The organism is Endozoicomonas sp. G2_2, assembly GCF_017744135.1.
GTDB lineage: Bacteria > Pseudomonadota > Gammaproteobacteria > Nevskiales > Salinisphaeraceae > Salinisphaera.
In genome coordinates this window covers 1-56,221 of record NZ_JAGHQU010000008.1, presented here as the reverse complement: position 1 = coordinate 56,221, position 56,221 = coordinate 1, and the positions used below count along the sequence as shown (strand labels likewise).

Here is a 56,221-nt window from a genome sequence, read left to right as displayed (position 1 = left end):
GCGAGACGAAACGCTCGATTCGTGCATTGCCATGACGCCATCCCCGTCGCTTGTCGCGACCCGTCGGGCCCCCGACCCTACGTCTGCATTTTACCCGCCGCGCGACAAAGCGCGACTACTGCGCGGTGCAGCCATGCACCGGCCGGCCCGACCGCCCCGATCAGGCGCCAGCGCCGTCGAGCCGCTTGTACATCACGAATGCATCCACTTCCCCTTCGACGGGGTGGCGAAACGCACCCGGCAGACGACCGACTACGTCGAAACCCAGCCGCTGCCAAAGCCGCAAGGCGGCGGTATTGGTCTCGACGACGAGGTTGTACTGCATGGCCCGAAAACCGTAACTCACGGCCTCGCGCTGCGAGTGTTCGCACAGCGCGGAGGCCACACCGCGCCCGCGCGCCTTCGCATCGACGATATACCCACAGTTGCAGACATGGTTGCCGAGTCCCGGCTGGTTCGCCTTGAGGAAATAGCTGCCCAGCAGGGTGCCGGCCTCTGCATCGACGGCCACGAACGTCGCCACCGGCTGCTCGACCCAGACCGCGCGGGCCTGGGCCTCGGTGATGTCGGGGGGATAACTGTATGTCTCGCCGGCGCGGAACACCGGCGCCATCAGCGCCCAGAGGGCGGGCCAGTCGTCGTCCTTGAAGCGTCGAATGGCGGTCATGTCGTCTCGCTTTGCGCGGCACCGCCACTGTGGTCGATCAGGCAGCCGGGCGCGCCCTGTTCGAACAGCGCCCGGAGATCGTCGGGGATGGGGGTCTTGGCGAACGGTTCCGTGGTCATGAGCACATAGATCGCCTCGGCCCGACACAGCGGCGTGTCGTCGTCGGCGCGCAGGATGTCGTATTCCAGCGCAAACGAGGTGCGCCCGACATGCAGTACCCGAACGCGCACGTCGAGCACGTCATCGAAATGGGCCGGCGCCTGCCATTCGAGGCTCAGCTTGACCACCTGATTATCCAGCCCGCGCGCCAGCAGCTGGCGATAGTCGCGCCCGAGCGCACGCATGAACTCGGTCATCGCAAGATCGACATAGTCCGCGTAGCGGGCGTTGAACACGACCTGCTGGGCATCGCATTCGTTGTAGCGCACGCGAAACCGGTAACGAAAGGCGTCGATACTCATGGCATGGTCCGGCATGGGGCGTCGTATCCGAACGGGCGGGATGCGGCGCCGAAGGCATGAAAGGTTGCGTCGTTCTGGCCGGGCAGATTATCAGGCTCGACGACGCACCGCCCAGACGAGCACGCCATGGACAGCAGCATGATTCGACAGGCGATTTACGGCACGGCGGCGCCGATTCCGGCGACCCATCGCTACGCCGACGACGGCCGCACGCCGAACAGCCGGCATCCGGTACTCGTCTATCAAGGCAACGGCAAGGCCACCGGCGGATTGGCCAAACGCCTGGAAACACTTTTTGCCGCCAACGACTGGCCGCCGCAATGGCGTGGCGGGGTGTTCGGCTATCACCACTACCACTCGGTGTCGCACGAGACACTGGGGGTGGCCTGCGGCAGCGCCACCCTCATGCTCGGCGGCGAGCAGGGCGAAAGCCTTGCAGTCACCGCCGGCGACGTGCTCGTTCTGCCAGCAGGTACCGGCCACTGCCGTATCGACGCCAGCGCCGATTTCGAACTGGTCGCGGCCTACCCGCCCGATCAGCAGGACTGGGATCTGTGCCGCCCGGGCGACACCGACCACGCCGCGGCCTGCGCGCGCATCGCCGCCGTTGCGATACCGCCGCAGGACCCGGTAACCGGCACCCACGGCGCGCTGACAATGGCCTGGCGCTAGACCCATTTCATCCGGCCGCTGTCGATACGCGCGGCGTGGATGCAAAATACAGCGCTCGGTTTCGCCCTCTCGCGACCCAGGAGTGCCGCATGGCCTTGCAGAACGACCTCACCCGACGTCTCGGTATCGAACATCCGATCATTCAGGCGCCCATGGCCGGTGGCACCACAACGCCGGAGCTGGTGGCCGCGGTATCGAATAGCGGAGGCCTCGGGTCGATCGGCGCCGGCTACATGGCGCCCGACGCCATCGCCGAAGCGATCGACCGTACGCGCGCCCTCACGAACCGGCCGTTCGCCGTCAACCTGTTCATTCCCGGCGCATTTTCGATCAACACGGACGCGATCGAACAGGCCAACGCACGCCTGGATCGGTTCCGCGACGAACTGGCCATCGAGCGGCCGGAACCGCCGACACGCTACGCCCCGCCGTTCGACGACCAGTTCGAGGTGGTGGCCCAGGCCGGGGTCGCGGTCTTCAGCTTCACGTTCGGCCAGCTCGACGCCGCGCGCATCGCCCGTCTGCAGGCCGCCGGTACCGTCGTCATCGGCACCGCCACCACGGTCGCCGAGGCGAGAGCGCTGGCAAACGAGGGCGTCGACATGATCGTGGCCCAGGGCAGTGAAGCCGGCGGCCATCGCGGCACGTTCCTGGGCACCTTCGAGCAGGCGCTGATCGGCACCATGGCGCTCGTGCCCCAGGTGGTGGATGCGGTGGACGTGCCGGTGATCGCCTCGGGCGGCATCATGGACGGCCGCGGTCTGGCCGCCGCCACGGCGCTGGGCGCGCAGGCGGCGCAAATGGGCAGCGCATTTCTCACCTGTCGTGAAAGCGGGGCCAAGCCGGCACACAAGAAAGCACTACTCGACGCGGGCGATCGCGCCACGGTCGTGACACGCGCGTTTTCCGGCAAGCCGGCGCGGGGCCTGGCCAATCGCTTCATCACCGAGATGGCGCCGCTGGAACCCGAACTGCCGGACTATCCGGTACAGAACGCCTGGACCAAGGACATCCGCGCGGCGGCCGGCAATGCCGAAGACGACGCCTTCATGTCGCTCTGGGCCGGGCAGGCCGCCGCACTCTCGCGCGACCGGTCGGCCGCCGAATGCGTGGAGACGGTGATGGCCGAATACACGCAATGCCTGGCGCGGCTGCACCATAGCTAGACGACACGTTTCACGGGAAACCGCCTGTAATCAAACGCCTGGGAGGCCGAGCGGTGATTTGCGAAACCGAGATGCCGTATCTGAAACGCTGTGTGGACCTCGCCGCCGAGGCGCTGGCCGCCGGCGACGAACCCTTCGGCTCACTGCTGGTCGACAGCCAGGGCACCGTACGCGCCGAGGACCGCAATCGCATCGCCTCGGGCGACGCCACCCGCCACCCCGAGTTCGCGCTGGCACGCTGGGCCGCGGCCCACATGAGCGCGGCAGAACGCGCTTCGGCCACGGTCTACACCTCGGGCGAGCACTGCCCCATGTGTGCGGCGGCCCACGCCTGGGTCGGGCTGGGGCGGATCGTCTATGCCAGCTCCTCGGCCCAACTCGTCGCCTGGCTGACCGAGTTCGGCGCGCCGCCACCGCCGGTCACGCCGCATCCGATCAGCGCCATCGCGCCGCAGGTAATCACGGAGGGCCCGGTCGACACGCTGGCCGCCGAAGTGCGCGCACTGCATGCGCAACGCCACACGCCGGGCGCGTAACCGGGGCTGTCGACGCCGTTGTCGCCGCTGCACTTTGGCCGCCTGCGGCCGATACCAGGACGGGGAGAACATAAAGCGCCCGGTGCGGCTCGATAACGCCCGGCAGCGACCACCGGACCCGCACGCCGGGCACGGGACGCAGGCGCAAACCGGAATCAATCGACGTGAAAAGATCGGCCGCGAAGGCGCAGCAGGCGCGTTCCCGCTACGCGATAACCGCGCTGTTCGGTGAATTCGCCGATCGCACCACCGAGCAACGCTACCGCGAGAGCGTGGAACACCGGCTCGCGCGGCACTTACGCCATGTGCTGGGCGTATGGGGCGCGCTGTGGCTCGCGTTCAGTCTCAGCGATTATCACCACTTCGGCCTCGGCCCGACCTATTTTAGCCTGCTCGGCTGCCGCATGGCCTTCGTGGCGCTACTCGTGGCCTGCGTGGCGTGGATACGCCGGCGTCCGGGGCTGGCCACCCACGGTGGCCTGGTGACGACCCTCGCCCTGCTGGGCTTCACCCAGGTGTTTTCGGTTTATTTCATGAGCGACGACGACGAGATCCGCTGGCTCGCGGCCGCCACCGTCGTGTTCCTGATGGGCGTATTCGTGTTTCTGCCCAACCGCACAGTGCTATCGGCCACGGTGGCTCTCTACGGCAGCATCGGCACGCTCGTATGCGTGGGTATCAACATCAGTGAAACCAGTGCGTTGCGCATGGGCATTCTGGCGCTGATGCTGCTCATGCCCTGCATCGCGGGCGGCATGGCCTCGTATCGGTTCGAGATCGTGCGGCGCGGCGAGTTCGCTGCCCTCGAACAGGCCGAGGCCGAGATCGAGCGCCGCCGTGCCCTCGAATCCGAGTTGCGCCGCCAGGCACGAACCGACCCGCTCACCGGCGCCAGCAACCGACGCGACTACGAGGCGCTGTTTGCCCAGGAGAGTCGCCGCGCACGCCGTTACGGCCGGCCGCTGTCGGTCTGCGTGCTCGATGTCGACCACTTCAAGCACGTCAACGACACCTACGGACACGGCGCCGGCGATACGGCGCTGATCCACGTCGCCGATATTTGCCGCACCGAGATGCGCGGCGCCGACCTCCTCGGGCGCATCGGCGGCGAGGAATTCCTGTTGATCCTGCCGGAGACGTCACGGGACGACGCTGTCGAATTCGCCGAACGTCTGCGGTTGCGGCTGGGAGCCGCGACCATCCAGACCGGCGCACACGTCTTTCAGATTACCGTGACCCTGGGCGTGACCGCGCTCACCGCCAGCGACCAGGACATCACCGACCTCATCCATCGGGCGGACGGTGCGCTCTATGCCGGCAAGGACGGCGGGCGCAACCAGGTGCGTTGGGCCTAAACGACGGCCGTCTTCAGTCGCGCATGTCCAGACGCAGTTTCTGGATGACCGCCGTACCGTCGTCGACAACGCGCAACGTGGCACTTTCGCGCAGGTCCACCGTGCGCGCATCGGCCTCGGCCCCGAAGCGCTCGCGGATCTGCGAAAACGCCAGCACGCCGTCGGCGCCCACGTGCAGTTCGGGATCGTCTCGCCGGTAGGCATAGGCCTCGGCCTGTGCGAAGGTGTCGCGCCATAGCGCCTCGTAGTCGGCGCGCGCAAGGCGCCTCCAGCCCGCGTCGCCGGGCAGGCGCACGTGGATTTCCGCGTCATCGGCGATCTGACGGGTGATGCCGGCGGCATTCTGCGCGCGCGCCGCGCGATCCACAGCCGCCAGCGTCGCCAGCACCGCGCGTCGCCGCGCCTTCTCGACTCCCGCTTCGGCCGCCGGGCCTTGGCCGCGATCCGCCAGAAACCGCCGGGCCCGCGGGTCGTCGCTGTTCCAGGCGGCGATGCGTATCCACTCCAGGCCCGCCAGGTGCGCGCCGCGGCGATAGAGCCGGCGCCCGAACATCCATTGCGCCTGCGCGTTGCCGCGCTCGGCCGCCGCGCGATACCAGCGATCGGCACGAGACGAATCGGTCGGCGTGCCGCGGCCCGTGCGATAGGCATCGGCAACACGGTACATGGCGTGGGCATCGCCCTTGCGGGCGGCCTTCGTGTCCCAGTACAGCGCCTGCTCGTCGCTACGCCGTCCGCCCTCGCCGTTGGCGTACATTCGGGCGAGATGGGTCATGCCCGCGATGCTGTGGTGTTCGGCAAGCGCACGATAGCGTTTGCGGGCGCGCACGAAATCGCCTGCCTCATACACTGCGTGGGCCGCACGCAGGCGCGCCGTGTCGCCGGCCATCGGTGGCGCGTCGGACGCCGGGCCGTCGAGCCCGGCCGGCTGCGCGCCGACCGACAGAACGGCTGCCCAGAGCAGCAGGAGCGCAGCGAAAATCCGCCCGAACAATACGCAGCCAGCGCGCATGGCATCCCCCACGAGCCGCGCGACGAAAACCGCGCGGTTGTATCTCAGACCCGTCCCATGTGGAGATTAGCAGTGCCGCGACCGCGGCGGGGCATGCGCTGCCTGCAGCCGGCCCCGTCTCAGCTCTTTTCGTTGAACATCTGGATACGGCCCCCGTCGACGACCAGGTCGTGACCGTTAACGAACGACGCCTCGTCGCTGGCCAGAAACACCGCCGCGTTGGCGATATCCACCGCGTAACCCGAGCGCGGCAGCGGCGTGGCCTGGGCAAGATTGCCGGTGAGCTTGTCGAGCTTGGCGGCATTCTCTTCGTCGGACAGGGTCTGCGCCCGCGCCGAGCCGCCCCAGAAGATCGGCGTAGCGATGGCACCCGGGGAAATGGCGTTCACGCGGATGCCGTATTCACCGAGTTCCACGCTGGCGATGCGGGTGAAATGCGCTGCTGCCGCCTTGGCGCCGGAATACAGATAGCCGCCCTGGCTGAGCCGGTGGCCGGCGATGCTGGCGTTATTGATGATGCTGCCGCCGCCGCTGCTCTTCATCACGCGCGCGGCATGCTTGATACCGAAGGCCACGCTGCCGGCCAGCAGCCGCATGAAATGATCGAAGCTGGCTTCGTCGATCGTTTCCGCCGTGCTGCGCTCGCCGGCGCCGGCGTTGTTGAACAGGCAGTCCAGCCGGCCGAAGCGTTCGACGGTGGCATCGATGAGGGCCGCCATCTCGTTTTCGTTGCTGACGTCGGTTCGCATGAAGGCGACCTTGTCGCCGAGTTCGGCGGCCAGCGCCTCGCCCTTGTCCACACTGCGGGCGGCAAGCATGAGCGTGGCGCCTTCCTCGGCGAAACGACGGGCCGCAGCCTCACCGATGCCGCTGGTGGCCCCGGTGATGATGGCGATCTTGTTCTCGAGTCGTGCAGTCATGTCGTCGGTCTCTGGTCGAAAACGCGGCGCCCGCACGGCATTCACCGCGCGGGCGCATTCAAACGGGCGCCTGTTGTGCGGCCGTGCCTAGTTCTGCTCGAGCTCCGCCAGCGCCTGCTCGCGGTGCTTGTCCCACAGATCGGCGAAGGCATCCTCGTCGAGGTCCGAACCCTGTTCGAGCGTTTCGCCCCAGGCCGCGCGCAGCGCATTCAGGCGCTCGAGCCGGTCGCTGTTCCACTGCTGCGACGCGTCGTTCCAGACGCCGATCTCCTTGAGATAACGTACCGCACCGGGGTGGAAAGGCGCATCGATCGGCGGCACGGCGGCCTTTTCGATCTCGTAACGCGGCGCGGTGGCCGTGGCGTTCTTGTAGATGCCGTAGGTTTCATCGAGTGCCTTGGTCACCGCATAGGCGGTGTCGTCATCCATGTCCGCGCGTACCGTCAGTACCGGGTAGCGATAGGCCATGAGCTGGGCCGGATCGTCTTCCGACAGGCCGGCACCCTGGGCTTCCGATACAGGCTTGAACAGCGGCGCGACGTTGTTCAGACGTTCCCAGCCCGCCTCGTCGTTCGGATCCAGGTCGAGCCACTGGATACCGCGCGGCGACTCGGCCAGTTCATACATCTGGCCCGTGGCCGTGACCGTGCAGGTGACGTCGGCCTTGTTTTCGGACAGCGAGGCCATGGTCGCGGCATAGGTCGGGAATGTGACCACCTCGACGTCGTCGCGGGTCAGGCCGGCAAAAGCCAGCATGGCATCGCACTTCAGGCTGCTCGACGGGTTGGCGGCCGGATAGGCCACGCGCTTGCCCTCAACATCGGCCACCGTCTCGATCCCGGCGTCGGCGGCGACCGCCATGCCAAAGGAATTGACCTTGCCCATGAGCACGCGCAGGTCCTGCGGGCCGAAACGGCGGGTGGAGAAGTCGAACAGGCCCTCGGTCGCGAAGAAGGCCTCGTTGCCGAGAAAACCGATATCCGCGCGGCCGTTGAGAATGGGCTGCAGACGCCCGATCGCCGAGCCGGAGGGCTGGATGCGCACCCGCATGCCGTACTCGCGCCCGAACGCGTCGGCAATGGCGGAGGCTTCGGCATAGCCGGATGCACCGAGGTCGTAGGCGGTCCAGATCATGGTCCGGGGCATGTCCTGGGCCTGGGCACTGGTGGCACTCGCGAACAGGCACAGCGCGAGCAGCGGCGTGGCCGCCAGCGCAGCCAGGGAACGTCGGGCAATCAACTGCAGCATGGGTTCTCCTCCAAGAGCTGACTTTTTTTGTGAAATAGCGTTTCGGGCGACTCTTGCACGATCGCCATTGCAGCGCAATCCGCCATCCGTCGACCGCGCGCAGCACCGCCGGTGACTGTTGCGCCGGCGGGCATGAAAGGCGTGCAGGCAACACGGTTTCGCGATAGCGTCCTCGCAATGCGTGCATATACACCCAATAGCGATGACAGCGCCTGCGTCTGTGCGCGGCTACGTCGCGGCGCCCGCGCGCTCACCCTGCTGTATGACGAAACGCTGGCACCGGCCGGGCTCACCGTGGCGCAGTTCTCGCTGCTGCGCCATATCGAACGACTGGGCCCGATCGGCGTGCAGGCCCTGGCGCGCGCCACAGGGCACGAGCGCAGCACGCTGGCACGCACGCTGCGCCCGCTCGAGCGCGCCGCATGGATCGACATACGGCGCGGCACGGATCGCCGCAGACGCGAGGCCTGCCTGACCGACGCCGGGCGCGCCACGCTCGAGCGCGCAGACCCGCTTTGACAACGCGCGCAGGAGCGCGCCGTGGCCCGGCTGGGCAGCGACCGCGACACCCTGTTCACCTTGCTCGACCAACTGGAGCGCGCGCCGAATGAAGACATCTGACACCCGGCGCATGTCGCCCTGGGTCATGGTGGCCTGCGGCGCGGCCATCGTTACGCTGTCGATGGGCGCCCGCCAGGCGTTCGGGCTGTTCCTGCTGCCGATGTCGGGCGACATCGCCATCGACCGGGAAAGTTTCGGCCTCGCCATCGCGATTCAGAGCCTGCTGTTCGGGCTGGTCCAGCCTTCGGTCGGCGCCGCCGCGGACCGCCACGGCGCCGGCCGGGTGATCGCTGTCGGCGCGCTGCTCTATGCCGGCGGCCTGGCGCTGGCGGCTACCGTGGGCAGCGCGCTCGGCATTAACGCCAGCCTGGGCGTGCTGGTGGGGCTGGCGCTCGCGGGCACGACGTTCGTGGTCGTGCTCGGCGCGATCGGCCGGGTGGTCAACGCCGACCAGCGCGGACGCGCCTTCGGCATCGTGACCGCCGGCGGCTCGGTCGGCCAGTTCCTGGTCGTGCCGTTTACGCAGGAAGTGATCGACCTGGCCGGCTGGCGCGAGACCCTGCTCGTACTGGCCGGGCTCATGCTCTTGATCGTCGCGCTCGCGCGTGGCGTGACCGGGCGCGCGCCGCGCGAGGCCCTGGCAGACGGTACGGATACCGGCTCGTGGCAGGCCCTGCGACAGGCTTCTCGCCACTCGGGGTTTCTACTGCTGAACGCCGGCTTTTTCGTCTGCGGTTTTCACATCACCTTTCTGTCGACACACCTGCCGGCCTATCTCGGCGATGGCGGCCTCGACGCCACGATCGGCGCCGCCTCACTGGCGCTCATCGGGCTGTTCAACATCTTCGGCTCGTACTATTTCGGCTTCTGCGCGGGCCGCTACCGCAAGAAGCACGTGCTCACCTGGCTATATCTCGCGCGTGCCGGCGTGATCACCCTGTTCGTGGCACTGCCGCTGAGCGCCACCAGTGCGCTTGTGTTCAGCGCGGCCATCGGCTTTCTCTGGCTCGGCACGGTGCCGCTGACCAGCGGCCTCGTCGGTCAGATTTTCGGCATGCGGCATCTATCGCTGCTGTTCGGCGTGGTGTTCATGAGCCACCAGTTCGGCAGCTTCTTCGGCGCCTGGGCCGCGGGCTGGTCCTATACGCTGACCGGCAGCTACGACCAGAGCTGGATCGCGTCCATCGTGCTGGCCCTGGTCGCCGCCGCGCTGCACTGGCCGATCCGCGACACGCCGATCGTGGCGGCCGAGGCGAGGCCCGTCACCACCGCCTAGCCGCGCAAGTCGCAGGGGTCAGGCGGGCGCGAGCAGCACCCAGGTCTGGGCATGCACGCCGGGGAACAGCTTGATGCGCTTGACGATGCGCAGGCCGGCCTGGGCCACCTCGGACTCGAAATCGCGCCGCGGGATCATCTTCACGCGGACCTTCTTGCCCTTGAGGCGCATCAGCAGGCGCTTGCTCCAGTAGTGCAGCGAGCCGTCGTCGTAATAGGTCATCACGATCTGACGCCGGTTCGCGCCCAGGGTACGCAGGGCCTGAATGCGCAGTTCCGGGTGGTGCAGATGCTGGAACAGGCGTACGCACAGGGCCCGCGTGGCCGCACTCGCACGTGCCGGCAACGGCTCGAGCACGTCGGCCCGCTCGGCGTGATCGACGGCGGTAAAATCCGCGTGCTCGCGATAGATATCCACCATGGCTTGCGACTGGTCCATCGCACTGACCTTGAGATTCATCTGCTTGAGCAGCGGATAGAAGCGCCCGTAACCGCAGGGCAGGTCCACGATATGGCCGTTGCAGCCCGCGTGGGGATGCGCCAGAAGCCGCGCTGCGAGACGCTGTTCACGCCACGCGACGAGTCGCTGGAAGAAGCCGCGGTAGCGACGTTGCGCATAATCACGGCCGGCACCGGCATGCTGGAAAGGGCGAGTGGAGTTGGCTTGTCGCACGATACTGACGATAGAAAAAACCCGCCCGAGCCTACGTGATCGCGCGGCGGCCGACCTGAATATTTTTCATCGTGATTTTCCGGTTTCTGCACCTATCACGACTATTCAATCAGATTGTTTATAAACACTTGTTAAGCAATATTTTTTATAAAACAAAGAAGAAACGGGCTTAGGGATATCTTCTTTATTCATTGCATGATGCGTGCATTTTATTAACGTTTATTTAACGCCGCGCGCGCGACAACGCGCCTATCGACAGCTTTGATTGACGCCTGCGGATCAGTCGGCGTCGCGGCGTACGCTTTCGAGTTGCCGGCACAGCGTGGTCGCCCCCGCGAGCACCCGCACGGTCGCCCGCTGGATGATGTCCGGTGCGACGAAGAACAGATGCTCGTGCGCGACGGCCTGCAGGCCGGGCCAGTCGCGCCAGTCATCCAGCCAGTCCGGCCGCTCGTCGCCCATGCCGCTGGCCACGATCGCCTGCGGATCACGCTCGAGCACGGATTCGATCCCCACCTTGGGCGCCAGCGACACCGCGTCCGCGAAGATATTGCGCCCGCCACAAAGACGGATCACCTGACCCACGAACTGCTCCCCGGCGAGCGTTTGCAGCGGATCGTTCCAGACCTGATAGAACACGCTCACCGGGGCCCGCGTGCCGTACCGCGAACGCAGCGCGTTCAGGCGCCGATCGAAACGGCTGGCGGCGGCATCGGCGGTTTCGCTTGTCCCGCCCAGCACGCCGAAATCGGTGATCGCGCGACCGATATCCGCGAGGCGGCGTGGCCGATCCACATAGACCGGAATCCCGAACGCCTCGAAGCGCGCGAGCGTGGCCGGATCGCCGCCCTGACCGGACGCCCAGGCAACCACCAGATCGGGGTTGCGCGCGACCACCGCCTCGAGGCTGATGTTGGTATACCCGCCCACCTCCGGAATGGCGCGCGCCGCCGGCGGGTAGTCGCTGTGCGAGACCGCGCCGACGATTCGATCACCGAGCCCTGCGGTATAGAGATTTTCCACCAGATGCGGGGCAAGCGCGACGATCCGTCGCGCGGGCGCCTCGAGCCGGACGGTTTCGCCGCGAAAATCGGTCACCTGGACCGCAGCCGCTGCGCTCGCGGCCCACGCGGCCACACCGATCATCATCATCGCGGCCGAAATAACCGCGCGGCGCCGCGAGCCGACTGCACCCGTGCTCGTCTGCTTCATCGATCGGCTCCATCGTCGTGGAATCCGGCGCGAGCGGGTATGCCCACGCCCAGTGCGGCCGCCAGCCGCGCGCGGGCACTCGCATCGGCCGGCAGACCGAAACGCAGCCAGCGCCCGTTGTCGCCGAGTCGGGCCAGCACGGCCTGTGCGGCCAGCGCCTCGTGCACGGTCGACGCATGGCCCGCACGGTCGAAGAACACGCTGGCAAACAGACCGGCGCTGACAATGTCCGCGGGCGCGAAGCGGGTTCTCAGCAGTGCGGCGAGGCGGTGCACGCTTTCGGCAATACGCTGTCGCTGTGCCGCCTGCCAGTCGCCATCGACCAGTGCGCGACGACCGATCCAGCGCGCCGGATGGCTCACGCCCCAGGGCGCCAGCTGATCCCGTATCGTCGCGACCGCATCGCCGGTGCCGATCATGAACCCCAGCCGCAGCCCGGCCAGACCGAAGAACTTGCCGACCGACCGCAGCACGACGACGTTGTCCGGCAATACGGAAATATCCAGGTCGCCATAGCAGTCGGCAAACGCCGCATCGAGCACCAGCAGCCCGTCGCGCTGGCCCAGCTCGTGGGCCAGCGTGTTCAACGTGGCGGTATCGGCCGACTCCCCGGTCGGGTTGTTGGGGCTGATCACCACCGCGTGATCGAGCGCCGACGCTTGCCTGCCCAGCGCCGCGAGGTCTGCATAGAACACGATTTCGTGGCCGGCGGCCTGCCAGGCGCGCGCATGTTCGGCATAGCCGACGGCGGGCACGCCAACCCGCGCGCGGCCAGTGAGCGACGCGATCGCGCGCGGCAACTCGCGAATGGCGAACTGACTGCCCGGCAGGGCCGTGACGGCCGCTACGGGCGCACGATAGTAAGCGGCCGCGGCCTCTAGCAGGCCGTCGTCGGCCTCGGGCAATCGTGCCCATACCCGCGCCGGCACCTCGGGCACCGGGTACGGCCAGGGCGCGATGCCGGTGGACAGATCGAGCCAGTCCCCCGCGGGGATGTGGTAACGCCGACTGGCTTCGCCGAGTTGGCCGCCGTGTGTCAGTGCCATGTCCAGTCCACCAGCGCGATCACGGCCACCCACAGCCATAGCGTGCGGCCAATCAGCGTGATCGCGCGTTCGATATCCGCATCGTCGGGCGGGCGCCCACAACCGAAAACCGGGCGCTCGCGATACGCGCCGTGGTAGCGCGCCCCGCCGCCCAGCCGTATACCCAGCGCACCGGCGCCGGCGCACATCACCGGGCCGGCGTTGGGGCTGGCCAGCGCCGCGGCCTGATCGCGCCAGCAGCGCAGGCCCGCGCGACGGTCGCCCATGAGTGCCAGGGACAGGGCGGCCAGCCGTGCACCCGGGGCATTGGCCAGATCGTCGGCCCGTGCCGCAGCCCAGCCGAAACGCACATGGGTCGGTGTGCGATAGCCCCACATGGCATCCAGCGTATTGATGACACGATGCGCCACAACGCATACGCTGGCGCCGGCCGGCCCGGCCACCAGTCCGCCCGCGGCAAACCAGAACAGCGTGACATGCACGCCGTCGCTGGCGTTTTCCAGCAGCGATTCGAGCACCGCGCAGCGGATCGCCGGCGCCGCCATGGTGTCCGTCTCGCGGCTGACCAGGCGAGCCACCGCGCGACGCGCCCCGACGAGATCGTGCCCTCGCAGGGCAACGACCACCGCGCGCGCATGATCCTTGAGGCTGTGCCAGGCGATGCACAGCCAGAGCAGCAACGCCGCCGCGACCCAGCCGGCCGGCGTCGGCAGCGGCGACAACAACCCGCCGGCCAATGCGGCCGGCCCCGCCACAAGCACGAGCAGGGCCAGCAAGCCGGCACTCCGCCGCCGCGGCAGGCGCCGGTCCAGCGCATCCGCGAGCCGACCGAAAGCGACCAGTGGATGCGCACGTCGCGGTTCGCCGCACAGCGCGTCGAGCAGGATGCCGGCAATCAGGGCGGCGGTCAGACCCATGGGGTGGCCCACAACGCCGCGATCACCAAGACCGCGACCTCCACGAGTTCGATGAGCCCGCCGACCACGTCGCCGGTGTAGCCACCGATACGGCGTTGCCAGAGCGCCCGCCAGCCCAGGCTCACGAACAACGCGCCGAGCGCCATGATCACGCCGGCGGCAAGGCCCGCGCACACCAGCACGAACGCGACGCCCCCGCCCGCAACGAGCCAGGCGGCCGCCCGCGGCAACTGGGCGTCGAGCGCACTGGCCAGGCCCTGGGCGCGCCGATAGGCGGTGGTCGCCATGAACAGCATCGCTGCCACTCGGGCGAGTACCGGCACCACCGCGAGCAGCCCAACGAGCGGCGGCGGCCACCAGAATCCGGATCCGGGCGAGGACGACAGCGCGGGCCAGATCGCCGCGATCGCTGCGCCCTTGAGACCAAGCACGAGCAACAGCGCGACCACCGCCATCGGCCCGGCGGCCGGGTCCTTCATCACGGCCAGAGTGCGTGCCGCCGCATCGCGGCCGTGGCCGGCAAACCAGGCATCCACGCAATCGGCGAGACCGTCGAGATGCAGCGCGCCGGTCAATACCACCCAGAGCACCACCACCAGCGCCGCGCCCAGAGGCGCATCCACGCCAGACAACAGCCACGCGAGGCTCGCGAGCAGCATGCCGATCAACAGCCCCACCACCGGGTACCACAGCACCGAACGCCCCGGATCGGCAGGCGAAACAGGCGAGGCCACCCAGCGTCCCACCGGAAGTGTCGTCAGCAGCGCGAGCGCAAGCCCCAGGGGCCGGACGAAAGCGATCAGCCGCGGGATCATCGGCTCGCACCCGCATCGATATTGTGGGCGACGAGCTGACACAAGCTACGCCGGCCATCGCGAACCACGCGCAGACGGCTCAGACAGGCATAGGGCACGTCCAGACGATGCATGGCCGCAGCGGGCATGGCCAGCAGATCGGCCAGCAATGCCCGTATCCAGCCGCCGTGGGTGACCAGCACCACATGGCTGCCGGCATGGGTCCGTACCGCCTCGTCGAAAGCCGCGCGTGCGCGCTCGCGCAGCGCGGCCAGGGTCTCGCCGCCGGGCGGGCCATGGCCCTCGGGATCGTCGAACCAGGCCTGGGCGGCTTCGGCCTCCTCGGCCCACACGGCAGCGGTCTCACGGCCTTCCCAGCGCCCGAAATCGATCTCGCGCAGGCGGTCGTCGAGGGTCAGCGGCAGGCCCCGCTCGGCCGCCAGCCACTCGGCGAAGAACCGGCAACGGCGCAGCGGCGAGGCGAGGATGCGCTGCCAGCCGCGCTGGGTGCCCGCGCAGGCCTGCATGCGCGCGAGACCGGCCTCGGCGAGTGCCACGTCCAGGTGGCCGCGAAAGATCGCGCCGCCCTCGCATTCGCCGTGGCGCAACAGATCGATGGTGGTGGCGATCGTCTCAGCCATCGGCGTCGGAGGCGGCAACGCCGGCTTCGTCGAACGTGGCCATCTCGGCGTGCAGCGCCAGGGCGTCGCCGATCACGCCGAGCGCTAACGCCGCGCCGCTGCCCTCGCCGAGCCGCATGTCGAGATCGAGCAGCGGCCGCGCCGCGAGCGTGTCCAGAAGCCGGGTGTGCCCGATCTCCGCCGAACGATGGCCGAAAATCTGCCAATGCCGGCAATCCGGGGCGATCTCGCGCGCGCACAGCGCGGCCACGCCGGCGATGAATCCATCGACGAGCACCGGCACACCGGCCTGGGCCGCGGCGACGAAACTGCCGGCCAGGGCGGCGATCTCGAAGCCGCCGACACAGCGCAGCACCGCCTGCGCCCGCCGCGCACCCTGCATGTGGGCCCAGCGCGCGCGGTGGCGTTCCAGACCGGCGGCTACCACGGCCTGCTTGCGTGCCAGCCCGGCCGCGTCGACCCCGGCACCCCGACCGACGACCTCGGCCGGGGCCCGGCCGGTAAGCGCTGCGAATACCGCGGCGGCACTCGTGGTATTGCCGATACCCATTTCACCACCGATGAACAGATCCGCCGACGCGGAAACGCGTTCGCGCCCGACCTGCAGCGCGCGATCGAGCTGGCCGGCGGACATCGCGGCCGTTTCGGTGAAATCGGCCGTGCCCGGCGCGATACGCGCGTCGATCACGCCGGCGACGCCCGCGGGTGGCGCGACGGCGCCGACATCGACGACCGCAAGCCGCGCGCCATGGCGCCGGGCGAGCACGCAGATGGCGGCGCCCCCGGCGGCGAAATTGGCGATCATCTGCCCGGTGACCGCCTGATCGAAGGCGGATACGCCGCGTGCCGTGACCCCGTGATCGGCCGCGAACACCGCGATATCCACCCGATCGAGCGCGGGCACGGCGCGCCCCTGCCAGCCGGCGAACGTCTCGGCGACGGTTTCCAGCCGGCCGAGCGCGCCGGGCGGCTTGGTCAGCACCGCCTGGCGTGCCTGCGCGGCGGCCATGGCGGCCGTATCGATCATTGCCACCGGCTGTTGCCACCAGGCATTCATGTATCGGACTCCTTGAGGGTCAAGGGCAGGCCGGCCACCACCAGCGTCACCGTGTCGCAGTGGGCGGCAAGCGCCTGGTGCAAGCGCCCCGCCTCGTCGGCAAAACGCCGCGACAGCGCGCCCAACGGCACGATGCCGGAACCCACTTCGTTGGACACGAAGACAAGGCGCGCGCGGCTGTCTGCCACGGCGGCGAGCAGCGCCTCCCGTTCCGCCGCCCAGCGCCCGGCATCGGCCTCGTCGGCGAGGCAGTTGCTCAGCCACAGGGTAAGACAATCCACGAGAATGCAGGTGTGGGGCGCGTCCAGCCGGCGCAGGCAGGCGCCGAGGCCGAGCGGTGCCTCCACCGTCTGCCAACGCGGGTCGCGCTGTTCGCGGTGGTGACGGATGCGCGCTGCCATTTCCGCATCGCCGGCCCGTGCGGTCGCGACATAGCACCAGCGCGACACGTCGAGCGACAACGCGCGTGTCTCCGCGTATCGACTCTTGCCGCTGCGCACCCCGCCGAGTATCAGCGTTCGGGCCGCGTTGTCGTCGGCGTCGGACGGCGGTCGATCAGCCATGCAACACCACCGGGGTGCCCGAATCCGGATGCGTGATCACCCGCGTCTGCGTGTCGAACAGCTGCTGCATGCGTTCGGCCGTGACCACGTCGGTCGGCTTGCCGTGCGCAATGGTGATGCCATCGCGCAGGGCGAGCATGCGATCGGCATGGCGTGCCGCCAGGCTGATGTCGTGCAGAACGCTCACGATCGCCACCCCTTGCGCGGCGAGGGCGGCGACCTGGCGCATGACCCATCGCTGATGGCCGAGATCGAGGGCCGCCACGGGCTCGTCGAGCAGCAGCAGCCGGTTGCCCGCATCGCGCTCGCGCCAGACCTGGATCATCACCCGCGCCAGCTGCACGCGCTGTTTCTCACCCCCCGATAACCGGGTATAGGGCCGATCGCGCAGATGCGCGATATCGCAGGCGGCCAGGGCCTCATCCACGATTTGGCGATCGGCACGCCGACCCGAGGCATGGGGGCCACGTCCGAGGCGTACCACCTCGGCCACCGTGAACGGAAAGTTCAGCGCGCTGGCCTGCGGCAGCAGCGCCACGCGACACGCTCGTTCGCGCGCCGGCCAGTCGTCCAGAGGCTGCCCGGCAATGCGCACCTGACCGGCGATCGGGCGGGTATCGCCGATCAACGCATGAATCAGGCTCGATTTGCCGGCGCCGTTGGGGCCGATCACCGCAAGGTGCTCACCCGCGGCGAGCGAAAAGTCGGCGGCGTCCACGACCGTGCGGCCGCCCGCGGACAGCGTGAGCCGCTCCACCTCGAGCATCGGCCGACTCACAGGCCGTACTCGCGCCGCCGGCGCAGCAGCGAGATGAAAAACGGCGCGCCGAGCAGCGCCGTGAGCAACCCGACGGGCAGCTCGGTGGGGGCAATCACAACACGCGCCAGGGTATCGGCGACCAGCAGCAGAATCGCCCCGGCCATCGCCGAGGCCGGCAGCAGCCAGCGATGATCGGGGCCGATCAGCATGCGCACGATATGCGGTACGACCAGCCCCACGAAAGTGATCGCCCCGGCCACCGCCACCGACACGCCGACGCCGGCCGCAGTCAGCAGCACCAGCCGGCGTTTGACCCGGTCGACCGCGATACCCAGATGCCGCGCTTCGGATTCGCCCAACAGCAGGGCGTTGAGCGCCGCGGCCTGGCGCGGAAGCACGGCCAGAATCAGCGCGCCCACGCCGGCCACGATAACCACGCGCGACCAGTTGGCGCCGTCGAGCCCGCCCATGCGCCAGAGGCTGATTCGCCGCAACATTTCGTTGTCGGCATAAAACTCCAGCAGCGAGCCGACGCTGCCCGCAAGCGCGCCGATAGCAATGCCGGCCAGCAGCATGGTCGCGACCGAGGTGCCTTCCGGACCAGTCGCCAGACGATAGACCAGCAGCACCGCGGCCGTGCCGCCGGCGAACGCGCCCAGCGAGACCAGCGACAGGCCGACGAATCCCGCCAGCCCCGAACCGAAGACAATGACCAGACTCGCGCCGACCGAAGCGCCGGCGGTCACGCCGATCAGCGAGGGATCGGCCAGCGGATTGCGAAACAGCCCCTGCATCGCGGCCCCGCAGATTGCCAGCAGGGCACCCACGAGGGCGGTGAGCAGCGCACGCGGCAGGCGCAGCTGGCGCACGATCAGTGCCAGCCGATCCATGCCATCGTCCCAACCGACCAACACGGCAAGCACATCCAGGGCCGGCAGGCGTACCGCCCCGTACAGCACCGCTGCGAGCAGGCAGATCGGCAGCGCGACAGCGAGCAGCCAAACGAGCCGGCGCGGACTCACGGCAGCGCCTCGAGATCGATCGCGGCTTCGATGGCGTCGGCCAGCCGTTCGAACAGGCGTTCGCGCACGGCGGCCACGTCTTCGGTGGCGGCATCGTCGAGACCGGCCCAGGCGAGCAGCGCCTTGCAGCCGGCGGCGCTGTCGAACAGGCCGTGCAGGTAGGTGCCGGCCACGGCGCCGTCGTCGCTGATAGCCCCGTCGTCGCCGTCCTCGAGCGCGAGGAACGGCCGGCCGAGCCCCGCGCCGCGGGTCACGCCGCAATGAATCCGATAGCCCTGCACCGGCGCGTCGCCGGCCGCGAGCGCGCCGCGGACATTTTCCAGCCGTTTCTCGGCGCGGATCTCGGTGGCGATATCGAGCAGACCCAGCCCGTCGACGCGCCCCGGCGCATCTTCCACGCCCTCGGGGTCGTCGATCGAACGCCCGAGCATCTGGTAGCCGCCGCAGATTCCCAGCACGCGCCCGCCATAGCGCAGATGACGGGCGATATGCGCATCCCAGCCGTTGGCCCGCAGCCACTGCCGGTCGGCGCGGACGTTCTTCGAGCCCGGCAACACGATCAGATCGGCACCGCCGGGACGCTGGCCCGGCCCGACCCATTGCAGATCCACCCCCGGCATCAGGCGCAGCGCGTCGAGATCGGTATGGTTGGAAATACGTGGCAGCACCGGCACCTGAACCACGAACGCCGCATCGTCGGCCCTGCGCTGATCGAGGGCGATGGCGTCCTCGGCTTCCAGATACAGCCCGTCGATCCAGGGCAGAACGCCGAAGACCGGCTTTCCGGTCTTACGCTCCAGCCAGTCGAGGCCGGGGCGCAGCAGTTCGATATCGCCGCGAAAGCGATTGATGATGAAACCCGCGATTCGTGCACGCTCGGTGTCCGACAGCAGCGCGAGCGTGCCCACGATCTGGGCGAACACGCCGCCCTTGTCGATATCGGCGACCAGCACCACGGGGCAGTCCACCGCCTCGGCGAAGCCCATGTTGGCGATATCATTTTCGCGCAGGTTGATTTCGGCCGGGCTGCCCGCGCCCTCCACCAGCACGCGCTCGTAGCCCGCCGCCAGGCGCGCGTGGGATTCGAGCACGGCCGCCATCGCCGTGCGCTTGTAGGCGTGATAGCCGTCGGCAGCCATCGAACCCACGGCGTGGCCGTGGACGATGACCTGGGCATCCCGGTCGCTGGACGGCTTGAGCAGCACCGGGCTCATGTCGATTGTCGGCGCCAGCCCGCAGGCCTGGGCCTGCACGGCCTGGGCACGGGCGATCTCGCCGCCGTCGACCGACACCGCGCTGTTGAGCGCCATGTTCTGCGGCTTGAACGGCGCCACCGCCACCCCGCGGCGATGCCAGGCACGACCCAGCCCGGCGACCACGGTGGACTTGCCCGCGTCGCTGGCCGTGCCCTGGATCATGAGGGTTTTCGCCATGTTAGCCGCAGCCCCCCGCCCAGTCCCGATCATGGGCGATCGCATCACCCAGCGTATCGATGACCAGCCGCGCGGCCATCTCGCCAAACGCGGTGTGCTTGCCGGTGTAGTGCAGCGGCGCGCCGTCGCGAGCGCAGAACACGGCGGTCGCATCAGTTCCGGTACCGGTTGCAAGAGCGCCGGATACCGGGCTGACAATACCCAGATCAGCCAGGGTGGCCGTCTTGGCTTCGGTCAGCGTGGTCAGTGTTTCCGCGAGCGCGGCCGGCGCCAGCGTCAGCGTGGTCGCCAGCACGAGATTGATCGTGCCGATCGCCTGCAGCGGGCGCCGCAGCGTCGACTGGTCGGCGGTGTCACCGGCGCGGCGTGCATTGGCCAGCCCTGCCGTGACCAGCACGGTCACACGCTCGCCCTCGCGCTCGGCACAGGCCACGCGCAGAGTGCGCATCGAAGCCCCGGTGAGCATGCCGACGGTGGCCGCGCCCAGCCCGCGCCGACGGGCGAAATCCGCCACGAGCGCCTCCGGCGCCTGCAGTGCGTCGCGATCGGCATCGCCAACATGACGATTGACCAGCCCCTCGGCCGCTACCAGACCGCCGTGGGCCACGGCCGAACTCAGGCAGCGCTGCGGCGTATAGAACGCCGCGGTCAGCCCGTCGTCGGCGACGCCGGCCCGCCAGCCCCGCGGTAACAGCGCGCCCGGGACGATCTGCGTTTGCCGCGACGGCAGGCGATCGCGTGCGCTCCAGCGCTGCGCGACGCCCGGGGTGGCCGGCGCGCGCGACACGCTAGTAGTCGACGCCCTTGCGCGCCTTGATGCCGGCCTTGAAGGCGTGCTTGATGTCCTTCACCTCGGATACCGTGTCGGCCAGTTCACGCAGCGCCGAACCGCCGCCCCGCCCGGTCACGATCACCGACTGCTCGACCGGGCGGTTGGCGATGGCGTCGAGCACCTTCGCCTCGTCGAGATACTTGTAGCCGATCATGTAGGTGATCTCGTCGAGTATGACCAGATCCTTGCCGGGATCGGCGAGCATCGGCTCGACCTTGGCCCAGGTCGCCTCGGCCGCGGCGATGTCGCTGTCGCGATCTTGGGTGTTCCAGGTGAAGCCGGTGCCCATCTGATGGAAATCCACCGTGGGGCAATGATCGCGCAGATAGATTTCCTCGCCGGACAGCTGCACGCCCTTGATGAACTGCACCACGCCCACCGAATGCCCGTAGCCGAGCGCGCGCATCACCATGCCGAAGGCCGAGGACGACTTGCCCTTGCCGTTGCCGGTGAGCAGGATCACCACGCCGCGTTCGTTGTCGGCGGCCTCGACCGCCGCGTCCACGCGGGCTTTCTGCTTTTGCATCGACGCCTTGTGGCGGCGGGCCTTGTCGGCATCGGTACGGGTGTCGTCGCTCATGGGCGGCTCCAGGTCGGGTCGGGCCGCGCCGCGCGAGTGCGGCACGGCGTGTGACGGCTACTGCGGCTGGTAGCGCAGCGTGAAGAAGACGTTGCGATCGGCCTGATTGTAGAAGCGGGCGGTCTCGTATTCCTCGTCGAAGACATTGTTGAGCGTGGCCTGCAGCTGCCAGCTCGGCGCGAGATCCACCGCAGCGCGCAGGTCCACGATCTCGTAGCTGTCCAGCTCGTTTTCGTTGCCGAGATCGTCGTAACTCGAATCCGCGACGGTCAGGCTCGCCCCTGCACTGTAACGCCCGAAGGCGCGGTCCACGTCGAGCTGGGCGGTATGCGAGGGCCGGCGCGGCAGTTCGTTGCCGTCGTTGGCGCCTTCGGTGCGGTTCTCGGCGTCCAGCCAGGTGAACTGGGCATTGATCTGCCAGGCGGCGATCGCCGTGCCCACGCTGGCTTCCACGCCGCGAATACGGGTCTGCTGGATATTGGCCGGCGCGAAGATGGCGGCGTCGTAGGCAATCAGGTCGTCGATGTCGGTCTCGTAGGCATGCAGCGACCACGTGCCCCAGCCGTGGTCGGCGTCGAGGCCGATCTCGACGGTGTCCGACTCTTCCGGATCGAGTTCGGGGTTGCCGAAGTTCGGAAAGTACAGCTCGTTGAAGGTCGGCGCCTTGAAGGCCGTGCCGTAGGACACACTGGCCGTGTAGGCATCGAGGAAATCGATGCCATAGCTCGCGCTGCCGGTGGCATGGTCGCCGAACTGCTCGTTGTCGTCGCCGCGACCGGCGAGCTGCAGGTGATGCCGGCCCCAGTCGCCGAGGTACTGCACGAACACGCCCTTGTTGTCGCGGCTGTCGGCGCGCGCGTCGCCGGTGAAATCGTTGCGGCGATCGCCGTCGTTGTCGCCATCGACGCTTTCGTGCTCGTAATCGAGACCGAGCGTGAACAGGTCGTCGTTGGGCAGGGTGAAATCATTCTGCCAGGTCAGCTGGTGGCGCTGGGTCTCGAAGGCGGTGACATAGCGCCCGTCGAGGAAGTTTTCCGAGTCGTCGCGGCTGTTGCCGTAGGACAGCTTCGTGCGCCAGGGCTCGACGGGCCGCCAGGTCAGCGACGTGCCGATCACCTGCTGGACGTTGTCGCTCGAATTCTGAAAATCGCCGTCGAAGGCCACGTCGGCCTCGGCACGCAGGAAGTTCAGATCCCATTCGATGCCGTTGTCGAAGATATGACCGTAGTTGAACGCCATGGAGACGCGGTCGTAGCCGTCGTCGTCGGGCTCGTCGTTGCCACAGCCTCCGCCGGCCGGAAACGGCGCGCCGGCCTCGGCACGACAGGAGTCGAAGCCGTCGGTGCGGCGTCCGGTCACGCTCAGGTTGTAGTGCGAGTTGTCGTCGCTGCCGGCCACGCCCACCTGGCCTTCATAGGTGCCGTCGCTACCGGCGCCGATCTGGAAATACGGCCGTGAGCCGCGCACGCCGCGCCCGTCGCGGGTGAAGATCTGGATCACGCCGCCGATCGCGTCCGAGCCATACAGCGACGAGCGCGGTCCGCGCACGATTTCGATGCGCTCGATCTGCTCGACGGGCAGATCCTCGATGGCGGCCTGACCGGCCGTCGCCGAGCGGTATTCCACGCCGTCGACCAGCACCAGCGTGTGGTCTGACTCGGTACCGCGCAGAAAGATCGAACTGGACTTGCCCGGGCCGCCGTTGTTGGCGATGGACACGCCCGGCGTGCGGCGCAGCACGTCGCGCACCGAACGCACCTGCAGGCGCTCGATATCGTCGCGCGTGACCACCGTGGTCGCGGCCAGCGTGTCGCTGGTGCGCTGCGGCGTACGCGTGGCGGTGACCTGAATATCGTCGAGCCGGTCGAGACTCGGCGCATCGGTGGCGGCCTGGGCCGCGGACATGAAAGACACGGCAAGCGCGCACGCCGCCAGGTGGCGCATCAAACGGACAGAATGCATCGTTTTCCCCCAAGAACCCATAGCGCACGCACCCGTGCGCCGGAATACACGGCACGGCACGGTGTGGGTATGGGAGCGTGAGGGCAGCGCGCCGCTGAAAGCGCGAAACAGGATGCTGCCAGCCGCCGATCGCCCGCCGCGATGCCGTCGCCTCGTGTCGCCGGCCGGTCTCCGGGCTTGCGAGCGGCCCTGGGGCCAATTCGGCACGCCTTCCCGGGTCGAAACCCAGTGGCCCGTATGCCGAACACGAATACTCGCCTACCGTTGCGGGGGCAGCGCCGGACTTGTCGATCGAACACGACGCACCGGCTTCCCGTTTCACCCGGCGACGAACGCCGCCGGACACCTGCGATGCGCTAAAGCCTAGCAGGACGCCGGCCGGCGTCAAGCAAGGCACGGGCGCGATTTCGGCTTATCCGGATAAACGGATATACTAGGCGCCGTATTTCAGACTTTCCAAGGTGACGATGAGCGATCTGACAGACGCCCTGAGCGAGCGCATTCTCGTGCTGGACGGCGCCATGGGCACGATGATTCAGAATCACGACCCGGACGAATCCGAATACCGCGGCGAGCGCTTCGCCGACTGGGAGAGCGACCTCAAGGGCAATAACGACCTGCTCACGCTGAGCCAGCCAGATCTCATTCGCGAGATCAGCGCGGCTTATGCGGAGAACGGCTCGGACATCATCACCACCAACACGTTCTCCTCGACGACCATCGCCCAGGCCGACTACCACATGGAAGACCTGGCCTGGGAGATGAACGTCGAGGCGGCAAAGCTCGCGCGCGAGGTCGCCGAGGAATACGCCACCGCCGAGAAACCGCGCTGGGTGGCCGGCGTGATCGGCCCGACCAACCGCACGGCCTCGATCTCGCCGGACGTGAACGACCCCGGCAAGCGCAACACCGACTTCAACGAGCTGGCCCAGGCCTACGGCGAAGCCGCCGAAGCGCTGCTCGACGGCGGTGTGGACATCATTCTGATGGAAACCATCTTCGACACGCTCAACGCCAAGGCCGCGATCTATGCCTATCGCAAGCTCCTGCGCGAGCGCGGTATCGATATCCCGCTGATGATCTCGGGCACGATCACCGACGCCTCCGGGCGTACGCTCTCGGGGCAGACCACCGAGGCGTTCTACAACTCGGTCGCCCATGCCCGGCCGCTGACCATGGGCCTGAACTGCGCGCTGGGCCCCGACGCGCTGCGCCAGTACGTGGCCGAGATGTCGCGGATTGCACCCTGCTATACGCACGCCTACCCGAACGCGGGCCTGCCCAACGAGTTCGGCGAATACGACCTGCAGCCGGACGAGATGGCCGAGCACATCGGCGAGTGGGCCGAAGCCGGCCTGCTCAACATGGCCGGCGGCTGCTGCGGCTCGACGCCGGAGCATATTGGCGCGATCGCCGAAGCCGTGGCCGGCAAGGCGCCGCGGGAACTGCCCGAGATCAAGCGCGCGATGCGCCTGTCCGGGCTCGAGCCGTTCACGGCCTCCGCCTGAACCGACCGCCAGCAGCCGCATGCGGCTGTCGACCCGCCCGGTCGCCGCACAGCGCGCACCGGGCTTGATTATGTGATGCGACGCGCGTGTTCGCGCGGCCGCAACGACGGGGACTTTTCATGGACGCAAGCAACTTCATCAATATCGGCGAGCGCACCAACGTCACCGGCAGCGCCCGCTTCAAGCGCCTGATCAAGGAAGAGGATTACGACACCGCGCTCGACGTGGCGCGAAACCAGGTCGAAAACGGCGCCCAGATCATCGATATCAACATGGACGAGGGCATGCTCGACTCGGTCGAGGCCATGCGCAAGTTCTTGAACCTGATCGCCGGCGAACCGGACATCGCCAAGGTCCCGATCATGGTCGACTCCTCGAAATGGGAAGTCATCGAGGCGGGCCTGCAGTGCATCCAGGGCAAGGGGATGGTGAACTCCATCTCGCTCAAGGAAGGCGAGGACAAGTTTCTCGAACAGGCCCAGGCCTGTCTCGACTATGGCGCGGCCGTGGTGGTCATGGCGTTCGACGAGGACGGCCAGGCCGACAACGAGGACCGGCGCGTGGAAATCGCCGAGCGCGCCTGGAAACTGCTGCGCGAAAAGCTCGACTTCCCGCCCGAAGACATCATCTTCGATCTGAATATCTTCGCGATCGCCACCGGCATCGAGGAACACAACAACTACGCGGTCGACTTCATCAACGCCACGAAACGCGTGCGCGAGGCCTGCCCGGGGTGTCATGTGTCGGGCGGCCTGTCGAACGTGTCGTTCTCGTTTCGCGGCAACGAGACCGTGCGCCAGGCCATGCACTCGGTTTTTCTCTACCACGCCATTCCGGCCGGTCTGGACATGGCGATCGTCAACGCCGGCCAGCTCGAAGTCTACGACGATATTCCCGACAAGCTTCGCGAGGCGGTCGAGGACGTGGTGCTCAACAAGCGTGACGACGGCACCGACCGGCTGCTCGATATCGCCGAGGAATACAAGGGCAAGGGCAAGAAGAAGGATTCGAAGGAAGACCTCGCCTGGCGCGAGTTCGAGGTCAACAAACGCCTCGAGCATGCGCTGGTCAAGGGCATCGACAGCTACGTCACCGAAGACACCGAGGAAGCGCGCCAGAAGGCCGACAAGCCGCTGGAGGTGATCGAGGGCCCGCTCATGGACGGCATGAACGTCGTCGGCGACCTGTTTGGTGCCGGCAAGATGTTCCTGCCGCAGGTGGTGAAGTCCGCACGCGTGATGAAGAAGGCCGTGGCCTATCTGCTGCCCTATATCGAGGAAGAGAAGGCCGAGAACGACAAGGGCTCCAACAACGGCACCATCATCATGGCGACCGTGAAGGGCGACGTGCACGACATCGGCAAGAACATCGTCGGCGTGGTGCTCCAGTGCAACAACTTCGAGGTGATCGATCTCGGCGTGATGGTGCCGATGAACGACATTCTCGACGCTGCCGAAAAGCACGACGCCGACGTCATCGGCCTGTCGGGGCTGATCACGCCCTCGCTGGACGAGATGGTCAACGTCGCCGCCGAAATGCAGCGCCGGTCCATGAACACGCCGCTTCTCATCGGCGGCGCGACCACGTCGCGCGCCCATACCGCGGTCAAGATCGACCCCGCCTACGACGGCGCCGTCATGTGGGTGAAGGACGCCAGCCGCTCGGTGCCGGTGGCGTCCAAAATGGTCAACAAGGATGCCCGCGCCGAGCTGGAAGCCGAGCTCAAGGAAGACTACGACAAGCTGCGCGAGCGTCACGCCAACAAGAAGAAGGACAAGTTCCTGACCCTGGCCGACGCGCGCGCCAACGGCGTACAGCTGGACTGGGAGAACTACGCGCCGCCGCGCCCGAAGCTGCCGGATAGCACCGAGTTCACCGAACGCCAGGCGCCCCCGTATGCGAACGGCGATGCGTCGGGCGAATCCGGCATCTATGTGTTCGACAATTTCCCGATCGAGAAGCTGGTCGACACCATCGACTGGACGCCGTTCTTCCTGTCCTGGGAAATGAAGGGCCGCTACCCGAACATCCTCAACGACCCGAACAAAGGCCCGGAAGCACGCAAGCTCTTCGACGAGGCCCAGACGATGCTCAAACAGATCGTCGAGGAGAAATGGCTCACGGCCAAGGCCGTGGCCGGCATCTTCCCGGCCAAGCGAGTCGGCGACGATATCCATGTTCTGAGCGACGACCGCAGCGAAACCGTGCACGTTCTGCACAACCTTCGCCAGCAGACCGAGCATCGCAAGGGTGTACCCAACCGGTCGCTGGCCGACTTCATCGCGCCGGAGGATTCGGGCAAGGCCGACTGGGTGGGCGCCTTCGCGGTCACCGCCGGCCTGGGCTCGAAGGAAATCGTCGAGCGCTTCAAGGCCCAGAACGACGACTACAACGCGATTCTGGTCGAGGCCCTGGCCGACCGACTGGCCGAATCCTTCGCCGAATGGCTGCACAAGCACGTGCGGACCCAGCTCTGGGGCCACGCGGCAGACGAGTCGCTCGATAACGAGGAACTCATCGGCGAGAAGTACGACGGCATCCGCCCGGCGCCGGGCTATCCCGCCTGTCCCGAGCACACCGAGAAGGACGTGCTCTGGGAAATGCTGAACGTCGAGGCCAACACCGGCATCGAGCTGACGGAGTCGCGCGCCATGTGGCCGGGTGCGGCGGTTTCGGGCTGGTATTTCAGCCACCCCGAATCGCGCTATTTCGTGGTCGGCCGCGTGGCCAAGGACCAGGTCAAGGACTACGCCGAGCGCAAGGGCTGGGATATCGCCACCGCCGAGAAATGGATCGGCCCGAACCTCGGCTACGAGCCGGGCGGCAGCGACGAATAGGCGCTCTTGGCCCCCGCCACCGGGCGGCGGGGGTCGCGAGTCGGCGTGGTTTCAATCGGCGAAGCCGCGCCCGTGTCGGCACGACGGGGCGCGCGACATCCCGTGCCGGCTGTAACCTATTGATTGCCAAACCGATAGCCACCAATGATTATTTGTCGCGGGCCGCGACCCCGTGCTTGAAACAGGGCCTGGGCGATTCCGGCGGCCGTTTCGCTGCGAATCTCGCGCACCGTTCGGAAAATCCGCCGCGTGCATGAACTCGCTTTCAGGGTCGGACCGGGCGCTTGCCCTATATCGGCGGGAATCTCGGCCGCGCCCGCCGGCGTGGGCGAGATATCCGCACGGCCATAGTGACTAACATCACTCATTCATCCATACGGCCCGAATCCAAGTAGATACTGCATGGATCTCTGCCGCGCCTCGCAGCATTCACAAGCACAAGGACCCCGGTCGCGCGCCGCGATACAAGCCCTACCGCAGCAAATGACGCGAAAGCGTGTCCTGAGTCAGAACCACGGCCGATAATTGATAGCTATTCCATCCGCCACACCGCCATGACGTCGTTTCCCGTTCTCCAGCCCAGCCCGCGCGCGGCCACGTCTGCCGTATGCCGCGGGCGCGACGCCGGTACGCTTCGATGAGCCGGGCACGCTCGACGTCCCTCGGGCCGGGCCCTGCCCCGCGCCTGCTCGCCGAGGCCACACTCGTGCTGCTGGCGACCTGTGCCGCACTGGTCGTCGCGGTCGGCGGCATGGCCCGGCTCGGCGACACCGGGCCCGCATTCGCGATCGCTGCGCCGCTGGGTTTCGGGCTGATCGCGGCGGCGGTGCTCGTGGCGCTGCCGGCCCATCCGCATGCCCGCTTCGGCATGGCCAACATCCTGACCACGGCGCGCGCCGGGCTGACCGCACTGATCGGCGCACTGGCCTTCGAGGCCGAACGCCTCGGCGCCGGCGCGCCGGTGCTCACCTGGCTGGCGACCGGCACCGCTGCCGCCGCGCTCTGCCTGGACGGGCTCGATGGCTACGCGGCACGCCGGCGCGCCGAGGTATCGCGCTTTGGCGCCCGCTTCGACATGGAAATCGATGCCCTGCTGATTCTGCTGCTGTGCGTTCTGCTGCACGGCTCGGGCAAGGTCGGCGCCTGGATCTATGCCCTGGGGTCGATGCGCTATGCGTTTGTGCTCGCCCAATGGCAATGGCCGGCTCTGGCCGATTGCCGCCTGCCGCCCAGCCTGCGCCGCAAGACGGTCTGCGTCGTCCAGGGCTGGGTGCTGTGTGTCGGGTTGGCCCCGACGGTCACGGCGCCGCTGGCATCGGCGATGGCGGCCGCCGCGCTGGCCCTGCTGGCGGGCTCTTTCGCCCGCGATACGCACTATCTGCTGACGGCAGATCGCCCGTGAGCACGACGGCCTGGCGGGGTCTGGCGCGTTCGCTGCTCATCTACCGCGCCCAGCCCTGGCGCACGCTGGCGCTGCGGCGTTTCTATCGCCGGCTGATCCGGCCGGGCAGCCTGGCGTTCGACATCGGCGCCCATGTCGGCAATCGCAGTCAGGCCATGGCCCGCGCCGGCGCGACCGTGCTCGCCGTGGAGCCGCAGCCGCTATTCGCCGACTGGCTCGCCCGGCGTCTCGGCGGCAATCAGCGCATCACTCTCGTACGAGACGCGGTTGGCGCCGCCTGCGGCCATGCGCAGCTGCGCGTCTCGACCCGGCACCCGACGGTATCGACCCTCTCGGCGGACTGGATCGACCGAGTGGCGCCCACAGCGGGTTTCGACGGCGTGCGCTGGGATCGCGCGGTCGAGGTGCGCGTCACCACGCTCGACGCGCTGATCGCCCGCCATGGCCGTCCGGCTTTCTGCAAGATCGACGTGGAAGGCTTCGAGGCCGCGATCCTGGCGGGCCTGTCGCAGCCCTTGCCCTGTATCGCTTTCGAATGTCTGCCAGCAGCGCGCGATACCGCGCTGGCCTGTATCGACCGGCTGAGCGAACTGGCCGACGACTATCGCTACAACTGGGTGGTGGGCGAACGGCACCGCTGGGCGAATGCGGAATGGATATCGGCGACCGCGTGTCGCGCCGCGTTGCGCGCGCTGCCGGCCGATAGCCGGGGCCTGGATGTCTATGCCTGCCGTCCGGCGCCGGCATGAACACGGCGACGAGCGATCAACAGCGCCCCGGGCAGCGCGCCCACCAGACTGACCAGACCATAAAGCACGCTCGCGGCCATGCCGTCCGCGCTCGCCGCCCCGGCCAGCGGCCAAAGGGCGGCGGCCGCGGCCTCGCGTGCGCCCCAGCCGGCCACCGAGATCGGCAGCAGCATGGTCAGCAGCACCAGGGGCACCAGAGCGACCACGGCCAGCGGCGCCAGTGGCGCCCCGATGGCGGCAGACGCCAGGGCGAACGCCGCGAGGTAGCTGGCGACGATCGCCAGCGACCACAGCAGCTGGCGCCACAACTTGCCGGGCCCCAGCCAGGCGACGCGTATCGCCGGCCCGAAGCCCGCCGCGAATCGTGCCAGCCGGCGCGGCGCCCAGCGGGCCAGGCCGGCCGTGGCCAGCGCCAACAGCGCCAGCGCCATGCCGACACCTGCGAGCAGCACCCCGGCGCCAGGGATCGCGCCGCCATCACCGAGCACCCAGACCAGCAGGCCCGCGCTGGCGACCACACCGAGCACGACCTGGCCGGCCAGCCGCTCGATCATGATCGCGCGTGCCGGCACGGCCCAGGCCTGCGCATTGCGGGCATCGCCGCGATTGCGCCACACGCGCACCACATCGCCCGATACCCCGCCCGGCAGCAACTGGTTGAGCAGCGACGCCACATAGTATTCCGTCACCGCGCGGCCCCGCGACAGCGGCTGGCCGAGCGCCGTGGCGGTAAGAAGCCAGCGTTCTGCCGACGCCAAGATCTGGCATTGCACCAGCACGAGGGCAGCCAGCACCGGCAGGGGCTCGGCGCTCTGAAGACGTGCGACCAGCGCGCGCGGATCGACAAGCCAGGCCAACAGGCCCAGCAAGCCGGCCACGAATACGAGCCGCAGCGCCGTTGTCACTGCGAAGCGGCGCCTGTCGGCCGCCGGACGTGCGGACGCCGCACCGTTTTCGTGTCGCACCGCGCGGATGGTTTGTCGTGTCGCGTGTGAATCATCCCTGGCTGCGCAGTCTAACCGGTCTGCTGCTGCTGATCGGCGTACTAGTCATGCCGCATACCGTGGGCACGACGCCGCTGCCGGCGCTGCCCCTGCTGGCGCTGATCGTGACGCTCGCGCTCCTGCCCGGCGCAGGCGCCGCCGACCGGCCGCTGCGGCTCGTGGCGACGCTCGGCGTACTCGTGCTCGGGCTGCTCAAGGGCGCCGATCTGGCGATGAGCGCGGCCTATTCGCGCGCTCTGAATCCCGTCACCGATGCGGGATTGGCCATTGCGGCATGGCAGTTCGCCGTCGGGACCGTCGGCATCGCCGCGGCCACAGCCGGCCTGGCGGCGATCGGGCTGGCGCTCATGGCTCTCGCGGTCGCGCTGTTCTGGGGTCTGGGCGGGCTGCGCCGGCTGCCCGTCGCCGGTCGAATGACGCTGGCCGGCCTCTGCGGACTCGGCCTGTTCGGGCACGCGGTCGGCTCGCTCGGTGTCGGCCCGCGTATCGTGCAGGCCGAGAATCTGGCGTACGTCGCGCACCGTGCGCGCCTGGTTCGTACCACGTATCGCGAACTCGCCGACTTCGAACGCGCCCTGGCCGACGACCCGCTGGCCGGCGCCGAGCGCCGATCGTTGTTCTCGGCGCTGGACGGTCGTGATGTGGTCGTGATCTTTGTCGAGTCCTACGGGCGCAGCGCGATCGAGGATAGCCGTTACGCCGAGACTATCGGGGCCCGGCTGACAAGCATCGACGCACAGCTGGCACGGGCCGGGCACCATGCCGTCAGCGGCTGGTTGCGGTCACCGACCGTGGGCGGCATGAGCTGGCTGGCCCACGGCACCCTGCTTTCCGGGCTGTGGATCGACAACCAGCGTCGCTACGACCGGCTGGTCGCCAGTGATCGTCGCAGCCTCAACCGGCTGTTTGCCGATGCCGGCTGGACGACGCTCGCGGCCATGCCCGCCATCACCATGGACTGGCCCGAAGCGGCCTGGTTCGGCTATGACCAGGTCCTGGGCGCGGCCGATCTCGGCTATGCCGGCAAGCCGTTCAACTGGGTCACGATGCCCGACCAGTACACCCTGGCCGCCATCCAGCGCCTTCTGGCGAGCATCGACACCCCGGCGATGGTCGAAACCGCGCTGATCTCCAGCCACGCGCCGTGGACGCCGATACCGCATCTCGTGCCCTGGGATTCGGTCGGCGACGGGCGTATCTTCAACGCCCAGGCCGAGGCCGGCGCGTCGCCCAGCGAGGTCTGGGCCGACCCGGCGCGGGTACGCATCCAGTATGAAAAAGCCGTCGACTACAGTCTGGCGACGATCGGCGACTACATGGCGCGTTTCGGTGAGGACACGGTATTCATCGTCGTGGGCGATCATCAGCCGGCGCCGATCATCACGGGCGACGATGCATCGCGCGAGGTGCCGATTCATATCGTCACGGAAGCGCCGCGGTTGCTGAGGCGGCTCGAGCCGCGCTACTGGTCGCCAGGCATGCGGCCGGCGCCCGAATTGCCCGTACGGTCGATGCACGAATTTCGACTGTTTTTCACGGCTGCGATGAGCGACCTGTCACCCCAGCCCTCGGACTAGGCCGAACCTGTACCGAGTGGCGCCATTCACGCCCCGGTGGGCGCGGCATCGGCATCGCCACGATCACCCCTACGCAGCGCAGAACGCGTGCGCGCCGGCAAATTCTGCGGCACGTAGTGCGCGCAGCGCCTGAGCCGCTCGCCCACGGCGCGGTGAAATGTGGCCCGCGCTGTCGGGCGACGGACATGCCGGCCCAACAACCGCCAGAGCCCGCGATAGGATCGATGCAACGTTCCCGTGGCATCGCCAGCGCGGCTATCGAGCGCGCCCGGCGCGAGACCAATACCGGCCGCACGGGCCTCGGTCAGCATCCATTGCAGGGTGATGTCGGCAAGCCCGCGCTGCGCGTAACCGCCACCGATATCGCTGTGCACGCCGGGGAACCAGACCTGGCGCACTTGCTGGTCGGGCGCCAGCGCCGACTCGTTCCAGAGCGTGGGCTCGAACTTGCGCCGCCGTTCGTCGATAGCCAGCGCCTGAGCGGCCCGTGCCACGCCCGGGCTCAGACGATGGTCGTGGAACCGCCGCAGACGTATCAGCAGACCGAGCGCACCCACCGTCTCCCACACGCCGACGAACTGCGGCGCACAACGCGAGGCCGCGGCGGCGTTCTCGTTCAAGGCGCGCGAGTCCTGGTCGAGATAGGCTTGCACCACCGTCTCGGCTCGATCACGATGGCTGGCGGGCAGTACACCAACGCGGTCCACCAGCGCCGCCAGCGTGCGCGCCGTGAACGCGCCGCGGCTGAATCCGAACAGGAACAGCCGATCGCCGGCTTCGTGGCTATCGATCAAAAAGCGATAGGCGCGTACGAGATTCCGGGTGATGCCGTATCCGAACGCTGCCCCCAGCGCCTTGCCCACGGTTTCGCCGACCTTCACGCCGAGCACGGGGGCGCCGAAGGTACCGACACCGGGTTCGTAGAACGAGCGTTGCGCGGGCGTATCCTGATCCAGCGCGTTGTATAGATGCACGACATTGGTACTCAGCCCGCCGAACTGGCTGTTCGTACCGTCGCAGCACACGACGATGTTCTTGCCCATGCGCGTCTGGCGATCCAAAAAGTGGATCGACCACAATCCGCTACCGCGCCATGGATCACAATCCGGATATCTGACGACAACCCCACCGGCATCCGGCGTCGATCGCGAACCGTCGGCCCCGCCAGGCTCAGGCTCGTGGACGAGCCCGCTACCATCGCGCGGGCAACGCGTTAGCATGGCCGGCTTCTTTTTGTGCTGCATGCACACTTCGCCGCCGCCGGGGCCTGTCCATGCTCGACCTGCCGAAACTTTCGGTGTTCGTACCCACCTTCATCGCCGTATCGCTCACGCCCGGCATGTGCATGATGCTGTCGCTCAGCCTCGGCATGAGCATCGGCGTGAAACGCACGCTGTGGATGATGGCCGGCGAGCTGGTCGGCGTCGGCCTGGTGGCGATATCCGCGGTCGTCGGCGCCGCCGCCATCATGTTGCGCTATCCGACGCTGTTCCTCGCGCTCAAGTGGGCAGGCGGCGCCTACCTGGTCTATCTCGGCGTGACCATGTGGCGGGCCAGCGGCGAGTCGGCGCTACCGACGGCGCGCGGCAACGCCGGCACGCTTCGACCAAACGCATTGATAACACAGGGATTCGTGACCGCGATTGCCAACCCGAAAGGCTGGGCTTTCTTCATCGCGCTGCTCCCACCCTTTCTCGACGGCGAGCGTGCGCTTGCGCCGCAGCTTGCGGTGCTGGTGGGCGTGATTCTGTCGATCGAGTTCGGCTCGTTGATGCTCTATGCCGGCGGCGGGCGCGCGGTCAGCGGCTTTCTGCGTGAGCCGCACAATGTCGTGCGCCTCAACCGGGTCGCCGGCACGCTGATGATGGGGGTGGGCATCTGGCTCGCGTTCGAGTAAGCCGTGCCGGCCGCGCGGCGCCCGCGTCAGTCGCGTTGGCCGGCGCGATGGGCCAGAAACACGGCATGGTCGCGCCGGACCTGCTCGGCATAGTCCATCGCCAGGGTGACGACCTGCTGCTTGAACGCCTCGCGCGTATCGCCGGTAAAGGCCGTCACCGCGCGGCAGAAACAGCCGGGATCGTCGCCGCGCAGCGCATGCGCGCCGCGGATGTGTTCGCGTGCGAGGATGCGCCCCCACTGGCGGCTCAAACGCCGGTACTCTTTGAAGCCCTCGATATCGTCGGTGGGGAAGTCTTCCTTGTAGGGCGAGCGCTGGCGCACCGAGAAATGGTTGTCGCCCAGGGTGAGCCAGCCGAGATACTCGTCGGCATGGTCGGCCAGCGCGATGAAAGCGTGGGCATGGCGCTCGGCTTCGTGCTTGAAACTCTTACGCCATTTCCGGCGATCGGCCGTGCTCATGTAGGGATAGGCGGACGGGCGCTGCTGTGACTTGATATCGAGAATGATGTCGTCGTCGGGGCTGTCGCTGGCCCCCTGCACGAGCGCGTAGTAACGCGCCACGCCGAGCGAGCCGGTGCCCGCATTCACGCGGCGGGCCACGTCCTTGACCGCGAAATGCGAGGCATCGCGGCCCTCAATGCTGCCCGGCTGCAGCGTCGCGGGGTATTCCTCGGCCAGCGCCTTGAGCAGTTCGCTGCGTTCGCTGGCCGACAGCGCCGCAAGCTTCTTGTACTCGGTATCGAAGACCCGCTGGCCGTCCTTCATCACCGTCCACTTGGCCAGCTGCTCGGCCACGCCTTCCTCGGCCAGCACCTCGCGCATGAACGGGCCGATCGGCTTCTTGATGTATTTCACGTGGATATCGTCGGCACCGCGCCCGTCGGCGTGGTCTTCGACCGTATCCAGATAGGCCGACAGAAAATGCCGGATCGCGCGGCGCGTCTTCTTCGTCGACAGCTCGGCGTTCTCCTCGGCGTCGAGCACCATGCTGATCGCCTGCCGCCACAGGTCGTACTGGTAGTCGCCGATGAAGGCGTCGTCGAAGTCGTCCATGCCGTAGTGCACGCCCTGGCGATCGTCGCCGTACGCGCCGAAGTTGTAGACATGGGCATCGCCCTGAAGCCAGGTCTGGCTGTCGAACACGCCGCCGAAGCGGTGATGGCGCCAGTCGTTCCAGTGGTCGCGCCAGTACAGATGCGCGGTACCGCGGAAGAAGCGGTAGGCGGATTTCGCCATCTTGGCGTATTTGCGCGCCCGGTCGGCATCGCTGATATCGCGGTTCTGGACGTCGAGTTCGGCGAGCACGAGGCTTTCGCGGTCGTCGCCGGTGAAGAAGGGAAAGCTCATGGCGATGGTCTTCGGGCAAACACGTGAAACTACGGCACCACGCCGCGCCGGGCAAAGCCGGTCGGCCCGGCATCGCCGCCGCGGGCATAATCGAAGCACGGCCCGTTGAACTGGACGCTGTACCGCCATGAACGCCTTGAAACGAATGGCCCGTCTCATGCTCCTCGGCCTGCTGCTCATGCCGGGGGCCGCAGTCGCATCCGAAGCCGCGACGCTGGATGACGCGGCCCACGCAGCGATCGTTCAGCTTGTCGACGATTATCAGGCGGCGCGGACTGACGGCGATCGCACCACGCTGGAAACGCTGCTGCACACCGATATGGATCAGCTCACATCATCCGGGCAATGGCGGCGCGGACGCGATGCAGCGCTCACGGGCATGCAGCGCAGCTCCAGCCAAAATCCGGGCGAGCGGCGGTTGCACGTGGAACAGGTGCGCGCCCTGGGCGCCGACACTGCGATCGCGGATGCCCGCTATGTGATCGTGCGTGCCGACGGCCAGCGGCGCGTCATGTGGTCCAGTTTTATCGTGGTTCGCGATGCCGACCAGTGGCGTATCGCCGGCATTCGCAACATGCGGCCTTCGCCGCTCGCCGCGCCAGCCACGGAAAAAGATTCGCCCTAGCAACGCTGATAAAAGCGCCCCACGACGCGCCGCAGGCTGCTGTGCCATGCTGAAGACGTCATGCTGAAACGGCTCAAGCAATTCGGGCCCGGCCTGTTGGTGGCCGCCGCCTTCATCGGCCCGGGCACCGTGACCACCGCCAGCGTTGCCGGCGCCGAGACCGGCTATGCGCTGCTCTGGGCGCTGGCGTTCTCGATCTTCGCGACGATTGTCCTGCAGGAGATGAGCGCGCGGCTGGGCATCGTCAGCCGGCTCGGGCTGGGCCAGGCGCTGCGCGAAAGCTTCGATCAACCGTTGCTCAAGGGGCTCGCCGTCGCCCTGGTGCTGATCGCCATCGGCTTCGGCACCGCCGCGTTCGAGACCGGCAACATCACCGGCGCCGCGCTCGGCCTCGAAACCGTGGTCGGGCTACCGACCCGGGTTTGGGCCCTGATCGTCGGCGCCAGCGCCTTCGCTCTGCTCGCCACCGGTCGCTATCAGCTCATCGAGCGGGTTCTGGTGGCGCTGGTGCTGACCATGAGCGTGGTGTTTCTGCTCACCGCCATCATCGTGAAGCCGGACCTCGGCGCGCTTTTCGCGGGCCTGCTCGCGCCGGGTATTCCCTCGGGTTCGGTGCTCACGGTCATCGCGCTCGTCGGCACGACAGTGGTGACCTACAACTTCTTTCTGCATTCGGCCGCGGTTCAGGACAAGTGGCCTGCGCAGATCGCCACCGACACTGCCCTGGGCGAGTCGCGCCGCGACACGATCGTCTCCATCATTCTCGGCGGCGCCATCACGCTGGCCATCGTCATCACCGCTGCCGCGGCTTTTTTCACAAGCCAGACGCCGATCGAGGACGCCGGCCAGATGGCCACACAGCTGGAACCGCTGCTGGGCACGAGCGCGAAATGGTTCTTTGCCATCGGCCTGTTCGCGGCGGGCATGACCAGCTCGGTCACCGCCCCGCTGGCCGCGGCCTATGCGGTGACCGGCGCGCTCGGCCTCAAACCGGACCTGGCCAGCCTGCCGTTTCGTGCGGTCTGGGCGGTGATCATTCTCATCGGCACCGGCTTTGCCTGGTTCGGCACCAGCCCGGTGCAGGCAATTGTCGTGGCCCAGGCGGCCAACGGCGTACTGCTGCCGCTGGTCGCGCTGTTCCTGTTACGGGTGATGAACCGCTCGGCGCTGCTTGGCGCCTATCGCAACGGCCCACTCGGCAACATTCTGGGTGCGATCGTGCTGCTGGTGGCGACCGGACTCGGCGCCTACACCCTGCTCAGCGTGTTCGGGGTGGTCGCAGGCTAGAACAACAGGCGCCAAACGTTGGATTGCGGCGGGCCGTTTCGATCAAAGACAATCGACCGTATCGATTCGAAGCGAGGCTCCGTGATGGCGCTTTCCCCTTTTCATCTCGCGATTCCCGTCCACGACCTGCCGGCCGCACGCCGCTTCTACGGCGAAACCTTCGGCCTGAGCGAAGGCCGCTCGGCCGAGCAGTGGGTGGATTTCGATTTCTACGGTCACCAGCTGGTAATCCACGAACACCCGAAGACGCCGTCGCAGGACAACGCCCATACCAACGCCGTGGACGGCCACGACGTGCCGGTACCGCATTTCGGCATCGTGCTCGAATGGGCCGAATGGGAAGCGCTGGCCGAGCGCCTGCGCGGGCTGGATACCGATTTCGTGATCGAGCCGCATATCCGCTTTCAGGGCCAGCCCGGCGAACAGGCCACCATGTTTCTGCTCGATCCCTGCGGCAACGCCCTGGAATTCAAGGCGTTTGCTGATCGCAGCCAGCTGTTCGCGAAATAGAAGCGCTACCGGAAAACCAGACCATGTCCGATCTGACCATTCGCGCGGCCGAGCGCGCCGACGCAGCCTTGATCCTGCGTTTTGTCCAGGAACTCGCCGTCTATGAAAAAGCCGCCGACGAGGTCGTCGCCACCGAGGCGACCGTTGAGCGATCGCTGTTCGACGACGGCGCGCGGGCGTTTGCCTTCATCTGCGAAGACGCCGGCACGCCGGTCGGCTTTGCGGTGTGTTTCTACAGTTATTCGACCTGGCTGGCCCGCAACGGCCTGTATCTCGAGGATCTGTACGTCACGCCCCAGGCGCGCGGGCGGGGCGCCGGCAAGGCGCTACTGCAACATCTCGCGCGCCTGGCCGTGGACCAGGGCTGCGGCCGTTTCGAATGGAGCGTGCTCGACTGGAACACCCCCGCGATCGAGTTCTATGAAGCCGCCGGCGCCCGACCGCAGTCGGAATGGACCACCTATCGCCTGGCCGGCGATGCCCTGGCGGATTTTGCCCGCGGCTGAATTCGGCCGCTCCATGGCCGGGCGCGGCGCCCGGCCAGCCGGAAATCATCTCATTCGCGCAGGCGTGCCAAGCTGACCGACGGCGGCGCGCCGAAAGTGCGGCGAAAATCGTGGTTGAAATGCGGTTGGTCGGAAAAACCGGCGGCATGGGCGGCCGCGGTGAAATTGTCGCCGGCGACGATCGCTTCGATCGCGGTCCGCATCCGTGCCCAGGCGCGATAGCGGCGAAACGCCACGCCGACCTGCTCGCGGAACAGATGCTGGAACCGGGAAACGGATAGACCGGCGCTTGCGGCGACCGCTGCGACCGGTAACGGCGCGCCCGCGCTGCAGGCGATTGTCGCGACGCTGGCAGCGATCCGCGGGTCCATATGTGCGGGCGCCCGCGCGTTGGCAAAACGCAGCAGATCGTTCAGCAGCAGGGCGGTCGAAGCCAGGTCCGTACCGCCCTCCCAGAGTTCGCGCATCGGCGCATATTCGCCGCCGCTGCCGGTGACCACGCCGTCGATCTCCTGCCGATGCGCCAGCAGCGGCAACAGGGCATGCACGCCATCGACCGACGGCTCGATATACAGGCCTGCGACCGGATTGCCGTGTACGTTCAGTTCGTGCGCCACCCCGGCAGGAATCACCGCGCACCGGCAAGCCTGCCAACTGCCGCCGGCCACACGCAGCTCGAAACGGTCGTGCATGCCAGCCAGAAAGATCGGCGCGCCGTGCTGGTGGATATGGTTGTGCCAGAGCGGCGCGATGAACAGCATCCGCCCGGCATCCAAATGCCATAGCGCATCGGCATTCTGGCACTGCCCGGCAGCACGTTCGTACAAGTCACGGCTCGCAATCATCGGCCAATCTCCAAGCCATGCGCTCATGCCGTGGGGCGCGGCGCACCGTTCGACCCGCCCCTAGAAGCGGGCCGCCGGCAGGCTCAAAGACGATAGCAGCTTCCCTACGCTGCACGTCGACGACTGGAGACAACCGATGTTCAACGCTCGTCCTGATACGACACGCCGTCGCATTCTCGGTGCCAGTGCCGCCTTGCTGGCGCTGCCGGCCGTGGGCAGCCGGCTGGTAGGCCCGGCCCAGGCAGCCGCGCCGACGCTCGGTCCGGCGCGCCCGACCCACTACCGATTCCAGCTCGGCGGTTTCGAGATCACCACGCTGCTGGATGCCGGGGCGATGCTCGACGGGCCCTGGCCCGTGGTCGGCGAAGACCAGCCGGCGGCGGCCGTCCACGAGTTGATGCATGCCAACCTGCTACCGGAAACGCGATTCCAGCCCGGCTTCACTCCGGCGCTGGTGAACACCGGCAAGCAACTGATTCTCTTCGATACCGGCAACGGCGCCGACGGCTTCGTGCCGCCGCCCGAGGGCGGCTGGCTGGCGCGCATGCTCGCCCCCGCGGGCTATACGCCGGAACAGATCGATGTCGTCGTGCTCACCCACGGCCATATCGATCATATCGGCGGCATGCTGCACGACGGCCGCCCCGCGTTCCCGAACGCCCGCTATGTGATGGGCGCTAAGGAGTTCGAGTTCTGGGCCGCGACCGAGGACCGGCTGCGTGCGCCCGAGGGCGACGTCGAGCATCTGTCAGGGCGCCTGTTCGCCACGCACGTGGCCCCGTTTGCCGAGAAGATGCGCTTCATAAAACCGGGCGACGAGGTCGTGCCCGGTATTCATGCCATCGAAGCCTATGGCCATACGCCCGGGCATCTCGCCTTTCATATCGAAAGCCTTGGCCAGCGTCTGCTGCTCTGGGGCGACTGTGCCCATCACGAGGTAGCCTCGCTGGCCCGACCGGAATGGCATGCGCTGTTCGACCGGGACAAGGCCCAGGGCGCACGCACCCGCAAGCGCATCTATGCCATGGCCGCTCAGGAACGCATACCGGTGATCGGCTACCACACCTCGTTTCCCTCCGTGGGCTTCGTCGCCCCGCAGGCCGGCGGCTATCGCTGGATTCCGGTCAGCTATCAGCTCGACGCGGCTAAGGCCGAGGCCAAGGAATCAGCGCCGCCAACGGCCTGATGCGGCCGCGATCTTGCGCATTCCCAGGCCTCAAGCGCCGGCCACTGCCCAGTGGCCGGAGCGGGTACGCAGCACGACCGCCACCATGCGGGTAACCAGAAACATCGTCAGCCCGATCCAGATACCGGTCAGCCCCCAGCCGAACGCCCAGGACAGCCAGATCAACGGCAGAAAGGCGCCAAGCGCGCAGGCCAGCGTGGTCGTACGCAGAAACCGCGTATCCGCCGCACCCAGGAGCACGCCGTCCAGCGCGAAGACGATGCCGGCCACCGGCTGCTGGGCCACGAACAGCCACCAGGCATGGGGAATCTGCGCGAGCACGCCCTGGTCGTTGGTGAAGGCATGGGGCAACACGCCGGCGAGCGCTGCGAACACCAGCGCCAGGAACACGCCGAGGCCAAGCGAATAGCGGGTGATCTGCCAGGCCACGGCCCGCGCACGGGCGACGCGCTCGGCACCCAGCTCGGCGCCGATCAGCGCCTGCGCCGCGATCGCCAGCGAATCCAGAATCAACGACAGAAAAACCCAGAGCTGGTAGACGATCTGGTGCGCGCCGAGCGCCGCTGCGGACTCGCGCGCCGCCACGGCCGCGGCCGAGAGAAAACAGATCTGGAACGACAGGCTGCGCAGGATCAGATCCCGACCGAGCACCATCTGCGCCTTCATGATCGTCCAGCGCGGGCGCACCATGGCGCGCTCGGAACGCAGGGCGATGAGAAACAGCGTGGCCGCGGTGTACTGGGCCAGCACGTTGGCGATCGCCGAGCCTTCGAGGCCGAAACCCAGCGGATAGACCAGCAGCGGGCAGGCGATCGCCGACAGGATATTGCCGGCCAAGATGTAGTAGAGCGGTCGCACCGTATCCTGAATGCCGCGCATCCAGCCGTTGCCGGCCAGGGTGATCAGGATCGCCGGCGCCCCGATGATGGCGATACGCAGCCAGGAGGCTGCCGCATCCGCGACCGCCGGATTGCCGGCCAGCGCGGCCAGAATCGGATGCGCGAACAGCTGTGCGAACACCAGCACCGCCAGGCCAACGAAGATGGCCAGCCAGGTCGCCTGGCCGCCTTCGGCCACCGCGTCCGTACGCCGGCCGGCGCCGTAGAGGCGCGCGGTGCGGGCCGTCGTGCCATAGGACAGGAACGTCAGCTGGCTGGTAAGCACAGACAGCACCGTGCCGCCCAGCGCCAGCCCCGCCAGCGGAACCGCGCCCAGATGGCCGACCACGGCCGTATCCACGAGGACATAAAGCGGCTCTGCCGCCAGCACGCCCAGCGCCGGTATCGCGAGCGCGAGTACGCGCGCAGCGGTGACACGTTCGGCGTTGTCCTCGTTCGTCATGGTACGGATATGCAGGCTGTGGTGTGGCCGCCGTCTCTCTGCGGTGGCGGCATTCGGGCCGGCGCAATCTACCATCGCCGGCCAAAAGGCGCCGGCTGACCGATCGAGTACGCCGCCGCGTTGAATTCGCCCGGCGTCGCACACATCCTGCTGGCTTGTACCGGAGAGACACCATGCCCGCCATGCCGACCGACCAACTGCAGCGCTTTTTATTCGACGATACCCAGGTGCGCGGTGAGATCGCCCAGCTGGAATCGACCTATCAGGACGCCATCGCCAGCCACGACTATCCGCCCGCCGTGGAGCGTCTGCTCGGCGAGCTGCTGGCGGCCTGCGCACTGCTGACGGCCACTATCAAGTTCGACGGCACGCTCAGTATCGAGATTCGCGGCCAGGGCGCGCTGAAGCTGCTCATGGCGGAATCCAACCCCGGCGTTGGCGAACGCGCGCAGCGGCTGCGCGGCGTGGCCCGCATCGACGAACAGGCGATTACGGACATGCCCGAGCATTCGCTGGAAACGCTGACCGGCGGCGGCCACGTGGTCATCACGCTCGACCCCGAGGAAGGCCAGCGCTACCAGGGCATTGTGGCGCTCGATCAGCCCAGCATCGCCGGCTGTCTGGAGCAGTATTTCGCCCAGTCGGAACAGCTGCCCACGCGCCTGTGGCTCGCCACCGACGACGCGCGCGCGGCCGGCCTGCTGATCCAGAAGCTGCCCGAACAGAGCGCCGACACCACGGCTGACGCCGACGCCTGGGATCGGATCAATCATCTCGCCGACACCCTCACCGACGCCGAACTGACGAGCCTCGGCGCGGAACAGGTGCTGCACCGGCTGTTCCACGAGGAACAGGCGCGGGTGTTCGAGCCTGCGCCGATCAAGTTCAGCTGCACCTGCTCGCGCGAGCGCTTCGGGCGCGCGCTGCACCAGCTCGGCGCCGACGAACTGCGTGACGTGCTTGCCGAACAGGGCCAGATCGAGACCCAGTGCCATTTCTGCAACACCTGGTACGTATTCACCCCGGCCGATGTCGAAGCCCTGATCGAAGACCCGGACGCGCCGTCGCCCACCCTGCAGTAAGGCGACGCTGACACGGCCGTGAGCTATCGCGGCCCGTGCCGGAAACCCGGCGCTGCCTGATGTCGAGTCGCGCGGCTTCGCCGGGCATCGCCTTCGGCCGCGGCGGCATGCGACCAAGGCCGCCATACGGCGACGCCGAGCGTCCCGCGGCACGCGCCGGCCGGCGGCCACGCTATCGGTCAGACGTTGAAATTGGCTTAACGGCGTATAGAAACAATCGGTTGCGACTTCGAGCGGCAAGGCTAGCCGTGCGGCGGGCCGATCAACGGCGGGCGCGCCGGTACGAATATGGCGCCAGGCGCGGTACCCCGGCACGGCTGCGATCGTTGCACTGCGCACGCAGGCGAGCGACATTTGAACTGTTCGATGCGCGTCTAGCCGGGGAAGGACCATCAGTACGTCAGAGCGGGAGCTGCACCTCAAACTCGAGGCGCTCGAAGCCCTGCCCGATCCCATCTTCATTCTCACCGAGAGCGGCCGCTATGCGGCGATCATCGGCGGAGCCGACCGGGAGATGTACCACGACGGCAGCTGCCTCGTGGACTTCAGCCTGTTCGACGTGCTCCCGCAGGCCAAGGCGGAATGGTTTCTCGCCGAAATCCGCCAGACGCTCGCCGAGAACCGCCTGCGCATCGTGGAATACACCCTGGCCGGAGAGGACGTCAGCGAAATCGACGAGAACGCCGGGCCGCCCGGCGACATCTGGTTCGAAGGGCGCGTCAAACCCATGCGGTCGCGCGTCGACGGCGAACGGGCGGTGCTCTGGCTGGCGAGCAATATCTCGCAGCGCCATCACCTGGAAACCCGGCTGCGCCAGCTCAGCGAGACCGACGAGCTGACCGACATCTGCAATCGGCGGCACTTCATGCAGATCCTCGGGGACAGGCTCGCGGAATACGACCCCGATGCGACGGCGATCACGCTGCTGATCATCGATATCGATCACTTCAAGCCGATCAACGACCAGTACGGCCATCTCGACGGCGACCGGATCATCAAGGCGCTGATCGCGGTCTGTGTCGAACAGCTCGACGGCACGGCCCTGCTGGCCCGGCTCGGCGGCGAGGAATTCGCCGTGCTGCTTTCCGACATCACGCCGAGCGCGGCACTGCGTATCGCCGAGCAGCTGCGCGCGGCCGTGGCCGGGCACCGTTTCGAGCTGGAATGCGGCACCGTCATCCCGGTCACCATGAGCATCGGCGCGAGCGTGGTGCGCCCGTTCCGCAGGCGCCTGAACGAGCTGCTCCGCGATGCCGATATCGCCCTCTACGAAGCCAAGAGCGGGGGCCGCAATCGCGTGGTCATGGCCCGCGACCCCGACCGCGCCTCGCGTCGCGCCTGAGGCGGCCAGGCCGCGCAACACAGCACTGCACGCCCTGCAAAGCTGCGGCCGTGCACTGCGCGCTAGGATGACCCTTGCCCTCCCGAACTACGGTCGCGCCATGCATCCACGCCTGCTGCTTCGCCTGAGCCTTTTCGCCAGCCTGGTCTGCGCCGCGTGCCAGAGCGTGGCCGCGACCTACGAAATCGAGCGGATGAAGGACAACGTCTACCGCTTTACCGCCGGCAACTACCGGTCGGCGTTCATGGTGACCGATGCCGGCATCGTCGCCACCGATCCCATCAATGCCGAGGCCGCCGCCTGGCTCAAGGACGAATTGGCACGGCGCTTCAATGTCCCGCTGCGCTATGTCGTCTACAGCCACAACCATGTCGATCACAGCTACGGCGGGCGGGCGCTCGACGGCGAGGGCGTGCATTTCGTCGCCCATCGGCTGGCGCGCGAGGACCTGGTCCAAACCCGCGCCGACACGCGTATTCCGGACATCACTTTCGACGATGAAATGACGCTACACCTGGGCAACGCCCGCGTCGGCCTGCGTTATCACGGCGTCAACAACGGCCGCGGCTCGATCAGCATGCACTTCCAGCCGGCCAACGTGATGTATGTGGTCGACTGGATCGTGCTTGGCCGCATGACCTACAAGAACCTCAAGGGCTACGATATCCAGGGCATGATCGACAGCACCGAGGCCATCCTCGCCACCGACTTCGACCTGTTCATCGGCGGCCATGCCGATGCCGGCGACAAGACGGACGTCGCCCGTTATCTCGCGTATCTCAACGCCCTCTACGACAGCGTTCGCGACGGCATGCTCGCCGGCAAGCCGCTGGCACAGCTCAAGGCCGATATCCGCCTGCCGGCGTTCAGCGATCTACGCATGTACGACGAATGGCTCGGCCTCAATATCGAAGGCGTGCACGACACCCTCGTCGATCAGTCCTATTTCGACATGCGTCCGGATATCCAGCCCCGAGATTAGGCGCCGCAGCCGCCCTCAATACTCGCGCGCGTTCTCCAGGCCGCCCTCGTAGACTGGCGTGCCGCCGGCGTCGTGAATGAGCGCCTCGGCGATGTGGCGTACCGATTCGTCGTTGACGGTATAAGGCACTTCGTAATCGGCGCTTTCGACGTCTTGCGGCGTCGGGAAGCTGCTCGCCCCCTTGAGATTGAAAGCGCGCACGAAGCGCGTGCCTTCGAACAGACGGGCGGAATAGACCGCCTCGCCCACCGCTTCGGCTTTCTTCGCCACTTCGCCGTCACGGCGCTCGAACGCGTTGTTCACGTCCACCAGCACCTTGCCGCGCATGGCCGCGCCGTGTGCCTTTGCGATGCCCGGTTCCGCGCCGTAGGGCACGGCCAGCGCGATGATGCCGGCCTGCTCGATCGCCTCGGCCACGCTGGCGGCTTCGGCGCCGTGGCCGGCGCGCTCGACCACGGCGTCCAGTTCTTCCGGATGCCGGGTGGCAAAGATCACGTGATAGCCGGCCGCCGCCCAGAGGTTGCCCAGCGCCTGGCCCATGTTGCCGGCGCCGATCATCGCGATGGTGCTGGAAATCGGCGCGCGTTCGACCGGCTCCTCCGCCGCCGATACGGACAGGCTACTCGCACACAGCAGCAGCGCGCCCAGGCCAAGCAGCAAACGGGCGGCGCGCACAGGGTTCGATCGCATCATGACGGCATTCCGAAAAGACAACCTGGTCCGAGTCTACCCATGCCGCCCCGCCGGCCGCGAACGCGGGTCGACGCGCGACGCGCTCAGTCACGCTCGGCCGCGAGCAGATCGCGCATGGCGTCGAGCGTCCGTTCACGGGCCGTTCCGGCGGAATGCCCGCCAACGGCATCGATAGGCGCGCCGAAGACCACGTTCGGGCGCACGTCCGTGGGTGGGCTGGCCCGCAGCATCTGCAGGGTCGCGGCCAGCCAGTCGCGGTCCCGGCCGGGCCGGCGCAGCCGGGTAAGCGGATGGCGGCAAACGCGCAGCGACAGCACGCCCGAGACGGCGACCGGCACGATGCGCAGCGCGGGCACGCGGCGCGCGAACAGATCGACACAGCCAGACCAGTCCGCCAGCGCCGCAGCCGCGCCCTCTCGCAGGGCCGGGTCCGGCTCGATACGGCCGCCCGGAAAAGTGAGCACGGCGCCGCCCGACGCCAGATGGCGGCCGGCCTTGCGTACGCCCGACAGGCGACCACGGCGATCCTCGGGCATGACGATCAGTCGTTGCCGCGCCGCCGGTAGCGCCGCCAGCAGGCGCCGCGGCGCGGCGATCACTTTCAGATCATCGCGGGGCAGGCTGGCGAACAGCGCGACGGCGTCCGCCAGGCCGGGGTGATTCGCGACCAGCAGCAACGGCCCGGAGGGCGGCACGGCATCCGCGCCCTGAACCGTCGTACCGTGAGTGAACGCGCGCGTGGCAAGGACACCGCCGGCGCGAAGACCATGCGCGGCGACAACGCCGTCGAACGCGCACAGGCGTTGCGCGAGCCGCGCGATCGGCGTCGCGAGCAGGCGCGACGCCAACCGCCGACCGAGGCGATGCCGCGCATCGCGCCACCCGAAGGCGTCGAGCGCATCGTCAAGACAGGCCGCGGCCACGGCCTGCCAGGGGGTATCCGTCGCAGTGCGGCCGCCGGCCGGCTCGAGCCCGGTCGGTGATGGGCGCGTCTTCAGGCGAACGCGCGGCGTCAGTGCCGAATTCGGCATGCCGTTGTCCGGCCCCGAGAAACCGCAGGGCCATTGTCGGCGCGTGGCGCCGTGCCGTCGAGCCGGGCCGGTGAAGGCGCAGGCCCGACGCCCGCATGCCGGTCAGGCTTTACCGGTGCGTGCTTCGAGCGTCTTGATGCGTTCCAGTGCCTGCGCCTCGGTCCAGCTACCGTCGAAGGCCACGCCCGCCTGCTCGCACAAACGCTGCAGATAGATGCGCTGGGCGCCGGTCATCGTCTCGGCGCTGTCGGGCCAGAGATTGTTTCGGCCGCTGTCGCTGTCTTCGCTCATGCGTGAATATCCTGCGTGATTCGAGGCCGACAACTACGCGCTGCGTGATCGCCCCGGATGCAAGCGTGGCGTCGCCTAGCGCGTGGCTGTCAGGCCGCCACGGGCGACGGGTCGGGCGCGGGCGCGCCGTCACCCGGGCCGTGGTCGGGATGCGGAACGTCGTTGGCGGCCGGCGGCTGTGCGATCGGCGCGTGGCGCGTCCAGTCGGACGGCAAAAGAATCGGCAGACCGTGGGCGAGCCGTGCGCGGTCGCACTGGCCGCTGGGCGCGCCGTTTTCCCAGGAGGCGACCACCTCGCGGCATACGCTCGGTCGCTGCGCATAAATCGTGCAGCGCGCGTGACGGCCGATATCGGCATCGAGGGCGACACAGCGCACCGGCGAGGCTGAGTGCCCTGCATGACCAGTCGATGCCCGTCGAGCGGGGCCGTGAGTTCCACGGGCACGCCGGGCCAATCAGCCTGCGGCTGGGTCTCCAGCCAGTGAAAGGCCACACGAAAATACGCACAGCAGGCGCCACAGCTCAGACAGGGATGCATGGTGGATATGAAGCCGCCCGGCGGCAGTCGATACCCGATGATTCTTGCGGCAAATTCGGCGGCCGTCTAGTACCTGGACGATAAAATTAAAGCCGCTAAAAAACGCGCCTAATCAATGGCCTGCCGACGTACTACAGCTGTTGCAGGCGCCGCCATAGCGCCTCGACACGCGCCTGCACCAGCGCGTTGCGCGCACTGCCGACGGCGAGCACGACGGCGCTGCCGTGGCTTTCCCGGCTAAAGGTCTTGTTCAGGAATGCAAACTCGGCGTCGCGGTATTTCAGCCAGCGGCGCTGCGCGGTGCGCAATGCCGATTGCTGCGCCGGTTCGAGCCGGGCCATGAGCCGCCCGTAGGCGGTATTGAGTTCACGATCGAGCGCCTCGGCCATCGCGACCGACGCCTGATCCATGGCGAGCGTGGTCTGCCCGTCGCGGATACGCTGTGCGTAGGGCGCCATGCGCTCGTGAAAGGCGTCCACGAGATCGGGCGCGTCCGGATTCGTGATCGCCCCGGCCGTACCGGCCAGGCAAAGCAATACAACCGCCACATACTTCATCGCGACACCCGGTCTGGTTCGACGCCAGCGACAACGCGCCCGCCGAAGCGGCATCGCTGGAACGTCGCGCTGCGTAAACTTGAGTCATGCAAGACACTGCCCCAAAGCGCTGCGCGGCGCGACCCGCTCTGTTTGCCCTGCTCGCGGCCGGCCTGGTCGCGCTCGGCGGCTGTACCGCATTCGACACGCGGCCCGACACGGCGCCGGCATCCGCACAGAACGCGTCGTCGAGTCTGCGCGATCAGCTCAACGACGGGTACAGCAAACTCTATGCGACCGCCGACGGGCTATCGCAGGTGGATCGCATCTTCTACGTGAAGATCGAATCCGACCCGGTGCAACGTGTGGTGGAGGACGTCACCGGCTACAGCGGCGAACTGGCAACGCGGCTGGAGCAGCTCACGGGCGACTTTCCCGCGCTGGCGATCGACCACGACAACACCCCGCCGATCATCGAGGCCGCCGAACAAGCACAGAAACAGGCCACGCTGAAACGCTTCGCCCCGGTGGTGGGCACCGCCGGGGTCGCGTTCGAGCGCGGGCTGCTCATTCGCCTGCTCGGCGCGGTCGATCAACAGCACTATCTGGCCGAAACGCTCGCCGAGCGCGAGCCGGACACCGCGCTGTCGCAGATCATGGCGAGCGCGGCCGAACGCTATGCCGGCTTCTACGAGCAGATCGACGCGTTGCTCATCGAGCGCTTCTATCGCTAGCGCCCCTTAGCGGGTCTAGCAGCGGCTTGAGGCCGTTGTGATCGACTTCGTGCATGAGCGCGAGCAGGCGCCCGATCTCGCCGGCCGGAAAGCCGGTCCGCGCGAACCAGTTGAGATAGTGCCCCGGCAAATCGGCGATCAGCCGTCCTTCGTACTTGCCGAACGGCATGGTGCGGGTCACCAGTTTGCGCAGATCGTCGCCGTCCATCGTTGCAGCGTTTTCCAGGGTTGTGAAAACCGCGAGGGTGCCCGAGCGCATTCGGCGCCGCCAGCCTGTGCACGCCGCGCTTGCCCCACGGCGATGCCTGAAGCGCGGTCACGCGCCGCGGCGCGCACGGCAACCGCTGCGTGCGAAAACGGCTTTTTCCGGGGTTTCGTGACCATGCGATGACAGCACAGGAAATCGCGATTGAATCGCAGGTTATTAATTCTTTTGTATTTTTTGGCACGATCCCGCAACTGTGCATGGCACGCCCTTTCTCTTGAGCGGATTTCGGCGTAGGTTGAAACCTCAGGGAAAAGGGGCGTTACCGATGGATCAAATCGCGCGAAAGCTCGGTCTCAAGACCGATCCGACCATTTTTTTCGTATCGGCCGGCATCATGGTGATCTTTTTGATCGCCCTGTTGATCGCACCCGGGCCGATCGGCGATGCCTTTGGCGCGGGGCGCGCCTGGATCGTCACCAACCTCGGCTGGTTTTTCATCTTTGGCGTGACCAGCTGGGTGGCATTCCTGCTGTGGGTTGCGCTCAGCCGGTTCGGGGCGATACGCCTCGGCGGCAACGACGCCAAGCCCGACTACGGCAATATTTCGTGGTTCACCATGCTCTTTGCCGGCGGCATCGGCACGGTGCTGATGTTCTGGGGCGTGGCCGAGCCGATCTCGCATTTCGCCACGCCGCCGCGCCCGGAAGTGGAACCATTCTCGACGGAAGCGGCCGACGACGCGATGGGATTCGCCATCTACCATCTCGGCCTGCACACCTGGGCGATCTTCACCCTGCCCGGACTGGCTTTCGCCTATTTCATCTACCGCTATAAACTGCCGATGCGGTTTTCGTCGGTGTTTTACTCGCTCATCGGCGATCGCATCTACGGCCCGGTCGGCAAAACGCTCGACGTGTTCGCCATCCTCGGCACGCTGTTCGGCGTGGCGGTGTCGATCGGTCTGGGCACGCAGCAGATCAATGCCGGCCTGACCGAGCTCACCGGCGTATCCGATTCGGTCACCACCAAGGTGTTGATTATCGCCGTGCTGACCACCGTAGCGGTGGGCTCGATCATCGCCGGGCTGGATTCCGGCGTGAAGCTGCTGTCGAACATCAATATCGGCATGGCCGTGGGGCTGATGCTGTTCGTGCTGGTCACCGGCTCCACCGTGTTCCTGCTCCGCTCGATCATCGAGACCTTCGGCATCTACATCTCCAATATCGTGCCGATGGCGTTCTGGAACGACGCGCTGGCCGAGTACACGCATGAAGAAGGCGGCTGGGGCTGGCAGGGCAGCTGGACGGTGTTCTACTGGGCCTGGACGGTGACCTGGTCGCCGTTCATCGGCATCTTCGTGGCGCGTATCTCGCGCGGGCGCACGATCCGCGAATTCGTGCTCGGCGTGCTGTTCGCGCCTTCGATCTTCACCCTTGTGTGGTTCGCGATCTTCGGCTGGTCGGCCATGGAAATCGACGGCATCGGCCAGGAAGCGCGAGCCGCGCTCGGTGCCCAGGCCGGCGCATTGTCCGATGCAGTCAGCGAAAGCGTGCCGCTGGCCATGTTCGCCTTCTTCGAGCATTTCCCCTTCGCGACGCTGATCAAGGGGCTGGCCGTGGTGATCGTGGCGATCTTCTTCGCCACCTCCTCCGACTCGGCCTCGCTGGTGGTAGACATGCTGTGTACCGGCACGCCCGACCCCGGGCCGGTCCACCAGCGCATGTTCTGGGGTATCTCAGAAGGCGTGCTCGCCGCCATGCTGATCGTGCTCGCGGGCGAAGCCGGGCTTACGGCACTGCAGCAGGTGATCACCGTGGTCGGGCTGCCGATGTTTGTCCTGGTATTCGCGATGATGTTCGCGCTGATGCGCGGCCTGTCGCAGGAAAATCTCAGCGAGGTCGAGGTGGGCAAGCCGCCCAAGGCGGAACAGCTCTAGCGTTTCAGAGTCGCGCCACCGGCACGCCGCCCCTGACGGGCGGCGTGCCCCGGTGCAGAATACGAGGCCTCGCTTACCGACGCGGCCCTGTCACTAGGAGCCGCCAAGTGCTGATGCGCTATGCCATACCGGCGGCAAGCGTCGATGCGCCGCATACGACCACGCTCGAAATCCAGAAAAGCCGCTTCATCGGCTGGTGTGCCGGTATCGACGACGTCGCCGATGCCGAACGCCTGATCGCGCACGCGCGCTCGTATTATCCCGACGCGTCGCATCATTGTTCGGCCTATATCGCCGGCCCGCCCGGCGAGGACCGCGCGATCGGTTTCTCCGACGACGGCGAACCCGGTGGCACCGCCGGACAGCCCATGTACCGTGTGCTCGAAGGCAGCGGGCTGGGGCGCATTGCCTGTGTCGTCATCCGTTATTTCGGCGGTACCAAGCTCGGCACCGGCGGCCTGGCACGGGCTTACGGGCAGACCGTGAGCGCGCTGCTGGCCGAACTGCCCACCCGCGAGCACGTGCCACGTCAACGCTTATCGCTCGACCTGACGTTCGCGGACGAACAGCCGGCGCGTGCCTGGCTGGCGGAACACGACGGCGAGATCGTGGCGGCGGATTATCACGGTCAGGGGGTGACTCTGGTTGTGGGGTGGCCCTTGGATGCCCGGGTGGCATTGGACGCGCTGGATGCGCGGTTGAATGGGCGGCTGGTTGTTGGCGATTGAAACTCGCTATCTCCGCGACTCGCCGAAACGATTCGGCCACTCGAGATCGATTCAGCGCTCGGGATCAGGGCCGTGGGTTTTTAGTCGACTCACGAGTTTGTCGGCCCTTTTGTTTCGCACTGCTGTGCGACTCACTTTCTTTTGCTTGTCCAAAAGAAAGTAAGCAAAGGAAAAAGACACCCGGGTTACGCGCCGGCGCGAAACGCCGGTGCACTGCGATGCTCGGTCCGAAGGATTTGCGGCCAGAACTCGGATCGCTTTGGCGATCCTCAAACAGCTGGCCGCACCGGCGCATGCGCCGGACACCCTTCGGCCCTGCGCTTCTCGTCGCTTCACAAGGGACCTGAATACAGACGCGGCGAACTCGGCCCACAGCGTTGTAACAAGTCCCGAGTAGAAATTGGGGGCGTGCCTACGTTCCGGCCAGACTCGCCTTCGGCTTTGTCCGGCCTAAAGATCGCTTAGCGATCTTCATGGCGAAGCTATAGCGAGCCTGTCTTTGTCTGTATTCGGTCCCCTTGGGCGCAGCGCCGAGCAGTGGAGGCCGCAAGCGGATCAAGACAGCCGGATGTTTGAGTCGCGCGCAGCGCGGCGAGTTTCCGGCTGGCCCGCTTGCGGACGGAGCCGCGCAGGGCATCGGCGCGAAGCGCCGACGCAAGACAGGGTGCCTTTTGTTTTGGTTACTTTTATTTGGGCAAGCAAATAAAAGTAACTCGCACAGCAGTGCGAAACCCCAAGCCGATCAAACCCTTGCCGTCGATCCAAACACTGGCGCTCTCGGACCGATCATCTTGACGACGGCCTGCATTTGCGGCAACTGGCGCCCAGGGGACGCAACGCTCGTCCAAAGCCGCGCCGACAAATCAGGGCCGCCGCAAAGCGAACGGCCCCGAAACCAATCAACCGCGCTCGGTCACTTCCAGCAAGTGATAACCAAACTGCGTCTTGACCGGCCCCTGCACCTCGTTCAACGGCGCACTGAACACGACTTCATCGAACTCGCGCACCATCTGACCGGGGCCGAAAGTGCCCAGATCGCCGCCGTTGCGGCCGGACGGGCACGAGGAATGTTCACGCGCGACTTCGGCGAAGTCGCTGCCGTTCTCGATCTGATCCTTGAGTTCGGCACACTTCTGCTCGCTGTCGACGAGAATATGACGGGCGCTGGCTTTGGCCATGGCATTGCTCCGACTGGAAAAGGGGTGGACGCGCCATATTACGGCAAACGCCGCGGGCGCATGGCGCAGCCTACGTGCAGCGCATCACCATTCGGTGAAATAACGAGCCAGGGGCTTGGCCGTTCACGAAGCGCTTACCGGATGATCAGGCACCGCAGTCGCCATCACGTGGCTATCGTCTGGCTGGCATTCGCGCTGTTGTTCGCGTGCACCGCGTTCGCCGATGGGCCGCCGGTAAAGAAAAGCCGGAGCGGCATCCGCCACGCTGCCGGCAGCACCTACTATTCGCGCACGACACACTACACGCCGTACCCGAGCATGGCGGCCTGCCTCAAAAGCGGCGGCCACGACCGAAGCACTAGCGGGATATATCAGCCGATCTTCTGGGCCACGGCTTCGACCAATGTGCCGTCCGGATCGAGACCGGCGATGATGCCCAGGCCCATGGATTCGTGGTCGTTCTTGTGCTGGATGAAGCGCGCGCGATACGCAATCAGCGCGCCGACGCGATTGGCGCTCGCGCAATGCACCAGCGCCGGCCGCGCGCCCGGCACCAATGCCTCGTCGAGCAGGCGCGCATTCGCGTCGTTGATATCGTCCGGCCCGGCGACCGGGATATGCACGTAGTTCATGCCGGACTTCTTCACCAGCGCCGCCTCGTCGAACTCCTGCATTTCGCCGTCCGGCCGCAAATTGATCACGGTCTTCACGCCCTGGGCCTGCGCGGCTTCGAGCTGCGCGGCCGTGGGCTGGCCGGCGGTGATGATGCCGGTTTCGAACCGGTTCGCGTTTGCGAGACCTTCGGTGTAATCCGCCATATGCATTCCTCCTGCCGATGCGTCGAGTGGTGGAAACGCGCAGCGTCTTGCCGCGCAGCGCACCCGTCACCAATCAACGACGCGTGAATCGATATTCGCCATGATACTTACCATTGGGCAATGTGAAAGTCCCAGCCCAGTCGCCGTCGGCGAATACACGGCGCGCATCGCCGCACCCACAGCGTTACCGGCGCTTATGCCCCGCCCGGCTCGGCGCCGCGCAGGCTGGCGAGCGCCTGGGCGCGCAGCCGCTGGCGGGCTACGCGGGCGATGTCGTCGGCCGCGTCCAGATCGTGGCGCGCGCCCGTGGCCGGCATCACCACATCGGCGAGCGGTCGATCGCCCGGCTGCTGCATCGCCGCGCGAGCGCGGAGCGCATCGGCCAGACCGGCGCGCATGGCATCGTCGCCGTGATTGAGAAACACCGTGGCAGCCGGCGCGGGCGCATCGGTTTCGAAGACGAACCGGCAGAGCGCATCGAGATCGCCATGGCCGGAATAATAGTCGCCGAAATCCACTAGGCGCGCCTTGATCCGGCGCGGATCGAGCCGCGCGTTGCCCAGCGCGAGCGGCGTATCCAAAGGCCAATCGCCCGCGATCAAGCGACGCAGCCGGCCCGCGCCGGTCTCGGGCGGCGCATAACCACAAAGCACGATGGTCGCGGCCGGGTTACCGATCTGATCGGCAATGAAATCCACGATTCGCCCGCCCTCGCACATGCCGCTGCCCGCCAGAGCGACGACCCGCGACAGATCCGGATCCCGCATGGCCCGCAGCGTGCCGCCGGGCGCGCGATTACGGCCGACCCGACCCCAAAGCGCTGCGAGATAGCGATCGACGCCCGTCTCGTCGTCCAGGCCCAGGCGCTCGGCCAGCCCGGGATTGCGCCAGGCCGGCGGTTCCTCGTCGTCGCCGGTCCGGGTGAGTTGCTCGGCGTATACATCGGTCATGCGCGCGGCCAGCGGCGCATCCAGCGACAGCCAGCGTGGCCGCCCGGCTGCATCCGGCGCGCCGGCGCCCGTGCCCCGCAGCACATGGTCGAGGTCGAACCACAGCTCCTGGGCGCGATGAATCGCGAAACAGGGCGCGACCACCGGCCCGCCGCCGCGCGCGTCGCTATCGGCGAACAGCTCGGCCCAGGCGGCGTGGCGGTCGGCGAACGATTTGTAGTGCGCCGGCCGGGCCGGTTCGGCGCCGCGCGTGGATTCCACTACCAGGTAATCGACCGGGCCCGGCGTCTGCTGGCCCGCGAGCAACGACTGGTAGGGATTGGCCGGGGTATTGCCGCCGATATCGCCGCTGAAACAGATCGATCGCCGCGTGCTGGACCGGCTGCGCCAGGCAATGGTGACGGCGACCGCGCCCAGAATATGCGCGCCGCGATGGAAGGTCACAGCCACCCCGTGCAGACGCATCGGCCGCCCGAAGGCGAAGTCCGCACGGCGATCCAACGGCTGGAAATCGATCATCTCGACGTCGTTCGCGTCGTACTCGGGCGAGAACTTCGCGGCATCGAGCAAGGCGATACACGTCATCTCGGCCGTCGCCTGCGTGCAATACACCGGCCCGCGAAAACCCGCGCGATGCAGCTGCGGCAGCCGCCCACAGTGATCGCGGTGCGCGTGGGTGAGAAAAACGCAGCTCAGGTGCCGCGCATCAAAACCAAGCCGCGGCACACCGTCCGGACGCTTAAGCTCGCGCTCGGCATGGGCGCCGCAATCCACGAGCGCACGCAGTCCGATGCGTGTATCCGTAAGAAGGCTGGCAGAACCCGTAACGCCGTCGGCCCCGCCGATGAAGGTCAATTCCATGGCGTCATTATGCGGGGAGTGCGGCAGTCGGTTTCAGCGGCGCCGCCGCATTTAACCGAGTTCACGCACGATGTAAGACGTGACCCACGGTTCACCCAGCACCAGTCTTACCCCCGGGCTACGCTAAAATCCTAATTAATCGAACTTTTTAGCGATATAAACCACTTCTGAATCGAAACATACTTGAATATTATCTTTACGACCATCCCCCACTATTGAGTAGCAGGCCGATCTGGAGTCCAATCACCCGAAGTCTGGAGATTGGACATGAAGAAGCGTTACACCGAAGAGCAGATCATCGGTTTTCTGAAGGAGGCCGAGGCCG

The 56,221-nt window shown here is 67.3% G+C and carries 55 protein-coding genes, 2 pseudogenes and 1 riboswitch (1 of these 58 cut by a window edge); of the genes and pseudogenes, 23 read left to right on the top strand and 34 right to left on the bottom strand.

Features of this window, described 5'->3' with window-relative positions:
* The 3 genes from J7355_RS11005 to J7355_RS10995 form a co-directional block, all read right to left on the bottom strand.
* Positions 1-33, bottom strand: partial view of a GGDEF domain-containing protein gene (locus J7355_RS11005; RefSeq protein ID WP_209062634.1) — the 5' portion only. Its footprint begins 1,167 nt before the window's first position; the window shows 33 of its 1,200 coding nt (coding positions 1-33); the start codon lies at positions 31-33; its stop codon lies beyond the left edge, outside the window.
* Between the two features lie 127 nt (positions 34-160).
* The gene (locus tag J7355_RS11000) at positions 161-667 is read right to left on the bottom strand and encodes an N-acetyltransferase (RefSeq protein WP_209062632.1); all 507 of its coding nucleotides are present in this window, start codon (positions 665-667) and stop codon (positions 161-163) included.
* On the bottom strand, positions 664-1,128 hold the full coding sequence (locus J7355_RS10995; RefSeq protein WP_209062630.1) for a thioesterase family protein: 465 nt from the start codon (positions 1,126-1,128) through the stop codon (positions 664-666). The genes J7355_RS11000 and J7355_RS10995 overlap by 4 nt, the downstream gene beginning before the upstream one ends.
* 126 nt (positions 1,129-1,254) lie before the next feature.
* Here J7355_RS10995 and J7355_RS10990 point away from each other — a divergent pair, with 126 nt between their 5' ends.
* The 4 genes from J7355_RS10990 (at position 1,255) to J7355_RS18050 (ending at position 4,857) form a co-directional block, all read left to right on the top strand.
* Entirely contained in the window at positions 1,255-1,800 is a 546-nt protein-coding gene (locus J7355_RS10990; protein ID WP_247739926.1) for a cupin, read from the top strand.
* Positions 1,801-1,889: 89 nt separating this feature from the next.
* Positions 1,890-2,966: a nitronate monooxygenase gene (locus tag J7355_RS10985; protein ID WP_209062628.1), complete on the top strand. Its 1,077-nt coding sequence runs from the start codon at positions 1,890-1,892 to the stop codon at positions 2,964-2,966.
* A gap of 53 nt (positions 2,967-3,019) precedes the next feature.
* Complete coding sequence (locus J7355_RS10980) at positions 3,020-3,502, top strand: nucleoside deaminase (RefSeq protein ID WP_209062626.1); 483 nt, start codon at positions 3,020-3,022, stop codon at positions 3,500-3,502.
* Between the two features lie 164 nt (positions 3,503-3,666).
* Entirely contained in the window at positions 3,667-4,857 is a 1,191-nt protein-coding gene (locus tag J7355_RS18050) for a GGDEF domain-containing protein (protein ID WP_209062624.1), read from the top strand.
* Positions 4,858-4,870: 13 nt separating this feature from the next.
* Here J7355_RS18050 and J7355_RS10970 read toward each other — a convergent pair whose 3' ends face one another.
* From J7355_RS10970 to J7355_RS10960, 3 genes are all read right to left on the bottom strand, one after another.
* The gene (locus tag J7355_RS10970; protein WP_209062622.1) at positions 4,871-5,869 is read right to left on the bottom strand and encodes a tetratricopeptide repeat protein; all 999 of its coding nucleotides are present in this window, start codon (positions 5,867-5,869) and stop codon (positions 4,871-4,873) included.
* Positions 5,870-5,988: 119 nt separating this feature from the next.
* Positions 5,989-6,789: an SDR family oxidoreductase gene (locus J7355_RS10965; protein ID WP_209062620.1), complete on the bottom strand. Its 801-nt coding sequence runs from the start codon at positions 6,787-6,789 to the stop codon at positions 5,989-5,991.
* Between the two features lie 87 nt (positions 6,790-6,876).
* Positions 6,877-8,037, bottom strand: a complete 1,161-nt coding sequence (locus tag J7355_RS10960; RefSeq protein WP_209062618.1) for a TAXI family TRAP transporter solute-binding subunit — start codon at positions 8,035-8,037, stop codon at positions 6,877-6,879.
* 177 nt (positions 8,038-8,214) lie between these two features.
* Here J7355_RS10960 and J7355_RS10955 point away from each other — a divergent pair, with 177 nt between their 5' ends.
* Positions 8,215-8,556, top strand: coding sequence for a MarR family transcriptional regulator (locus J7355_RS10955; RefSeq protein ID WP_209062616.1), 342 nt, complete (start codon positions 8,215-8,217; stop codon positions 8,554-8,556).
* 88 nt (positions 8,557-8,644) lie between these two features.
* The gene (locus tag J7355_RS10950) at positions 8,645-9,874 is read left to right on the top strand and encodes an MFS transporter (protein ID WP_209062615.1); all 1,230 of its coding nucleotides are present in this window, start codon (positions 8,645-8,647) and stop codon (positions 9,872-9,874) included.
* An 18-nt stretch (positions 9,875-9,892) separates the two neighbouring features.
* Here the strand turns inward: J7355_RS10950 and J7355_RS10945 are convergent, their stop codons facing one another.
* The 14 genes from J7355_RS10945 to btuB form a co-directional block, all read right to left on the bottom strand.
* The gene (locus J7355_RS10945; protein WP_209062613.1) at positions 9,893-10,546 is read right to left on the bottom strand and encodes a class I SAM-dependent methyltransferase; all 654 of its coding nucleotides are present in this window, start codon (positions 10,544-10,546) and stop codon (positions 9,893-9,895) included.
* Positions 10,547-10,825: 279 nt separating this feature from the next.
* Positions 10,826-11,758, bottom strand: a complete 933-nt coding sequence (locus J7355_RS10940; protein ID WP_209062612.1) for a cobalamin-binding protein — start codon at positions 11,756-11,758, stop codon at positions 10,826-10,828.
* On the bottom strand, positions 11,755-12,804 hold the full coding sequence (gene cobD, locus J7355_RS10935; RefSeq protein WP_209062610.1) for a threonine-phosphate decarboxylase CobD: 1,050 nt from the start codon (positions 12,802-12,804) through the stop codon (positions 11,755-11,757). The genes J7355_RS10940 and cobD overlap by 4 nt, the downstream gene beginning before the upstream one ends.
* Positions 12,795-13,721 carry a CobD/CbiB family cobalamin biosynthesis protein gene (locus tag J7355_RS10930; protein WP_209062607.1) on the bottom strand — a complete coding sequence of 309 codons (927 nt, stop codon included), beginning with the start codon at positions 13,719-13,721 and terminating at the stop codon, positions 12,795-12,797. The genes cobD and J7355_RS10930 overlap by 10 nt, the downstream gene beginning before the upstream one ends.
* On the bottom strand, positions 13,712-14,536 hold the full coding sequence (locus tag J7355_RS10925; RefSeq protein WP_209062605.1) for an adenosylcobinamide-GDP ribazoletransferase: 825 nt from the start codon (positions 14,534-14,536) through the stop codon (positions 13,712-13,714). Before J7355_RS10925 ends, J7355_RS10930 begins: the two co-directional genes overlap by 10 nt.
* A complete protein-coding gene (locus J7355_RS10920) occupies positions 14,533-15,156 on the bottom strand; it encodes a histidine phosphatase family protein (RefSeq protein ID WP_209062604.1) in 624 nt (207 codons plus the stop codon). Before J7355_RS10920 ends, J7355_RS10925 begins: the two co-directional genes overlap by 4 nt.
* Complete coding sequence (gene cobT / locus J7355_RS10915; protein ID WP_209062602.1) at positions 15,149-16,213, bottom strand: nicotinate-nucleotide--dimethylbenzimidazole phosphoribosyltransferase; 1,065 nt, start codon at positions 16,211-16,213, stop codon at positions 15,149-15,151. The genes J7355_RS10920 and cobT overlap by 8 nt, the downstream gene beginning before the upstream one ends.
* Entirely contained in the window at positions 16,210-16,776 is a 567-nt protein-coding gene (gene cobU / locus J7355_RS10910; RefSeq protein WP_209062600.1) for a bifunctional adenosylcobinamide kinase/adenosylcobinamide-phosphate guanylyltransferase, read from the bottom strand. Before cobU ends, cobT begins: the two co-directional genes overlap by 4 nt.
* Positions 16,769-17,554 carry a heme ABC transporter ATP-binding protein gene (locus J7355_RS10905; RefSeq protein ID WP_209062599.1) on the bottom strand — a complete coding sequence of 262 codons (786 nt, stop codon included), beginning with the start codon at positions 17,552-17,554 and terminating at the stop codon, positions 16,769-16,771. Before J7355_RS10905 ends, cobU begins: the two co-directional genes overlap by 8 nt.
* Positions 17,551-18,558 carry an iron ABC transporter permease gene (locus tag J7355_RS10900; protein WP_209062597.1) on the bottom strand — a complete coding sequence of 336 codons (1,008 nt, stop codon included), beginning with the start codon at positions 18,556-18,558 and terminating at the stop codon, positions 17,551-17,553. Before J7355_RS10900 ends, J7355_RS10905 begins: the two co-directional genes overlap by 4 nt.
* Complete coding sequence (locus tag J7355_RS10895; RefSeq protein ID WP_209062594.1) at positions 18,555-19,991, bottom strand: cobyric acid synthase; 1,437 nt, start codon at positions 19,989-19,991, stop codon at positions 18,555-18,557. The genes J7355_RS10900 and J7355_RS10895 overlap by 4 nt, the downstream gene beginning before the upstream one ends.
* 1 nt (position 19,992) lies before the next feature.
* Positions 19,993-20,778, bottom strand: coding sequence for an adenosylcobinamide amidohydrolase (locus tag J7355_RS10890; protein ID WP_209062592.1), 786 nt, complete (start codon positions 20,776-20,778; stop codon positions 19,993-19,995).
* Between the two features lies 1 nt (position 20,779).
* A complete protein-coding gene (gene cobO / locus J7355_RS10885) occupies positions 20,780-21,403 on the bottom strand; it encodes a cob(I)yrinic acid a,c-diamide adenosyltransferase (RefSeq protein ID WP_209062590.1) in 624 nt (207 codons plus the stop codon).
* A 57-nt stretch (positions 21,404-21,460) separates the two neighbouring features.
* Positions 21,461-23,365: a TonB-dependent vitamin B12 receptor gene (gene btuB, locus J7355_RS10880; protein WP_209062588.1), complete on the bottom strand. Its 1,905-nt coding sequence runs from the start codon at positions 23,363-23,365 to the stop codon at positions 21,461-21,463.
* 144 nt (positions 23,366-23,509) lie between these two features.
* Positions 23,510-23,730, bottom strand: a riboswitch (cobalamin riboswitch).
* A gap of 102 nt (positions 23,731-23,832) precedes the next feature.
* Here btuB and J7355_RS10875 point away from each other — a divergent pair.
* The 4 genes and pseudogenes from J7355_RS10875 to J7355_RS10860 form a co-directional block, all read left to right on the top strand.
* A pseudogene (locus tag J7355_RS10875) lies at positions 23,833-24,858 on the top strand (homocysteine S-methyltransferase family protein); the annotation flags it as partial.
* A gap of 149 nt (positions 24,859-25,007) precedes the next feature.
* Positions 25,008-27,710 (top strand): annotated as a pseudogene (gene metH, locus J7355_RS10870) (methionine synthase); the annotation flags it as partial.
* Between the two features lie 637 nt (positions 27,711-28,347).
* On the top strand, positions 28,348-29,112 hold the full coding sequence (locus tag J7355_RS10865) for a CDP-alcohol phosphatidyltransferase family protein (RefSeq protein ID WP_209062581.1): 765 nt from the start codon (positions 28,348-28,350) through the stop codon (positions 29,110-29,112).
* Positions 29,109-29,861, top strand: coding sequence for an FkbM family methyltransferase (locus J7355_RS10860; protein WP_209062579.1), 753 nt, complete (start codon positions 29,109-29,111; stop codon positions 29,859-29,861). Before J7355_RS10865 ends, J7355_RS10860 begins: the two co-directional genes overlap by 4 nt.
* Here the strand turns inward: J7355_RS10860 and J7355_RS10855 are convergent.
* On the bottom strand, positions 29,834-30,766 hold the full coding sequence (locus J7355_RS10855; protein ID WP_209062578.1) for a lysylphosphatidylglycerol synthase transmembrane domain-containing protein: 933 nt from the start codon (positions 30,764-30,766) through the stop codon (positions 29,834-29,836). The genes J7355_RS10860 and J7355_RS10855 overlap by 28 nt on opposite strands.
* A gap of 77 nt (positions 30,767-30,843) precedes the next feature.
* Here J7355_RS10855 and J7355_RS10850 point away from each other — a divergent pair, with 77 nt between their 5' ends.
* On the top strand, positions 30,844-32,442 hold the full coding sequence (locus J7355_RS10850) for an alkaline phosphatase (protein WP_209062576.1): 1,599 nt from the start codon (positions 30,844-30,846) through the stop codon (positions 32,440-32,442).
* A 26-nt stretch (positions 32,443-32,468) separates the two neighbouring features.
* Here the strand turns inward: J7355_RS10850 and J7355_RS10845 are convergent, their stop codons facing one another.
* Positions 32,469-33,485, bottom strand: coding sequence for a DUF2235 domain-containing protein (locus J7355_RS10845; RefSeq protein ID WP_209062574.1), 1,017 nt, complete (start codon positions 33,483-33,485; stop codon positions 32,469-32,471).
* Between the two features lie 230 nt (positions 33,486-33,715).
* Between J7355_RS10845 and J7355_RS10840 the strand changes: the two genes are divergently transcribed.
* Positions 33,716-34,339, top strand: a complete 624-nt coding sequence (locus J7355_RS10840) for a LysE family translocator (protein WP_209062571.1) — start codon at positions 33,716-33,718, stop codon at positions 34,337-34,339.
* A 26-nt stretch (positions 34,340-34,365) separates the two neighbouring features.
* Here the strand turns inward: J7355_RS10840 and J7355_RS10835 are convergent, their stop codons facing one another.
* Entirely contained in the window at positions 34,366-35,688 is a 1,323-nt protein-coding gene (locus J7355_RS10835; protein ID WP_209062569.1) for a DUF2252 family protein, read from the bottom strand.
* Positions 35,689-35,815: 127 nt separating this feature from the next.
* Between J7355_RS10835 and J7355_RS10830 the strand changes: the two genes are divergently transcribed.
* The 4 genes from J7355_RS10830 to J7355_RS10815 all read left to right on the top strand — a co-directional run bounded on the left by J7355_RS10830 (position 35,816) and on the right by J7355_RS10815 (position 38,616).
* A complete protein-coding gene (locus J7355_RS10830; protein ID WP_209062567.1) occupies positions 35,816-36,313 on the top strand; it encodes a nuclear transport factor 2 family protein in 498 nt (165 codons plus the stop codon).
* 60 nt (positions 36,314-36,373) lie between these two features.
* Entirely contained in the window at positions 36,374-37,600 is a 1,227-nt protein-coding gene (locus J7355_RS10825) for an Nramp family divalent metal transporter (protein WP_209062565.1), read from the top strand.
* 84 nt (positions 37,601-37,684) lie between these two features.
* Positions 37,685-38,110, top strand: a complete 426-nt coding sequence (locus J7355_RS10820) for a VOC family protein (protein WP_209062563.1) — start codon at positions 37,685-37,687, stop codon at positions 38,108-38,110.
* A gap of 23 nt (positions 38,111-38,133) precedes the next feature.
* Complete coding sequence (locus J7355_RS10815) at positions 38,134-38,616, top strand: GNAT family N-acetyltransferase (protein ID WP_209062561.1); 483 nt, start codon at positions 38,134-38,136, stop codon at positions 38,614-38,616.
* A gap of 50 nt (positions 38,617-38,666) precedes the next feature.
* Here the strand turns inward: J7355_RS10815 and J7355_RS10810 are convergent, their stop codons facing one another.
* The gene (locus J7355_RS10810; RefSeq protein ID WP_209062559.1) at positions 38,667-39,461 is read right to left on the bottom strand and encodes a helix-turn-helix transcriptional regulator; all 795 of its coding nucleotides are present in this window, start codon (positions 39,459-39,461) and stop codon (positions 38,667-38,669) included.
* A gap of 136 nt (positions 39,462-39,597) precedes the next feature.
* Here J7355_RS10810 and J7355_RS10805 point away from each other — a divergent pair, with 136 nt between their 5' ends.
* Positions 39,598-40,647 carry an MBL fold metallo-hydrolase gene (locus J7355_RS10805; protein ID WP_209062557.1) on the top strand — a complete coding sequence of 350 codons (1,050 nt, stop codon included), beginning with the start codon at positions 39,598-39,600 and terminating at the stop codon, positions 40,645-40,647.
* A gap of 30 nt (positions 40,648-40,677) precedes the next feature.
* On the opposite strand, the gene J7355_RS10800 is transcribed toward J7355_RS10805, so the two are convergent.
* Positions 40,678-41,988 carry an MATE family efflux transporter gene (locus J7355_RS10800; protein WP_209062555.1) on the bottom strand — a complete coding sequence of 437 codons (1,311 nt, stop codon included), beginning with the start codon at positions 41,986-41,988 and terminating at the stop codon, positions 40,678-40,680.
* Positions 41,989-42,161: 173 nt separating this feature from the next.
* On the opposite strand from J7355_RS10800, the gene hslO reads away from it, so the two are divergent.
* The 3 genes from hslO to J7355_RS10785 all read left to right on the top strand — a co-directional run bounded on the left by hslO (position 42,162) and on the right by J7355_RS10785 (position 45,394).
* Positions 42,162-43,070 carry an Hsp33 family molecular chaperone HslO gene (gene hslO, locus J7355_RS10795; RefSeq protein ID WP_247739925.1) on the top strand — a complete coding sequence of 303 codons (909 nt, stop codon included), beginning with the start codon at positions 42,162-42,164 and terminating at the stop codon, positions 43,068-43,070.
* 514 nt (positions 43,071-43,584) lie between these two features.
* Positions 43,585-44,412 (top strand): GGDEF domain-containing protein, encoded by an 828-nt coding sequence (locus tag J7355_RS10790; RefSeq protein WP_209062553.1) that lies wholly within the window; start codon positions 43,585-43,587, stop codon positions 44,410-44,412.
* A 67-nt stretch (positions 44,413-44,479) separates the two neighbouring features.
* The gene (locus J7355_RS10785; RefSeq protein WP_209062551.1) at positions 44,480-45,394 is read left to right on the top strand and encodes a hypothetical protein; all 915 of its coding nucleotides are present in this window, start codon (positions 44,480-44,482) and stop codon (positions 45,392-45,394) included.
* Positions 45,395-45,409: 15 nt separating this feature from the next.
* Here the strand turns inward: J7355_RS10785 and J7355_RS10780 are convergent, their stop codons facing one another.
* From J7355_RS10780 to J7355_RS10760, 5 genes are all read right to left on the bottom strand, one after another.
* Positions 45,410-46,087 carry an NAD(P)-binding domain-containing protein gene (locus J7355_RS10780; protein ID WP_209062549.1) on the bottom strand — a complete coding sequence of 226 codons (678 nt, stop codon included), beginning with the start codon at positions 46,085-46,087 and terminating at the stop codon, positions 45,410-45,412.
* Positions 46,088-46,170: 83 nt separating this feature from the next.
* Complete coding sequence (locus tag J7355_RS10775) at positions 46,171-47,118, bottom strand: 1-acyl-sn-glycerol-3-phosphate acyltransferase (protein ID WP_209062547.1); 948 nt, start codon at positions 47,116-47,118, stop codon at positions 46,171-46,173.
* Between the two features lie 102 nt (positions 47,119-47,220).
* Positions 47,221-47,409 (bottom strand): DUF3072 domain-containing protein, encoded by a 189-nt coding sequence (locus tag J7355_RS10770; protein ID WP_209062545.1) that lies wholly within the window; start codon positions 47,407-47,409, stop codon positions 47,221-47,223.
* Positions 47,410-47,498: 89 nt separating this feature from the next.
* Positions 47,499-47,786 (bottom strand): YkgJ family cysteine cluster protein, encoded by a 288-nt coding sequence (locus J7355_RS10765; protein WP_348523026.1) that lies wholly within the window; start codon positions 47,784-47,786, stop codon positions 47,499-47,501.
* 292 nt (positions 47,787-48,078) lie between these two features.
* Positions 48,079-48,504, bottom strand: coding sequence for a lysozyme inhibitor LprI family protein (locus tag J7355_RS10760; protein WP_209062543.1), 426 nt, complete (start codon positions 48,502-48,504; stop codon positions 48,079-48,081).
* Positions 48,505-48,590: 86 nt separating this feature from the next.
* Here J7355_RS10760 and J7355_RS10755 point away from each other — a divergent pair, with 86 nt between their 5' ends.
* The gene (locus J7355_RS10755; RefSeq protein ID WP_209062541.1) at positions 48,591-49,217 is read left to right on the top strand and encodes a hypothetical protein; all 627 of its coding nucleotides are present in this window, start codon (positions 48,591-48,593) and stop codon (positions 49,215-49,217) included.
* On the opposite strand, the gene J7355_RS10750 is transcribed toward J7355_RS10755, so the two are convergent.
* The gene (locus tag J7355_RS10750; protein WP_209062540.1) at positions 49,195-49,425 is read right to left on the bottom strand and encodes a DUF3820 family protein; all 231 of its coding nucleotides are present in this window, start codon (positions 49,423-49,425) and stop codon (positions 49,195-49,197) included. The genes J7355_RS10755 and J7355_RS10750 overlap by 23 nt on opposite strands.
* Before the next feature lie 325 nt (positions 49,426-49,750).
* On the opposite strand from J7355_RS10750, the gene J7355_RS10745 reads away from it, so the two are divergent.
* Together J7355_RS10745 and J7355_RS10740 are read left to right on the top strand one after the other, a co-directional pair.
* Positions 49,751-51,361, top strand: coding sequence for a BCCT family transporter (locus J7355_RS10745; RefSeq protein WP_209062538.1), 1,611 nt, complete (start codon positions 49,751-49,753; stop codon positions 51,359-51,361).
* A gap of 113 nt (positions 51,362-51,474) precedes the next feature.
* Positions 51,475-52,089: a YigZ family protein gene (locus tag J7355_RS10740; RefSeq protein ID WP_209062893.1), complete on the top strand. Its 615-nt coding sequence runs from the start codon at positions 51,475-51,477 to the stop codon at positions 52,087-52,089.
* Between the two features lie 899 nt (positions 52,090-52,988).
* Here J7355_RS10740 and J7355_RS10735 read toward each other — a convergent pair.
* The 3 genes from J7355_RS10735 to J7355_RS10725 all read right to left on the bottom strand — a co-directional run bounded on the left by J7355_RS10735 (position 52,989) and on the right by J7355_RS10725 (position 55,896).
* A complete protein-coding gene (locus J7355_RS10735) occupies positions 52,989-53,267 on the bottom strand; it encodes a peptidylprolyl isomerase (RefSeq protein ID WP_209062536.1) in 279 nt (92 codons plus the stop codon).
* Between the two features lie 371 nt (positions 53,268-53,638).
* Positions 53,639-54,085: a sulfur transferase domain-containing protein gene (locus J7355_RS10730; RefSeq protein WP_209062534.1), complete on the bottom strand. Its 447-nt coding sequence runs from the start codon at positions 54,083-54,085 to the stop codon at positions 53,639-53,641.
* A gap of 194 nt (positions 54,086-54,279) precedes the next feature.
* Entirely contained in the window at positions 54,280-55,896 is a 1,617-nt protein-coding gene (locus tag J7355_RS10725) for an MBL fold metallo-hydrolase (RefSeq protein WP_209062532.1), read from the bottom strand.
* Between the last annotated feature and the right edge of the window lie 325 nt (positions 55,897-56,221).

Coding starts and splice junctions, on each gene's coding strand:
- J7355_RS10950 (WP_209062615.1), top strand. CDS start 8,645: ATGAAGACATCTGACACCCGGCGCATGTCGCCCTGGGTCATGGTGGCC.
- J7355_RS10845 (WP_209062574.1), bottom strand. CDS start 33,485: ATGGGCAAGAACATCGTCGTGTGCTGCGACGGTACGAACAGCCAGTTC.
- J7355_RS10770 (WP_209062545.1), bottom strand. CDS start 47,409: ATGAGCGAAGACAGCGACAGCGGCCGAAACAATCTCTGGCCCGACAGC.
- J7355_RS10730 (WP_209062534.1), bottom strand. CDS start 54,085: ATGGCGGATTACACCGAAGGTCTCGCAAACGCGAACCGGTTCGAAACC.
- J7355_RS10805 (WP_209062557.1), top strand. CDS start 39,598: ATGTTCAACGCTCGTCCTGATACGACACGCCGTCGCATTCTCGGTGCC.
- J7355_RS10800 (WP_209062555.1), bottom strand. CDS start 41,988: ATGACGAACGAGGACAACGCCGAACGTGTCACCGCTGCGCGCGTACTC.
- J7355_RS10725 (WP_209062532.1), bottom strand. CDS start 55,896: ATGGAATTGACCTTCATCGGCGGGGCCGACGGCGTTACGGGTTCTGCC.
- cobT (WP_209062602.1), bottom strand. CDS start 16,213: ATGAATGCCTGGTGGCAACAGCCGGTGGCAATGATCGATACGGCCGCC.
- J7355_RS10760 (WP_209062543.1), bottom strand. CDS start 48,504: ATGAAGTATGTGGCGGTTGTATTGCTTTGCCTGGCCGGTACGGCCGGG.
- J7355_RS10815 (WP_209062561.1), top strand. CDS start 38,134: ATGTCCGATCTGACCATTCGCGCGGCCGAGCGCGCCGACGCAGCCTTG.
- J7355_RS11000 (WP_209062632.1), bottom strand. CDS start 667: ATGACCGCCATTCGACGCTTCAAGGACGACGACTGGCCCGCCCTCTGG.
- J7355_RS10920 (WP_209062604.1), bottom strand. CDS start 15,156: ATGGCTGAGACGATCGCCACCACCATCGATCTGTTGCGCCACGGCGAA.
- J7355_RS10925 (WP_209062605.1), bottom strand. CDS start 14,536: ATGATCCCGCGGCTGATCGCTTTCGTCCGGCCCCTGGGGCTTGCGCTC.
- J7355_RS10830 (WP_209062567.1), top strand. CDS start 35,816: ATGAACGCCTTGAAACGAATGGCCCGTCTCATGCTCCTCGGCCTGCTG.
- J7355_RS10820 (WP_209062563.1), top strand. CDS start 37,685: ATGGCGCTTTCCCCTTTTCATCTCGCGATTCCCGTCCACGACCTGCCG.
- J7355_RS10930 (WP_209062607.1), bottom strand. CDS start 13,721: ATGGGTCTGACCGCCGCCCTGATTGCCGGCATCCTGCTCGACGCGCTG.
- J7355_RS10995 (WP_209062630.1), bottom strand. CDS start 1,128: ATGAGTATCGACGCCTTTCGTTACCGGTTTCGCGTGCGCTACAACGAA.
- J7355_RS10745 (WP_209062538.1), top strand. CDS start 49,751: ATGGATCAAATCGCGCGAAAGCTCGGTCTCAAGACCGATCCGACCATT.
- J7355_RS10825 (WP_209062565.1), top strand. CDS start 36,374: ATGCTGAAACGGCTCAAGCAATTCGGGCCCGGCCTGTTGGTGGCCGCC.
- btuB (WP_209062588.1), bottom strand. CDS start 23,365: ATGCATTCTGTCCGTTTGATGCGCCACCTGGCGGCGTGCGCGCTTGCC.
- J7355_RS10965 (WP_209062620.1), bottom strand. CDS start 6,789: ATGACTGCACGACTCGAGAACAAGATCGCCATCATCACCGGGGCCACC.
- J7355_RS10865 (WP_209062581.1), top strand. CDS start 28,348: ATGAGCCGGGCACGCTCGACGTCCCTCGGGCCGGGCCCTGCCCCGCGC.
- cobU (WP_209062600.1), bottom strand. CDS start 16,776: ATGGCTGATCGACCGCCGTCCGACGCCGACGACAACGCGGCCCGAACG.
- J7355_RS10985 (WP_209062628.1), top strand. CDS start 1,890: ATGGCCTTGCAGAACGACCTCACCCGACGTCTCGGTATCGAACATCCG.
- J7355_RS10780 (WP_209062549.1), bottom strand. CDS start 46,087: ATGATGCGATCGAACCCTGTGCGCGCCGCCCGTTTGCTGCTTGGCCTG.
- cobO (WP_209062590.1), bottom strand. CDS start 21,403: ATGAGCGACGACACCCGTACCGATGCCGACAAGGCCCGCCGCCACAAG.
- J7355_RS10810 (WP_209062559.1), bottom strand. CDS start 39,461: ATGATTGCGAGCCGTGACTTGTACGAACGTGCTGCCGGGCAGTGCCAG.
- cobD (WP_209062610.1), bottom strand. CDS start 12,804: ATGGCACTGACACACGGCGGCCAACTCGGCGAAGCCAGTCGGCGTTAC.
- J7355_RS10960 (WP_209062618.1), bottom strand. CDS start 8,037: ATGCTGCAGTTGATTGCCCGACGTTCCCTGGCTGCGCTGGCGGCCACG.
- J7355_RS10970 (WP_209062622.1), bottom strand. CDS start 5,869: ATGCGCGCTGGCTGCGTATTGTTCGGGCGGATTTTCGCTGCGCTCCTG.
- J7355_RS10775 (WP_209062547.1), bottom strand. CDS start 47,118: ATGCCGAATTCGGCACTGACGCCGCGCGTTCGCCTGAAGACGCGCCCA.
- J7355_RS10895 (WP_209062594.1), bottom strand. CDS start 19,991: ATGGCGAAAACCCTCATGATCCAGGGCACGGCCAGCGACGCGGGCAAG.
- hslO (WP_247739925.1), top strand. CDS start 42,162: ATGCCCGCCATGCCGACCGACCAACTGCAGCGCTTTTTATTCGACGAT.
- J7355_RS10840 (WP_209062571.1), top strand. CDS start 33,716: ATGCTCGACCTGCCGAAACTTTCGGTGTTCGTACCCACCTTCATCGCC.
- J7355_RS10750 (WP_209062540.1), bottom strand. CDS start 49,425: ATGGACGGCGACGATCTGCGCAAACTGGTGACCCGCACCATGCCGTTC.
- J7355_RS10955 (WP_209062616.1), top strand. CDS start 8,215: ATGCGTGCATATACACCCAATAGCGATGACAGCGCCTGCGTCTGTGCG.
- J7355_RS10755 (WP_209062541.1), top strand. CDS start 48,591: ATGCAAGACACTGCCCCAAAGCGCTGCGCGGCGCGACCCGCTCTGTTT.
- J7355_RS10785 (WP_209062551.1), top strand. CDS start 44,480: ATGACCCTTGCCCTCCCGAACTACGGTCGCGCCATGCATCCACGCCTG.
- J7355_RS10990 (WP_247739926.1), top strand. CDS start 1,255: ATGGACAGCAGCATGATTCGACAGGCGATTTACGGCACGGCGGCGCCG.
- J7355_RS10940 (WP_209062612.1), bottom strand. CDS start 11,758: ATGAAGCAGACGAGCACGGGTGCAGTCGGCTCGCGGCGCCGCGCGGTT.
- J7355_RS10835 (WP_209062569.1), bottom strand. CDS start 35,688: ATGAGCTTTCCCTTCTTCACCGGCGACGACCGCGAAAGCCTCGTGCTC.
- J7355_RS10735 (WP_209062536.1), bottom strand. CDS start 53,267: ATGGCCAAAGCCAGCGCCCGTCATATTCTCGTCGACAGCGAGCAGAAG.
- J7355_RS10740 (WP_209062893.1), top strand. CDS start 51,475: ATGCGCTATGCCATACCGGCGGCAAGCGTCGATGCGCCGCATACGACC.
- J7355_RS10790 (WP_209062553.1), top strand. CDS start 43,585: ATGTACCACGACGGCAGCTGCCTCGTGGACTTCAGCCTGTTCGACGTG.